Source organism: Olivibacter sp. 47 (genome assembly GCF_030372825.1).
Lineage (GTDB): Bacteria > Bacteroidota > Bacteroidia > Sphingobacteriales > Sphingobacteriaceae > Olivibacter > Olivibacter oleidegradans.
The window spans coordinates 4,268,258-4,325,928 of sequence record NZ_JAUCNR010000001.1; the positions used below are offsets into that span (position 1 = coordinate 4,268,258).

Annotated in this window: 51 protein-coding genes (2 of these 51 running past the window's edge); 24 read left to right on the forward strand and 27 right to left on the reverse strand. The window is 41.9% G+C overall.

Features of this window, described 5'->3' with window-relative positions; translation table 11 throughout:
- From QT327_RS18680 to QT327_RS18725, 10 genes are all read left to right on the forward strand, one after another.
- Positions 1-775, forward strand: the 3' portion of a protein-coding gene (locus tag QT327_RS18680) for a hypothetical protein (protein ID WP_149105466.1). It extends 491 nt beyond the left edge of the window; the window shows 775 of its 1,266 coding nt (coding positions 492-1,266); its start codon lies off the left edge, out of view; it ends in the stop codon at positions 773-775.
- A gap of 397 nt (positions 776-1,172) precedes the next feature.
- Positions 1,173-2,126, forward strand: a complete 954-nt coding sequence (locus tag QT327_RS18685) for a metallophosphoesterase family protein (protein WP_149105467.1) — start codon at positions 1,173-1,175, stop codon at positions 2,124-2,126.
- A 245-nt stretch (positions 2,127-2,371) separates the two neighbouring features.
- Positions 2,372-3,259 carry a dienelactone hydrolase family protein gene (locus tag QT327_RS18690; protein ID WP_149105468.1) on the forward strand — a complete coding sequence of 296 codons (888 nt, stop codon included), beginning with the start codon at positions 2,372-2,374 and terminating at the stop codon, positions 3,257-3,259.
- Between the two features lie 158 nt (positions 3,260-3,417).
- A complete protein-coding gene (locus QT327_RS18695) occupies positions 3,418-4,086 on the forward strand; it encodes a response regulator transcription factor (protein ID WP_289553677.1) in 669 nt (222 codons plus the stop codon).
- Positions 4,037-5,371 carry a sensor histidine kinase gene (locus QT327_RS18700; RefSeq protein WP_289553678.1) on the forward strand — a complete coding sequence of 445 codons (1,335 nt, stop codon included), beginning with the start codon at positions 4,037-4,039 and terminating at the stop codon, positions 5,369-5,371. The genes QT327_RS18695 and QT327_RS18700 overlap by 50 nt, the downstream gene beginning before the upstream one ends.
- 305 nt (positions 5,372-5,676) lie before the next feature.
- A complete protein-coding gene (locus QT327_RS18705) occupies positions 5,677-6,126 on the forward strand; it encodes a PepSY-like domain-containing protein (RefSeq protein ID WP_149105471.1) in 450 nt (149 codons plus the stop codon).
- 1 nt (position 6,127) lies between these two features.
- Positions 6,128-6,931, forward strand: a complete 804-nt coding sequence (locus QT327_RS18710; protein ID WP_149105472.1) for a porin family protein — start codon at positions 6,128-6,130, stop codon at positions 6,929-6,931.
- 105 nt (positions 6,932-7,036) lie between these two features.
- Entirely contained in the window at positions 7,037-7,387 is a 351-nt protein-coding gene (locus tag QT327_RS18715) for a hypothetical protein (RefSeq protein WP_013665834.1), read from the forward strand.
- A gap of 185 nt (positions 7,388-7,572) precedes the next feature.
- Positions 7,573-7,821, forward strand: a complete 249-nt coding sequence (locus QT327_RS18720; protein ID WP_242627290.1) for a TFIIB-type zinc ribbon-containing protein — start codon at positions 7,573-7,575, stop codon at positions 7,819-7,821.
- Positions 7,822-7,834: 13 nt separating this feature from the next.
- Positions 7,835-8,596 (forward strand): TerC family protein, encoded by a 762-nt coding sequence (locus QT327_RS18725; RefSeq protein ID WP_013665836.1) that lies wholly within the window; start codon positions 7,835-7,837, stop codon positions 8,594-8,596.
- An 88-nt stretch (positions 8,597-8,684) separates the two neighbouring features.
- Here the strand turns inward: QT327_RS18725 and QT327_RS18730 are convergent, their stop codons facing one another.
- The 6 genes from QT327_RS18730 to QT327_RS18755 form a co-directional block, all read right to left on the reverse strand.
- Entirely contained in the window at positions 8,685-9,680 is a 996-nt protein-coding gene (locus QT327_RS18730; RefSeq protein ID WP_149105473.1) for an L-histidine N(alpha)-methyltransferase, read from the reverse strand.
- Between the two features lie 12 nt (positions 9,681-9,692).
- Complete coding sequence (gene egtB, locus QT327_RS18735; RefSeq protein WP_149105474.1) at positions 9,693-10,844, reverse strand: ergothioneine biosynthesis protein EgtB; 1,152 nt, start codon at positions 10,842-10,844, stop codon at positions 9,693-9,695.
- 4 nt (positions 10,845-10,848) lie between these two features.
- Positions 10,849-12,420 carry an ABC transporter permease/substrate-binding protein gene (locus QT327_RS18740; RefSeq protein WP_149105475.1) on the reverse strand — a complete coding sequence of 524 codons (1,572 nt, stop codon included), beginning with the start codon at positions 12,418-12,420 and terminating at the stop codon, positions 10,849-10,851.
- Entirely contained in the window at positions 12,417-13,376 is a 960-nt protein-coding gene (locus tag QT327_RS18745) for an ABC transporter ATP-binding protein (protein ID WP_289553680.1), read from the reverse strand. Before QT327_RS18745 ends, QT327_RS18740 begins: the two co-directional genes overlap by 4 nt.
- A 5-nt stretch (positions 13,377-13,381) precedes the next feature.
- Entirely contained in the window at positions 13,382-13,765 is a 384-nt protein-coding gene (locus tag QT327_RS18750; RefSeq protein WP_289553681.1) for an oxidoreductase dimerization domain-containing protein, read from the reverse strand.
- A gap of 143 nt (positions 13,766-13,908) precedes the next feature.
- Complete coding sequence (locus QT327_RS18755; RefSeq protein ID WP_289553682.1) at positions 13,909-14,772, reverse strand: FAD-dependent oxidoreductase; 864 nt, start codon at positions 14,770-14,772, stop codon at positions 13,909-13,911.
- A gap of 268 nt (positions 14,773-15,040) precedes the next feature.
- Here QT327_RS18755 and QT327_RS18760 point away from each other — a divergent pair, with 268 nt between their 5' ends.
- Positions 15,041-16,108: an NADH:flavin oxidoreductase/NADH oxidase gene (locus tag QT327_RS18760; RefSeq protein WP_149105477.1), complete on the forward strand. Its 1,068-nt coding sequence runs from the start codon at positions 15,041-15,043 to the stop codon at positions 16,106-16,108.
- Between the two features lie 221 nt (positions 16,109-16,329).
- Here QT327_RS18760 and QT327_RS18765 read toward each other — a convergent pair whose 3' ends face one another.
- From QT327_RS18765 to QT327_RS18775, 3 genes are all read right to left on the reverse strand, one after another.
- On the reverse strand, positions 16,330-17,397 hold the full coding sequence (locus QT327_RS18765; RefSeq protein ID WP_149105478.1) for a PepSY-associated TM helix domain-containing protein: 1,068 nt from the start codon (positions 17,395-17,397) through the stop codon (positions 16,330-16,332).
- Positions 17,398-17,438: 41 nt separating this feature from the next.
- Positions 17,439-19,577 carry a TonB-dependent siderophore receptor gene (locus QT327_RS18770; protein ID WP_289553684.1) on the reverse strand — a complete coding sequence of 713 codons (2,139 nt, stop codon included), beginning with the start codon at positions 19,575-19,577 and terminating at the stop codon, positions 17,439-17,441.
- 86 nt (positions 19,578-19,663) lie between these two features.
- Complete coding sequence (locus QT327_RS18775; RefSeq protein WP_149105479.1) at positions 19,664-19,867, reverse strand: hypothetical protein; 204 nt, start codon at positions 19,865-19,867, stop codon at positions 19,664-19,666.
- A 420-nt stretch (positions 19,868-20,287) separates the two neighbouring features.
- On the opposite strand from QT327_RS18775, the gene QT327_RS18780 reads away from it, so the two are divergent.
- Positions 20,288-21,913 (forward strand): polysaccharide lyase, encoded by a 1,626-nt coding sequence (locus QT327_RS18780; protein WP_289554446.1) that lies wholly within the window; start codon positions 20,288-20,290, stop codon positions 21,911-21,913.
- A 107-nt stretch (positions 21,914-22,020) separates the two neighbouring features.
- Here the strand turns inward: QT327_RS18780 and QT327_RS18785 are convergent, their stop codons facing one another.
- Positions 22,021-23,604, reverse strand: coding sequence for a Na+/H+ antiporter (locus QT327_RS18785; protein WP_013665847.1), 1,584 nt, complete (start codon positions 23,602-23,604; stop codon positions 22,021-22,023).
- A 105-nt stretch (positions 23,605-23,709) separates the two neighbouring features.
- Entirely contained in the window at positions 23,710-24,372 is a 663-nt protein-coding gene (locus tag QT327_RS18790) for a LysE family translocator (protein ID WP_246860267.1), read from the reverse strand.
- A gap of 248 nt (positions 24,373-24,620) precedes the next feature.
- Between QT327_RS18790 and QT327_RS18795 the strand changes: the two genes are divergently transcribed.
- Positions 24,621-25,103 carry a YdeI/OmpD-associated family protein gene (locus QT327_RS18795; protein WP_013665849.1) on the forward strand — a complete coding sequence of 161 codons (483 nt, stop codon included), beginning with the start codon at positions 24,621-24,623 and terminating at the stop codon, positions 25,101-25,103.
- A gap of 73 nt (positions 25,104-25,176) precedes the next feature.
- On the opposite strand, the gene QT327_RS18800 is transcribed toward QT327_RS18795, so the two are convergent.
- The 3 genes from QT327_RS18800 to QT327_RS18810 form a co-directional block, all read right to left on the reverse strand.
- Positions 25,177-25,872, reverse strand: a complete 696-nt coding sequence (locus QT327_RS18800) for a DsbA family oxidoreductase (protein WP_149105480.1) — start codon at positions 25,870-25,872, stop codon at positions 25,177-25,179.
- Positions 25,873-26,015: 143 nt separating this feature from the next.
- Positions 26,016-28,733 carry a DNA ligase D gene (gene ligD / locus QT327_RS18805; RefSeq protein WP_149105481.1) on the reverse strand — a complete coding sequence of 906 codons (2,718 nt, stop codon included), beginning with the start codon at positions 28,731-28,733 and terminating at the stop codon, positions 26,016-26,018.
- A 276-nt stretch (positions 28,734-29,009) separates the two neighbouring features.
- The gene (locus tag QT327_RS18810) at positions 29,010-29,675 is read right to left on the reverse strand and encodes a 3-keto-alpha-glucoside-1,2-lyase-like domain-containing protein (protein ID WP_149105482.1); all 666 of its coding nucleotides are present in this window, start codon (positions 29,673-29,675) and stop codon (positions 29,010-29,012) included.
- 357 nt (positions 29,676-30,032) lie between these two features.
- On the opposite strand from QT327_RS18810, the gene QT327_RS18815 reads away from it, so the two are divergent.
- Positions 30,033-30,470, forward strand: coding sequence for a hypothetical protein (locus QT327_RS18815; protein WP_289553685.1), 438 nt, complete (start codon positions 30,033-30,035; stop codon positions 30,468-30,470).
- A 150-nt stretch (positions 30,471-30,620) separates the two neighbouring features.
- Here the strand turns inward: QT327_RS18815 and QT327_RS18820 are convergent, their stop codons facing one another.
- Entirely contained in the window at positions 30,621-31,553 is a 933-nt protein-coding gene (locus QT327_RS18820) for an SRPBCC family protein (protein WP_149105484.1), read from the reverse strand.
- A gap of 152 nt (positions 31,554-31,705) precedes the next feature.
- On the opposite strand from QT327_RS18820, the gene QT327_RS18825 reads away from it, so the two are divergent.
- Positions 31,706-32,707 carry a GlxA family transcriptional regulator gene (locus QT327_RS18825; RefSeq protein WP_289553686.1) on the forward strand — a complete coding sequence of 334 codons (1,002 nt, stop codon included), beginning with the start codon at positions 31,706-31,708 and terminating at the stop codon, positions 32,705-32,707.
- 66 nt (positions 32,708-32,773) lie between these two features.
- Here QT327_RS18825 and QT327_RS18830 read toward each other — a convergent pair whose 3' ends face one another.
- A complete protein-coding gene (locus tag QT327_RS18830) occupies positions 32,774-34,288 on the reverse strand; it encodes an FAD-dependent oxidoreductase (protein ID WP_289553687.1) in 1,515 nt (504 codons plus the stop codon).
- 164 nt (positions 34,289-34,452) lie between these two features.
- Between QT327_RS18830 and QT327_RS18835 the strand changes: the two genes are divergently transcribed.
- Entirely contained in the window at positions 34,453-34,857 is a 405-nt protein-coding gene (locus QT327_RS18835) for a DUF1801 domain-containing protein (protein WP_013665857.1), read from the forward strand.
- Positions 34,858-34,922: 65 nt separating this feature from the next.
- On the opposite strand, the gene QT327_RS18840 is transcribed toward QT327_RS18835, so the two are convergent.
- The 3 genes from QT327_RS18840 to QT327_RS18850 all read right to left on the reverse strand — a co-directional run bounded on the left by QT327_RS18840 (position 34,923) and on the right by QT327_RS18850 (position 37,562).
- Positions 34,923-35,816: a bestrophin family protein gene (locus QT327_RS18840; RefSeq protein WP_149105486.1), complete on the reverse strand. Its 894-nt coding sequence runs from the start codon at positions 35,814-35,816 to the stop codon at positions 34,923-34,925.
- A gap of 289 nt (positions 35,817-36,105) precedes the next feature.
- Positions 36,106-37,305: a GTP-binding protein gene (locus QT327_RS18845; RefSeq protein WP_149105487.1), complete on the reverse strand. Its 1,200-nt coding sequence runs from the start codon at positions 37,303-37,305 to the stop codon at positions 36,106-36,108.
- A gap of 53 nt (positions 37,306-37,358) precedes the next feature.
- Positions 37,359-37,562, reverse strand: a complete 204-nt coding sequence (locus QT327_RS18850; RefSeq protein WP_041387347.1) for a hypothetical protein — start codon at positions 37,560-37,562, stop codon at positions 37,359-37,361.
- Positions 37,563-37,648: 86 nt separating this feature from the next.
- On the opposite strand from QT327_RS18850, the gene QT327_RS18855 reads away from it, so the two are divergent.
- Genes QT327_RS18855 through QT327_RS18870 form a run of 4 tightly spaced genes read left to right on the forward strand, consistent with a single transcriptional unit; the run spans position 37,649 to position 40,392 of the window.
- The gene (locus tag QT327_RS18855) at positions 37,649-38,065 is read left to right on the forward strand and encodes a MerC domain-containing protein (RefSeq protein WP_149105488.1); all 417 of its coding nucleotides are present in this window, start codon (positions 37,649-37,651) and stop codon (positions 38,063-38,065) included.
- Positions 38,062-38,697, forward strand: a complete 636-nt coding sequence (locus QT327_RS18860) for an ABC transporter ATP-binding protein (RefSeq protein WP_149105489.1) — start codon at positions 38,062-38,064, stop codon at positions 38,695-38,697. Before QT327_RS18855 ends, QT327_RS18860 begins: the two co-directional genes overlap by 4 nt.
- A 3-nt stretch (positions 38,698-38,700) precedes the next feature.
- Positions 38,701-39,927 (forward strand): ABC transporter permease, encoded by a 1,227-nt coding sequence (locus QT327_RS18865; protein WP_289553690.1) that lies wholly within the window; start codon positions 38,701-38,703, stop codon positions 39,925-39,927.
- Positions 39,928-39,930: 3 nt separating this feature from the next.
- Positions 39,931-40,392 (forward strand): hypothetical protein, encoded by a 462-nt coding sequence (locus tag QT327_RS18870; RefSeq protein WP_289553692.1) that lies wholly within the window; start codon positions 39,931-39,933, stop codon positions 40,390-40,392.
- Between the two features lie 264 nt (positions 40,393-40,656).
- Here QT327_RS18870 and QT327_RS18875 read toward each other — a convergent pair whose 3' ends face one another.
- From QT327_RS18875 to QT327_RS18895, 5 genes are all read right to left on the reverse strand, one after another.
- Complete coding sequence (locus tag QT327_RS18875) at positions 40,657-41,541, reverse strand: alpha/beta fold hydrolase (protein WP_289553693.1); 885 nt, start codon at positions 41,539-41,541, stop codon at positions 40,657-40,659.
- 318 nt (positions 41,542-41,859) lie between these two features.
- Entirely contained in the window at positions 41,860-44,133 is a 2,274-nt protein-coding gene (gene katG / locus QT327_RS18880) for a catalase/peroxidase HPI (protein WP_289553695.1), read from the reverse strand.
- A 525-nt stretch (positions 44,134-44,658) separates the two neighbouring features.
- Positions 44,659-45,213 carry a GNAT family N-acetyltransferase gene (locus QT327_RS18885; protein WP_289553696.1) on the reverse strand — a complete coding sequence of 185 codons (555 nt, stop codon included), beginning with the start codon at positions 45,211-45,213 and terminating at the stop codon, positions 44,659-44,661.
- Positions 45,117-45,611 carry a MarR family winged helix-turn-helix transcriptional regulator gene (locus QT327_RS18890; RefSeq protein WP_289553697.1) on the reverse strand — a complete coding sequence of 165 codons (495 nt, stop codon included), beginning with the start codon at positions 45,609-45,611 and terminating at the stop codon, positions 45,117-45,119. The genes QT327_RS18885 and QT327_RS18890 overlap by 97 nt, the downstream gene beginning before the upstream one ends.
- Before the next feature lie 86 nt (positions 45,612-45,697).
- Complete coding sequence (locus tag QT327_RS18895; RefSeq protein ID WP_130857111.1) at positions 45,698-46,492, reverse strand: nuclear transport factor 2 family protein; 795 nt, start codon at positions 46,490-46,492, stop codon at positions 45,698-45,700.
- A gap of 217 nt (positions 46,493-46,709) precedes the next feature.
- Between QT327_RS18895 and QT327_RS18900 the strand changes: the two genes are divergently transcribed.
- The 4 genes from QT327_RS18900 (at position 46,710) to QT327_RS18915 (ending at position 52,971) form a co-directional block, all read left to right on the forward strand.
- Positions 46,710-47,855, forward strand: a complete 1,146-nt coding sequence (locus QT327_RS18900) for an efflux RND transporter periplasmic adaptor subunit (protein ID WP_130857113.1) — start codon at positions 46,710-46,712, stop codon at positions 47,853-47,855.
- A gap of 76 nt (positions 47,856-47,931) precedes the next feature.
- Positions 47,932-51,111: an efflux RND transporter permease subunit gene (locus QT327_RS18905; protein WP_289553699.1), complete on the forward strand. Its 3,180-nt coding sequence runs from the start codon at positions 47,932-47,934 to the stop codon at positions 51,109-51,111.
- Positions 51,112-51,138: 27 nt separating this feature from the next.
- Positions 51,139-52,569, forward strand: coding sequence for an efflux transporter outer membrane subunit (locus QT327_RS18910; RefSeq protein WP_149105495.1), 1,431 nt, complete (start codon positions 51,139-51,141; stop codon positions 52,567-52,569).
- A 9-nt stretch (positions 52,570-52,578) separates the two neighbouring features.
- Entirely contained in the window at positions 52,579-52,971 is a 393-nt protein-coding gene (locus QT327_RS18915; protein WP_149105496.1) for a barstar family protein, read from the forward strand.
- A gap of 53 nt (positions 52,972-53,024) precedes the next feature.
- On the opposite strand, the gene ggpS is transcribed toward QT327_RS18915, so the two are convergent.
- The 3 genes from ggpS to QT327_RS18930 all read right to left on the reverse strand — a co-directional run.
- Positions 53,025-55,259, reverse strand: a complete 2,235-nt coding sequence (gene ggpS, locus QT327_RS18920; protein ID WP_149105497.1) for a glucosylglycerol-phosphate synthase — start codon at positions 55,257-55,259, stop codon at positions 53,025-53,027.
- A 1-nt stretch (position 55,260) separates the two neighbouring features.
- Positions 55,261-56,247 carry an NAD(P)H-dependent glycerol-3-phosphate dehydrogenase gene (locus QT327_RS18925; RefSeq protein WP_149105498.1) on the reverse strand — a complete coding sequence of 329 codons (987 nt, stop codon included), beginning with the start codon at positions 56,245-56,247 and terminating at the stop codon, positions 55,261-55,263.
- Positions 56,248-56,393: 146 nt separating this feature from the next.
- A protein-coding gene (locus QT327_RS18930; protein WP_289553700.1) for a helix-turn-helix transcriptional regulator crosses the window boundary here: on the reverse strand, positions 56,394-57,671 show its 3' portion. Its footprint extends 573 nt past the window's final position; 1,278 of the gene's 1,851 nt are visible here — the last part of the coding sequence; the start codon falls outside the window, past its right edge — the gene reads right to left on this strand; it ends in the stop codon at positions 56,394-56,396.

Below are 57,671 nucleotides of genomic sequence, written 5' to 3' on the forward strand. Positions count from 1 at the left end.
ACCGGTCATTGTAGAAACTTCGTCTAACATTTATGATGATTTGATGCTCGATTCACAAATTGGGCCTTTAATATACGGGCTACCGGTTTTGCGGGATAAATGGCAGCTTTTTATGATCACTCGCCATTATTGCATTGCCGTTGATTTTAATCTCACCACACAAGACGTAGATAATGTGCGATTTGCTACACTTTCAGATAGCAGTCCTGATTTATCCAATTTGGCTATATCGGGAAACCCGAAAACAACAGTCGATTCGCTAAGTCAAGGTCTTCAGAAAATAGGTTGGAGTATATTGGCTGATACAGCGTACCTTCGCGCATCTCATACCGAGATACTGCAGACCTTGGCGGTAAAAAAACAACAGTTCTTTTTGGAACACCTTGATCAGTATACACAAGTGAGAAAAACGCTATTGTCTAGATTTCCGGCAACAGGCGTGTTACCAACTGAATACAGGCTTAAAATATCGGGAGAAGAGCTTGGTGACACTTTTTTACAAAGTATTTCTTTCCTGAATCCAACTGTCTTTTCCGTCGAAACCATTACAACTCAGCTTGCTAATTCAATCGCAGGGCAATTAAGTTGGGGTGGACGCCCTGATTATAAAGCGCTTTCATTGAAGGCTATGATGGGGTATTTACACCGGGTAAGGCCCACAGCAAACCATTATATTTGGCAGGTACAGGCCTGCGGTTATCAAACGTTGATTGAATACCAATGGGATATAAGTACCGGAAAAATTACTGATCTAAAATACTACGAAAGAATATAAATCTGTTATGTCGCATCGTATTTAATATTTCATGATCGATATCCTATTAGGGGAAAAATGCTCGGCCGAATATGATGAAATCAACATACTAAGTTATGCACCACCACTATATGAAATTCGGCAGGCTAGCGCAGGGATTGGAAATTCCATAGACCTAAATCGGTTGGCTAAAACACATGTTCTTGTCGCGTTTTCGCTAATCATTTCGTTATATAGTCAGTTGGATTAAAAATAGCAAGGGCGTCGTATACTCAAATGCGGGGCCCTTACATCTTTTTAGCGTACTGTTTGTCGGGAATTTATACAATACAGATGATTATACAGTGCGTTAAAGACAACCATTTCTTAACACTAAGCTAATATTGTCGGTTTTACTTTTGCTGATAAAAAAACAACAATGAACCGTAGATCATTATTAAAGAGTTTGGGAATTGGCACACTGTCCAGTTTAGTCTTGGGCAAATCTGTTTTTGCCGAAACACCAAGTACCCATTTGAGTAATGGAAAAATAGCCAAGCGTTCTTTGCGTTTTGCACATTTAACAGATGTTCACATGCAACCCGAATTAGATGCGCCTAAAGGTCTGGCTAGCTGTTTACACCACGTGCAGTCGCAAGCAGATAAGCCTACTTTAATCGTTAATACGGGCGATTGTATTATGGACGCCCTAAAGCAGCCGAAAGATCGGGTTGTTACACAGTGGAATCTTTGGCACCAGTTAATGAAAGATGAAAACAGTTTACCTATCGCATACTGTATTGGGAACCACGACTGCTGGGGGGCCGCTGAAAAAAAAGATCCACTTTATGGTAAGAATTATGCTTTAGAAATGATGCATCTAGAAAGGCCCTATCGTAGTTTCGATCAAGCTGGATGGCATTTTGTCGTATTGGATAGTATACAAGTTAGGGCAACGGACGGGCAATGGTATGCTTGCCAGCTAGATGATGAGCAGTTTGAATGGCTAGGGCGAGACCTCGAGGCGAATAAAGATAAACATACGGTGATCTTATCGCACGCACCTATCTTATCAGCAGCGCCTTTGGTTGTTGGTCATTTAGGTAAAATAGATACAGGGTATCAGCTGGGGGGCGGCGCTATTTTAAATGATGCAGAGCGCGTCGTAACCTTATTCACCAAGCATCCACAGGTTAAATTAGCTTTAAGTGGACATATTCACCTTAATGATGAAGTAAAGTACCAAGGTGTTACCTATATTAGTAATGGCGCGGTAAGTGGTAATTGGTGGAAAGGTGATCGCTACGCTACAAAAAACGGATATGCCATAGTCGATTTATACGAAGATGGTACTTTTGATAATGTGTACGTTCCTTACGGCTGGAAGGTATAAATTGGCGTCCCTAAACGTATTTCGTGTTGATGTTTTTATTTGACAAAACAAAATATTAAGAATGCTGTTAACTAGATAAGGTTTAGGTTGATTATAATATGCAAAGGCCATTGCTTCCCAGGCAAGGCCTTTGTCATTTCTTCTAAACATTAGCCAGCCGACGGCTATCGATAGTCATTTAAATTTTACATGACTAATCCGTGTATTTGTTCCGTTCATTCTTAATTTTATAAAAATTCATAATTATGAAAAGCCTAAAAAAAGAAGATGTAAAACAGGAAGTTTTTGATCTATATGATGATTATGCGCACAATCGTATCACTCGGCGCGATTTTATGCAAAAGCTTTCGGTTTATGCGGTTGGTGGAGTTACCGTTACGTCGCTAATGAGTTTTCTAATGCCTGATTATCAGGATGCTATTCAGGTGCGAGCCGATGATCCAAGAATCACTTCAAGCTACATCGATTACCCATCACCCAAGGGTGGCGGTACTATAAAAGCGCTTTTAAGCATGCCTAAAAACGATGTAGAAAAATTGGGCGGTATCGTTGTAGTGCATGAGAACAGAGGGCTTAACCCACACATAGAAGATGTTGCGAGACGTGCTGCATTAGCAGGCTTTGTAAGTTTGGCTCCTGATGCCTTAAGTCCGCTCGGTGGTTATCCAGGTAATGATGATGAAGGCCGCGAATTGCAGAGTAAACGGGATAGAAATGAAATGCTCGAAGATTTTATCGCAGCCTTTAATTATCTAGAAAAGGACAAGTTCTGCAACGGTAAGGTCGGGGTAGTTGGTTTTTGTTTTGGGGGCTGGATTGCCAACATGATGGCAGTCCGAATTCCAAACTTGGCTGCGGCGGTTCCTTTTTATGGTGGCCAAGCTCCTTTGGATGAAGTGCCGCAAATAAAAGCGCCTTTGCTGTTGCATTATGCAGCACTCGATACCCGCGTAAATGAAGGATGGTCAGCTTATGAAAAAGCATTAAAGGAAAATCATAAAGATTATAAGGCTTTTATATACGAGAATGCCAATCACGGGTTTCACAATGATACCACGCCCCGGTACGACAAAGAAGCTGCGCAGTTGGCATGGAAACGTACCATCGACTTCTTTTCTCAAAAGTTAAAGTAAGGTAAAAGTTTGTAAAAGGATACCTATAAATAAAAGCGGGTATTCCAACTTCTTTCCAGAATTTAACCCTATACTTGCCGTAATGAAAAATTACGTATAGGTGGGTAAGGACAGCTTTTCAGTGGTCCTGAAGTTGATGACGAACAAATGATAACTAGATGAAAATCTTGATTGTTGAGGACGAGGAAGATCTATTGGACGCTATTACTTCTTCGTTGCTTAAAGAATACTTTTTAATTGAGTCAGCTAGCGACTATCATACGGCCATGGACAAGATTCAGATGTATGACTATGATTGTATTCTGCTGGACATTATGCTGCCCGGTGGTAGCGGACTTCAATTGTTGGAACAGCTGAAACAATCCGAAAAGTCAGAGAACGTTATCATTATTTCGGCAAAAGATTCGTTGGATGATAAACTAAAAGGACTTGAACTGGGAGCGGACGATTATTTAACTAAACCTTTTCATATTGCGGAACTCAATGCACGTATCAAAGCAGTTTTAAGAAGAAAGAAGCTGGACGGTAAACATACGATCGAAACACGAAATGTTGTGTTAGACTTAAATGAGCGACAACTTTTAGTGAATGGGGAAGCGGTTGCACTCAATCGAAAGGAGTTTGACATACTCAATTATTTTCTACTAAATACCAATCGTCTGGTTACCAAATCGGCTTTGGCTGAACATGTTTGGGGCGATAACATTGATCAGGCAGACAACCTCGACTTCATTTACTATCAAATTAAAAACCTTCGAAAAAAATTACAGCAAGCTAATGCAGCGATTGAAATCGAATCGGTTTACGGAGTCGGTTATAAATGGTAGAGAAATGAAGCTGCTCAATAAATCACTGAAATATCTTTCCGTTTCGATTTTACTCATTGTAACCATCTGGTCAATCATTTTTTACATCAATATGCTCGATGAAATTCATGATAGCATTGACGATGGCTTGGAAAATTATAAAGTGCTGATTCTTCAAAAAGCAGATACAGACTCTACCATATTGAAGAAAAACTATTTTGATGAAAGTAACTATGCCATTCGGGAAGTGGAGGAAAAACTTGCGATTAAAATGAAAGATCGGTATTCGGACACGCTTATGTATATGCTGGATGAAGACGATTTAGAGCCCGTGCGCATGCTTACAACTGCATTCGAACACCAAGGACATTTTTATGAGTTGAGAGTCATCAATTCAATGGTAGAAGAAGATGATTTAATTGAAGATCTTTTTTGGTCGGTGTTCTGGCTCTATGTCATTTTGGTCGTGAGTATTATTCTTATCAACAACATTGTTTTACGAAAATTATGGCAGCCTTTCTATAACTTCTTAAACCAGGTTACTAGATTCAGGTTAGGACGTAGTAGGGAGCTACCTGATATAAATACCGATGTGAAAGAATTCAGTATGCTGAAGAATGCCGTTAATACGTTGCTGCAGCATAGTATGGAAACTTACCAACAGCAAAAACAATTCATTGAAAACGCTTCGCATGAGTTACAAACACCCTTAGCGATAGCTACGAGTAAATTGGAGTTACTGCTTGAGAAGGGAAATATAGAAAATGAGCAAGCGGAAAATATTGCGCAAGTACTGCAAATAATCGAACGCTTAGTTCGTTTGAACAAATCCCTATTACTTTTAACAAAAATCGAAAACAAGCAATTTTTTGATCAGCAAAATATATCCTTGAATGAAGTGATAAAACAAACCTTACTAGATTTAGAGGAGTTTGCAACATTTAAAAATACAGCAATAGAAGTACATGAAGAGGCGGATTTAACCGTGGAAATGGACCCCGCATTGGCTAATATTATTGTTTCTAACCTCATTAGGAATGCGATTTTTCATAACATGCCACACGGGCAGGTTCGTGTTGAAATAAAGACTGATGCGCTAACCGTAAGCAATACAGCGAAAAGCGGGCCACTCGAAGCTGATAAAATATTTAATCGTTTTTATAAATCGACCGACAAAAAATCGGAAGGAACCGGCCTGGGCTTAGCCATTATGAAAGCTATCTGTAATCTGTATGATTTTAATGTTTCGTATTATTTTTTTGAAAGCAAACATTGCTTCGAGATTCGATTTAATAATGTAAAGTGAAAATGCCGTCTATTCTGAGACAAGAACTAGTCTCAGGATCACACCAAACAAACGCTTATACTTGCAATACCTTTTCCTTACTATTTCTATACCCTTCGTTTACCTTTTCTTTACCTCTGACTAAACCTTTTGTTTACCCTTTCTTTACCCCCTGTTTAGGGAAAGGGTAGAACTTTAGTATGATAAACGGATGAAGAAACTAATGCATAATAGGCGAATATTACATTTGTGTCTTTGCGTTTTGTATTCCAGATTTTTTCCAGAATTGACCCATTTCTTTGTATTAAATCAATAATTAAAAGAACATGGAAAAGAGTATGTTAATCGGTTTTTTCGCATTGCTGATCAATGCCGGTGTTTCGCTTGGACAGGATATCCAACCAAGCCAGGTTCCGTCCGTCGTGGTAAACAGTTTCAATAAAGCATTTCCAAAAGCTTCGGACGTAGAATGGGAGATGCAGGGCGATCTATACAAGGTTGAGTTTGAGACAGGTCTCTTGTCTGTAGATCATGATGTATGGTACGATAAAGGAGGGAAGTTGATCGAACATAAAGAAGAAGTTTCCAAAAAGGATTTGCCTTCAACGGTGTTAGCAACGATCAAAAAAGACTTTAGTAAATATCGTATAGAAGATGTGAAGAAGATTACGAAAGCGCAACAAGTTGTCTATACACTTGAACTGAAAAGTGCTGCCGAAGAACTAAAGGTGGCTTTTGATACGAATGGGAAGGTGTTGAGCAGCGCGTTGGATTAACATGAAAAAGCTCCTTTTGCTTCTTTGCTTTACCGCTTTTTGTTTATCAAGCGCAACTTATGCTCAGATTAGCCCCCCTGGCTTAGGGGAAGCAAACACCGCCGGTTGGTTTGCGTTTGGATTAAGGCAAGATTTAGGTGTCTCAAAAAAATGGCAATCGATGTCTTATATCGGTTTAGGGCGTAAAAGTAATCCGGACAATTACGCCCTATTTTTTAAGCCTGCTATTCTGGTGATAAATCAGGAATTTTATCATCGGTTTCACCCGCATTGGCAATACTCAATCGCTTTGAGTTATCGGAAGCAAGAGGAGTATAACGATTTTGCTCCTTATAGACGAACAGTTGCGGGTTTTGAACGGGAGTGGAGATTGTACGGACGAATGGCCTATACAATTAAAAATGAAAGGCTAAAATTCACCACTACTTTTCGGCAAGAGCTTCGAACTTTTGCTCAACCTTTTGAAGAAGCATCTTCGGAAGATCTTCAACTTCGGTCACGTTTAAAATTACAACTTGCAATCAATTTAGATAAACACAAAATTCATAAGCTTATTGGTGGATACGAATCCTTATTTTCAACAAGTAGAAGTGCCTTGTCTGAAAGGTGGTCGAGCTTCAAATATCGGGAAAGCAGATTCACTTTTTATTATTCGATATCACCACAGGAGTTACCGTTCACCATTGATCTTGGCTATATGAACAATTTGGTGGGATCCCAGTCGCCTTTTTCTGCACACTACTTAGCACTGGATGTAATCTATAATAATCCCCTTGGTTTGCTAAGACATAAGCAGGGGAACTAAATGAGTCAATACCTTTTCGTTTTTTGTAACTTTTCGCTGATATTGTCTGTTATAATATCTAATGAAAGTCCATAATGTTTATTTTTGAATAAAAAGTAATAGTTTGTGTCTTCCCTCTTACGCGACAACATAATAATCAGAAAGCGTTTTTCTCTACTACTACTGTGGTTGAGCATACTCTTTCCTTTTTTTCTGCTTTATCAAAACTTGCTTTTAAATACAGGAAAGGAAGTGCAGAGCGTACTCGTCCAAGAGACGCTGTTGGACGATTTGGAAATTGGGCCGGGAAAATACATCCATGCTGAAAAAGAAAAGAAGGGACTCGAAAAATACAAGCGAATTGATGCAGAGTCGGTAGTATCGGTTAATCAAAGCATTACGACCTTTTTCCTTATCCATGGGTGCTGGCTAAAGCCTTCCTATTATACTTTTTTACACATCTATACCTTGTTCTGACGGACCATATTTCATATAACTTCTAATTGTAGGTTCCCCGACAAGCGGGGGACGAATGAACATGGAAAAGCGAGTGTAGGTTTGCTATGTCGTTAAACCTGTTCAATTTTAATTAATAGATACTGAGTTGAATCCTAAAAAAAAGTAGTAAAATGAAATGTCCGAATTGTAATGAAACTTTACTGATGTCCGAAAGATACCAGGTGGAAATAGATTATTGTCCAAAATGTCGGGGGATTTGGCTCGATAAAGGAGAGCTTGACAAAATTATCAATTACGTTGATAATGGGCAAAACGATGAGCCTTCTGAATCATATAACAGCTCAAATCAGTGGAACGACTATAAAGACAAATCCGACTATCGTGATAAGCGTTATCAACAACGACCACATAAAAAGAAATCGTTTTTAGGTGATTTATTTGACTTCGATTAATCCCTGACGCCCTATGGAATTTGAAATCCCTAATTTTGCCGATCCCGGAGTTTGGATCAGCCTGATTACTTTATGCTTTCTTGAGATTGTATTAGGTATCGATAATATCATTTTCATCTCCATTGTTGCAGGAAAGTTGCCGGAGAAATTACAGCGCAAAGCACGTAATCTTGGCTTGACCTTGGCGATGGTTTTCCGAATTGCCTTATTGCTTTGCATAAACTGGATTATCGGACTGAAGGACCCGGTTATGACCTTAAGTTTATTTGGTAAGGAGGATATCCCGCTTAGCTACAAGGATCTCATTCTGATAGCTGGTGGACTCTTTCTGATTGTGAAAAGCACCTTAGAAATCCATCATAAATTGCAAGAACAGGATGAAGACCTACACCAGAAAAAAAGTCCGGTTGGCTTCGGTGCGGTCTTAGTACAAATAGTTTTGGTTGATGCTGTTTTTTCCTTCGATTCAATTTTAACCGCAGTAGGTTTAGTTGATTACGTACTGATCATGATTATAGCGGTTATTATATCCATCGGTGTAATGATGGCTTTTGCCGGCCCTGTATTACGGATTATTAACAAACAGCCTACCTTGCAGATGCTTGCTTTAACGTTTCTGGTTGTCATAGGCGTAGTGTTAATTGCCGGAGGTTTCCATCAGGAGGTAAGTAAAAGCATTATTTATTCTTGTTTGGGTTTTTCGTTGATTGTCGAATTATTGAATATCCGACTTCGAAAAAAACGAACCATTAAACTAAACGATACGCAGTTATAAAACGGGAGAATTGATCAAAATCCCGTGAGCCTGAAATGCCGCGGGATTTTGCTTTCTTATTTTTATGACGGGAGAAAATACCAAATTATCATTCAGCTGACCAAATAACGTCAGTGAACCATTTTTTACTGTCAAACAGTTGATCAATAAATTTAAACCCGGATTTATCGGCTAAGTCTTGAATCTGCTCGAAGCTGAATTTTTGTGAGATCTCCATAAAAATCGGCTCATTCTCAGCGAAGTGAAAGACCTCTTCACCTATTTGTACGGTTTGATTGTCAAGGCTGATAAGATAACTTTTGCAAGCCCCGCTTTCCGGATCATAGGTAGCGTAATGGTCAAAACGGCTTATAATAAAATTGCTATTGAGCTCGCGATTAATTCGCTCGAGTAGGTTCAGGTTAAAACGTTTTGTGATACCGCTTTTATCATTATAAGCCGCCAAGATCGTCTTGGGATTTTTCTTTATATCCATCCCCATAAGTAGGCGGTCGCCCTTAGATAAATGCTTGCGGAGTTTTTTGCAAAATTCGGTCACCCTGTCTACAGGCATATTGCCGATATTTGATCCTAAGAATAAAACAACTTTAGGCCTCTTTGATAACGAGGTCGCTTTTTCCAGCATCTCAAAATACTCACCGTTCAGACCCGTCAGTTTAAGTCGAGGTAGTACTTTAGGTAAACTTTCGTTAAGATTCTCAATTACATTTGCCGATATATCAATGGGGATGTAGCGAAAATCGATCTGTTGCCCTAACAATTCTTTTAGTAGGTAGGTCGATTTTGTTGCATCACCGGCACCTAATTCAATCAGATCAAAACTATCCCGGTCACGGCTAAGTGCCGCTGCAAGCTCGACAGTCTTCCCTGAAAAAATTTCGAGTTCGGCCCGGGTAAGATAATATTCAGGGCAGTTCATGATTTCGCGGAATAGCTTGTCGCCCGCCGCATCGTAGAAATATTTAGAATCCAAGTGCTTCGGGTTCTCCCGAAGGCCTTTTATAACATCGTTATAAAAAAGTGCTGTTTTTGTATTAGCGGCTTCGAATAGGTCATCCATTAAATCTGAAATATTTTTGTTCATGCTCTTTGTCAATTATTTTGCTAACCGAATGCCCGTAAACTGCCAGCGTAGATTGGTCTGGAAAAAATTTCGATACGTGAGACGACTGTGCCCGGGCGAAGTAACCGCAGAAGCTCCACGTAATACTTTTTGGTTAACCATAAATTTACCATTGTATTCACCGATCGCGCCAGGGGCCTTTTTAAATCCAGGGTAAGGTAAGTAGGCACTTTCTGTCCATTCCCAGTTTTCTCCCCAGGTAAAATTTGGCGCAGCCACCTCCCATTCAAATTCAGTAGGCAATCTTAAACCCTTCCAAGCCGCATAAGCATAAGCCTCGAAGTAACTTACATGTCGTACAGATGCTTCTAAATCAATAGGTTCCAGACCCCGAAACGTATAATGATACCAACTATTGTCAATGAAATGCCAATAGAGGGGTGCCGTTATTTTTTCGTTTCTGACCCAGTCCCAGCCCTCGGCATGCCAATGGCGAAAATCGCTGTAACCACCATCATTTATAAATTCAAGATATTCGGCATTACTTACTAAACGGTTACTTATTTCAAATTCGTTAAGATAAGCCTTATGTCTACCAAGTTCGTTATCAAAGCAAAAGCCATCCCCTTTAAACCCAATTTCGTAAAGTCCTTCCTTAATGCGAATAAAATCATTAGTTGATGTTGATTTCAAAGTAGGTGGTTGATACGTGACATCATAGGCTGGAAATAGGGGATTGTGGCCCAATATATACTTAATGTCCGTATATAAAAGTTCCTGATGTTGTTCCTCGTGATGAATGCCCAATACAATTAGATTGCTTACTTCCGGCTCAAGAGGAGCCGAAAGTATTTTTAATATGGCTTCATCTACATGTTGGCGGTAGCGATAGATATCATCAACGGTTGGTCTGCTAAGATTACCTCTATCTGTACGGATGACCCGATTGCCGATGGTTTCGTAGTAGCTGTTAAAAACGTAATTGTAATCCGGATTAAATGGCTGATATCCCTGAACATGAGGGGTTAAAATAAAGGTCTCAAAAAACCAGGTGGTATGTCCAAGATGCCATTTAGGTGGACTCACGTCTACGATCGGTTGGACGACATAATCTTCAATCGCTAGCGGACGGCAAATATCTTCTGTTCGTTGACGAAGACTTTTATAACGAGTGTATATATCCATATGACTATTGATTTTTTAAATACTCTTTGAGATTTGATATGGTTTCAATATGAAAGGTTTCTGCCTGCTGTTTCCGCATCATGAGTGCATAGGCGTTATTAAAGCCGATAGGCTTCAGCCAGCTAATTCCGTATTTTTTTTCGAATTGGTCCTTGACATAGGCGAAGGTTTTATCTTTATCGCCACCTAATGAATCAATCGTTTGTTGAGGTGGCTTCAGAATGGCTAGGAGGCCTGTTCCTGTATATTCCGGGTAAAGATCGATCTGATCATTCATCAACGCATCGAAACAAATTTTGGTGCCGCCTAGGCCGGTTTTGGCAACTACATCATAATCCGTGAAACCTTTTATTAACTGACTGTACAGGCTGGCCAAGATGTATTGTTCGCCAAAGATTTTAGAACCCAAGCGTACTGTTCCCTTCTTTTTTCCGCCTCTTTCTCTCCACAGGCCGTGTGCTTTCAGAAAGTCATGTGCCACGCGCTCAGGTGATTGATGGAGATGATCAACGCGGTAATTTAGATCGGTCATCACGCTATCGTTTATTTTTCCGACCAGCAGATTCAATGTTTTTTCGAGCGAAGGGAATTTTTCCAGCGCTTGATTTCGAACAATGGGCGCTGCATAGTAAGGTGGGAAAATACCCTTATCATCCTTTAAAACAACCAGGTCATATGCTTTTAAACGACCATCTGTCGAATAGCCGCTAATGACGTCCAATTGCTTTTCATAGGCGGCTTTATACATGACCGCATCATTGATGACCACCGTATGAATTTTTAAGCCATAGATTCTTTCAAGCCCCACATTCCCATCCTGTCGTCCCATAAATTCCGGCGTAAAGCCGGCAACGAGCTTTGTTCCGTAGGCCGTGGGAACAAAATAAAGCAGACTTAATAAAATAAGTAATACCGGCATAGCAAGGGTAGTTCGGTTAAGCGTTTTAATATTCAATTTTTGTAAACGGGAAAGTAAAAAATCAAAGAGCAAAGCGAGTAATGCGGCCGGTATAGCGCCGCCAAGTATCATGTTTGTATTGTTTAAAGAAATTCCGCCGAAGATGAACTCGCCTAAGCCGCCGGCGGCAATATAAGAAGCCAAAGTAGCCACTCCGACGTTAATGACGGTAGCCGTGCGTATACCCGCTAATATTACGGGCATTGCGAGTGGTAATTCAACCTGTAGAAGTAGTTGTTGTTTGTTAAGACCAAGCGCAATAGCGGCTTCCTTGACAGTTGGGTTAATGCCCGTAATACCCGTATAGGTATTGCGGATGATCGGAAGAAGAGCATAGAGAAATAAGGCTACAATAGCTGGTTTAGCACCTATACCAAGTACGGGAATTAGAAATCCTAGTAGGGCGATGCTTGGTATAGTTTGCAAGATACCAACAGTACCTAAAACAATTCCGGATAAATTTCGATTTCGTGCAATTAAAATACCCAGCGGTAGTCCCAACAATACCGCTATCAACAAGGAAATGAAGGTCAGGCCTATATGCTGTAAGGTTTGGACCAACAGCTTATCTGCCTGTTGCCACATAAAGTGCCAGAGCGTTTGCTGTTGTTCGTTCATGTAACGATGGTTTTTTTATAGCGGTAAATAGCTGACATTAACTGCTCAAATCCTGCTGTTTTTGCTTCTTTTTTATGGTCGACGATTTGAAGTGTTTCGGTTTTATTCTGCTGAAGGCGTTCCAGTGCATCCCATAGTGTGGATTGGGACGAAAGAGTGATATGATCATTTGTTTGGTCCGCTGTGGGTAGCCAAGGCCATAACGCTGCCAATAGAATTGTCTTGAACTCGAGTTGTAAGCGTTGCTCCTGTAGAAAGCTTGTTACCAGCGAATGGGACGGTTTAAATAATAGATCCCAAGGCTTGCCTATTTGGACAACTGCTCCCTTATCCATTAAGCAGATTTGGTTACCCAGTGTAAACGCTTCTTGGACATCATGCGTAACCATAACGATGGTCTTTCTTTTTAATTCATCTAAAGCTTTAAATTCTTCCTGTATTTTTGTCCGAGTAACGTTATCCAAGGCCCCAAAAGGTTCATCCATGAGCAAAATCGGAGGATGAGCTGCCAATGCTCTGGCAATTCCTACGCGTTGTTGTTGCCCACCGCTTAATTCGTGCGGATACCTGCTTCGATAGGAGTTGGGAAGGTGCAGTTTTTCCAATAGCTCATCTACCCTCGTTTCTGTCCGTTTTTTATCCCATTTCAATAAGTGTGGAACGATAGCAATGTTTTGAGCGACTGAATAGTGGGGGAACAGGCCATTATTTTGTAAAACATAACCGATATTCCGTCGCAGGTCTATCGGAGACTGGTCCTGAATGTTCTTGCCATTAATGAAAATTTGTCCTTGATCTGGTTTAATCAGGCAGTTAATCATTTTAAGCGTTGTCGTTTTACCGCAACCACTCGCACCGAGAAGGATCAAATTTTCTTCTTCCTTTATTTCCAAAGACAGCTCATTCACTGCTTTTAGGCTATTGTACGATTTACTTACCCCTTGTACTTTGATCATAAATTTTAATCTTCCAATGTCATAAAAAGATTATTTAATGATTCGGCATAAAGCGGATGTGCAAACACGCCATAGCGAATGCGGTCGTAAGTGATTTTACCTTCCATAGCCATTTGTAAGATGGTCATGATTTCGCCGCCTTGCGCTGCAAGAATAGAAGCCCCTAGTATTCGTTTACTTTTGGCATCTACAATGGCTTTCATAAAACCACGGGTATCGCCTGTTTCAACTGCGCGGGCCACAGCGGTCATCGGCAGCTTCGCTACTTTTATAGTTAAGCCCTGTTTTTTCGCTTCTGTCTCACTCAGGCCGATGCGTCCGAGCTGCGGGTCTGTAAATACACAATAGGGTATCGATCGGTTACGTGTTGTATAATTCGTGTTTTCCAAAAGATTACGATAAACAATTGTATAATCATTATATGAAATATGGGTAAATGCAGGTCCGCCCTTCACATCACCTAAGGCATAAATGCCTTTTACATTGGTTTCGAGTTTGCTGTTTACCTTTATGTATCCTTTATTGTCGAGTTTTACACCGGTGTGTTTAGCTTAAGCGGTCCAGTCTGTGGAACACGGCCTGTAGCGACCAACACGTGACTACAACTAATTTTTTGCTTTTTTCCGTTGGTATGGATGGTCGCTACAACTTTTTCAGGTCCCTGCTTGTCGAAAAAGGTGGTTTCCGCATTGAGCAGGATGTCGATTCCTTCCGGTTTCAGTAATTTGTGCATTTCTTCGGATACGTCCGGATCCTCGCGAGCCATAATTCTTGGCGATTTTTCCACAATCGTGACTCTGCTGCCAAAGCGACGGAACATTTGGCCGTACTCCAGGCCAATATAATTGCCGCCTATAATTAGCAAATGCTCAGGCACTTGATCCAATTCGAGTATGCTGGTCGAGGTAAGGAAATTAATGGCGTTGAGGCCCTCAATTTCGGGGATAAATGGGACAGTACCTGTATTCAAGAAAAATAAATCTGCCTTCAGTATCTGTTGAGACCCGGTATCGGAAGTCACACCGATCGTTTTGAAATCCGTAAAAGCGGCTTCACCAAAGATGACATCTAAATTTTTAGTACTCTCCAATGCTTTTTGATTTCCGCTCCGTGCATTTTTGACGATTTTGTCCTTACGCTTTTTTATAATGGTCATGTCAATTTTAGCGTCTTCTACAAAAACGCCGAGCTCAGTACTTTTGTGGGCATCATAAGCTGCTTTTGCAGAAGCTATCCATGTTTTAGTAGGCGTGCAACCGTCGTTCACGCAAGTTCCACCAATCCATCGCTTCTCAATGATGGCTACTTTTTTTCCATGGTTCGCAAGTTTTTTCGCTAAGGGAACGCCCGCCTGTCCGGAGCCAATAACAATGGCATCATATTGTCTAATCTTCATATATATTGGTTTCTAGGTGTTCGAAGGTCCGCAAGCACCTTAATTCCTAACAAGAAAGCACTTAAATGGTTTGTGAATGGAGTTCACTTTTAATTTTCTCTGACACCTATCTAACACAATTTCCCTACATTTGATGTAAAGGAGGTTTCTAAAAGGTGATGATCACCTAAAAAACGCAGATTGCTTCGTCATTCTTCCTCGCAATGACGACGATGATGGACATTTCAGATTCCTTCCTTAAACTTGTGTTTTAATTTATTTCTTTATTATGTCGAAGCTTTTCAGTCCACTCCCGTTGAATGGAATTACCTTAAAAAATAGAATAATAGTTTCTCCGATGTGTCAATATTCCGCCGTAGACGGATTTGCCAATGATTGGCATTTAGTGCATTTGGGAAGTAGGGCTATTGGGGGTGCTTCGCTAATCATCGCTGAAGCTACCGCTGTATCGCCCGACGGCAGAATCTCACCTGACGACTTAGGTATTTGGAATGATGCTCATATTGAGAAGCTATTGCAGATTACCCAATTTATTAAAAATCAACAATCCGTGCCTGGGATTCAGTTATCCCATGCGGGGCGTAAGGCCAGCACGGCTGCGCCTTGGAAGGGTAGAGGGAAAGTTAGTATTGAAGATGGTGGCTGGGTGCCGGTGGCCCCTTCTCCAATTGCTTTCTCCGATAATTATGCCGTACCTGTCGAATTGAATATAGAGGGGATTCGTGCCATCGTAAGTAATTTTAAGTCAGCGGCCGAGCGTGCATTGCGTGCCGGATTCGAGCTTATCGAAATACATGCGGCACATGGGTACTTGTTGCACCAATTTCTATCGCCTTTGAGTAATCAAAGGCAAGATGAATATGGAGGCGGTTTCGAGAATCGCATTCGGTTGTTACTGGAAGTTATTGATGCGGTGCGAAGCGTGGCACCGAAAGAATTGCCTTTATTTGTAAGAATTTCAGCTAGCGATTGGGCGGAAGGTGGATGGGATTTGGATCAATCAATCCAGTTAGCGTCCATTCTCAAAACCAGAGGTGTCGATCTACTGGATGTATCTAGTGGCGGACTTGTTCCTTATCAAAAAATCCCTGTAGGTCCTGCTTACCAATTGCCTTTTTCTTCAAAAATAAAGAAAGAAGCGGGTATTCTAACAGCAACCGTTGGGCTGATAACCAATGCTACGCAAGCCGAAACCATTCTTGTTAATGGCGATGCCGACTTAATTGCCATGGCGCGTGAACTTTTGCGCAATCCTTATTTTCCGCTACAGGCTGCTGATGAGTTGCGGGATTCGATTGAATGGCCGATTCAGTATGAAAGGGCCAAACCGAATTAATCGCTTGTATAGTAGGGATCCCATACACAGGGCTATATTTAAAGGCTAAAGCTAATACGTTCGGTTAAAAGTATGAACTGTTGGCTTTCGGAAATGTCGCCTAGGAAATTTGCTGTTTGCATGTTGATGCATACCATTATAGCAAGATTCCGGCGACGAGCTTTTGAATACTTTTTTGCGGGAAAAAGTATTTGGCGGTGTAGTTGGATTTTTGTTGCTTACTAGCTTTTACGTTGTTTATTCGTTCTTTTTAGATATAATAAAAAACCGGTGATGCTTAATAAACCAGGCGTTAAACCAATGAATACATATAATATCCGAACAGGCAGACCACCAAAACTACCGGCATGAAGGGGTAGAACCAGTGTGCGCAGTTTTTCGGAGAAATCAAGTTTATCGGATTCTTTTATAGCTTCGACCGCTCCGCTTTTGACGTCTAACGTAACGCTACTTGCCTGTCCAAAAAATGGATTATCACCCGGTAAGCTACCGCGAATGGCGAAGCCGCGACCGGGTTGAGTGGGCATATATACGGAATGGACTTTAAGCTGCGGCAATGCATGGGAAGCTTTCTTATAAAGGCTGTCAATTGAGAGGACATCTGCTCGATTGGGCGGATTTACTTGCATTTTACTGTGCCATGCACTCGAGTCAAAGGCAAAAAGATTCAGCCAAAAGCCAGTGAAAAAGATAACCGCATTAAACAACAAAGACCAAATACCGACGATACGATGCAGATCGGAACTTAGCATCCTTCTATTGTGCCATCGAATCGGTTTTTTAAAGCACAAAACTTTCCATACCTGTTTTCGATAAATCAGCACGCCTGTAAGAATAGAAATAAGCATAGTTATTCCGAGTACAGCGGTTAATAAGGTACCCGGCATACCAAAATGAAAGGAGAAATGAAATTGAAATAACCACTGCATAAAGCCGGATTGCCATTGATCATAACGTCCTTCGCGTATAATACGACCCGTATAGGGATCAATGGTCAATACAGCTAGATCGTAGGTATGGATTTTACTATCATTTAGGTATAAACGATAATTGTAAGCTTCGGTGGGAGCTGCTTGCGGATTTAACCAGGCGATGCCGCTAAGCCGAGGATATTGAGCGGTAATGCGATGATAGATCGTATCAAGCGACATTTTGGCCGCGGTTTCTTTTACTTGAAAAAGATGCCTATTGGTATAATGGTCCAACTCTTCCATAAAAACCAATGCTGATCCGCTCAATCCCAGTAAGATTAGAAAAATACCTGTTATCAGCCCTGTTACGCCGTGCATTCTAAATACCCAGCGTAGTAATCTGTTCTTTATTGACGTCACTATCGAATCAGGTAATTAATGCCTATTCTAAAATTAAAAGGATTACCCAACGAGGCCGTAACCGTACGCGAATTGCCGCCTAAAAAATAGCGTTCATCTGTAATATTATATACATTGAATTGAATGTTATAGCGGTTACGTTCATAATTAAGCATAGCGTCAAGTACAGTGGAAGCTGGTATCAAAAAATTTTGTGCACTTACAAAACCTACCTGGTTGCTGGTGTACCTGCCACCGATACCGATACCAAGCCCCTTTGCAAAACCAGTTGATAAATTGTATTTGATCCAGGCATTGGCCATATGCTTGGGAGCATTTGCAAAGCGACTACCTTTAGCGCCTAAGGTATTATCGGATAATAGTACATGATCGTTGTACGCATATCCAACTATCAGATTGAAATGATGGATGTTCCCTTGGGTAGTGGCCTCAAAACCTTTGCTACGTGTTCCATCGATGGCGACTTGTCTATTTGGGTTTTCATCTGTCGGCGCAGCAGCTAATATATTGGTGTAATCGATCTGATAAGCCGCCAATGTCAATGAAAATTGATTCTCGAACCAAGACGATTTGCTGCCCACTTCAACCTGCTTGGCTGTTCTTGGCGGGAATGGCCCTCCGTTTCGTACTGAATTGGAAGTTTGTGGATTGAAGGATGTGGTGTAGCTGCCGTAAAAGGAAAGCGCATCAATAGGCGAATAGACTAATCCTACTCGCGGAATCCAGGCCGAAGCATCCGATTCGTTTCCTTGCTCATTATCACGCGCTGATAAAGGGACGCGTCTCAAGCTGTAATCATCATAGCGCAAGGATAGCAACAAAATTAAATCTTTATATTTTATCTGATCCTGCACATAAGTGCCAATTAAATGAATACGCTCTTTATTGTCGTCGTAATAATCGACTTCCGGGTTAGGGGCTGGGGGGTCAAGGCTATAATCGGGATTAAAAATGCTAATGCGTTGCGCCGGTGAATTTCGGTAGTCATTTTTATGCCAACCATAATTATTATAATCGATACCGGTTAAGATATTATGAGTTAATGGCCCTGTTTTTAAAACATAGTTGAGAAAGGCCGTTGTTTGCCAGTTAAATTGGTCGTATAGCCAGTCTTGATACGATCTACTGATCGAGTCATGCTGAATCAAACCGGTTACAATATGGTCGGTATAATCGAAACGACTTCGCACATAATGTTGCACCAAGGTAAGTCGGAGCTTATTGCCCAATTGTTGATCGTAACGCAGATTGACGGATGTGTTATGCGTTTTTCCATAGTCACTCGGGCTCTGTGCCGTTAGGTTATTCGGATAATAATCAAAATCAAAGGTACCATCAGGGCGAGTGAAAACATAAGAACCTCGGTCATATTGCTGCACGGCTTTCTCGTAGGCGTAGTTTACCTCCAGCAGCAGTTTGCCGGTGCAATTAAATTCATAAGAAAGGGAAGGAGCAATTAACAAGTTACGAACATCCTGATAGTCGCGAAAACTATTTCCTTGGTCGTACCCGACAATACTACGATAAAGCAGTTTTTTATTCTTAGTTAAGGGGCCCGTAGCATCCAAAGAAAATCGTTTAGCATTCCAGCTGCCATAAAATGCACTTAGTTCCAGCTGCGGCAGCGATAATGGCTTTTTAGTGGTAAAATTTATGGTGCCCCCCGGTGCATTATTACTGAAAAGAACCGAAGAAGGTCCCCTTAATACTTCAACCTGTTCTATATTGTAAAGTAGCGGTTGTTGACTCCATAAATATAAATTTCCCCGTATGCCGTTGAAGGTGATGATGCCTGCGTCAAAAGGATTGTAAAAAGTAAAGCCTCTTAGGCTGTAATATCCCATACCGTTATTGGCCTTTACACCTGTTAAGGTATTCGTTAAATCGTTTAGCGTAAATGCCTGCTTGTCGCGAATGACCTGTTGGCTAATCACTTGTATGGATTGCGGTGTTTGCTGCAACGAACTGGGTGTGCGCGTAACATTGGTTACACTATCAATCTGATAGCGCTTTTGTCGTGCACTGATCAATACCTCGTCGAGTTTACGCGTGGTGTTCGTATCGATAGAAATGGTTTGTCCTTGCGTTACTGCTATAGAAAGAAGCAATAACACAAAGAGACTACTTATGAATCTCATTGTTAAAGCATAATTTAAAATCAAAAAAGAATACATGCCGAATCTTGCTAAAACGGTTGATGCCTATGTCTGAAAAAGATTTTAAATTACACCCTGGGTGGTTTCAATAAAGAAGTATGGTAATTAGTTGGCCTTCCTTGGGTATAGGCAATCAGAAAAGATTGCTTAATGTTGTAAGTAGGAATTGTATTAAGTTGAGCAAGTTGGGGCGTTTGTAAATAGATGATTTCAGCCAGCTGCTTTACCATTTCTTGCTGCTGTTCATGTTCTCTTTTTTCGAGCTCTTTCATTTTTTTCATCAAAACACATTGCCCGTTACACTGTAATTCGGGCCGATCTCGATTAATACAGAGCTCCGTCGCTATATACTGCTGATTTAATTTAAAAGATACGAATAACCAAAATCTGCCGAAAGGCTGCATTAATACAACCAGTATCAAGAAGCAAACAGTAAGTTTTGATTTCATCGTACACATGGGTGCTGCAAAGCTAAAAAAAAGTGTAATGCAAAAGAAATTCTTCTTGTTTTTCTCTATAGATAAATTAGCCTTCCTAATTTTTTACAAGGATAGCTAAGATGTTATAGAAAGAAGATAATAAAGGTCAAAAAAAATGATGCGATTGCGTAGATATTTGTTTCAACTAGCCAATATTAGATGGGACAAGAGCGTAACACCTCTACATTAATTGCGAATCAATTTTAATTTATGATGAAAGCATCAATCACAGCAATCACACTGGGTATGTTGGCATGCTCAATAGGTGTCACAAAGGCGCAATATCCAGTTATACCGAAAGCAATAGAAGATTCCGCAAATGCGGAGATGGCCAAATTTCAAGCCCATGAGGAGGCAGCTTGGGCTAAAGCACTTCCGGTTATCGAGAAAGAAGCGAAAAATGGGAAGCCCTATATCCCTTGGGCAAGTAAACCCGAAGATCTTCCACAGGCAAAAATACCTGCCTTTCCCGGCGCTGAAGGTGGTGGTGCGTTTTCTTTTGGGGGGCGTGGTGGTAAAGTATATGTGGTTACGAGTTTGGCAGACAGCGGCCCGGGGACCTTTCGCGAAGCCTGTGAACAAGGGGGGGCACGTATTGTCGTATTTAATGTAGCTGGTATTATTCATCTGAAAAGCCCCGTTAGTATCCGAGCGCCCTATATTACCATTGCCGGGCAAACTGCCCCTGGCGACGGTATTTGTATTGCGGGTGAATCGGTATGGATTGATACGCATGATGTCGTGATTCGCTACATGCGTTTCAGACGGGGAAGTACCGATGTTAACAGACGAGACGATGCCTTGGGAGGAAATGGTATCGGGAATATTATTATTGATCATGTATCAGCGAGCTGGGGCCTCGATGAGAATATGTCAATGTATCGTCACGTATATAATAGGGGAGATAGCACGAAACAGGAAAAACTGCCAACAGTCAATGTAACTATACAGAATTCAATCTTTTCAGAAGCCTTAGACCGTTATAACCACGCTTTTGGAAGTACCATTGGCGGACTCAACAGCACGTTTATGCGAAACCTTTGGGCGTCTAACATTAGTCGGAATCCTTCTATAGGTATGTACGGTGATTTTGGCTTTGTTAATAATGTTATCTTCAATTGGTGGAATCGAAGCGCTGATGGGGGCGATCATCGTTCGCTTTTCAATTTTATTAATAACTATTACAAACCGGGGCCGATCACGCCGATTGATAAACCTATTGGGCATCGTATACTGAAGCCGGAAGGAAATAGAGATCGCGGGCATGAAAATGAATATGGAAAAGCTTATGTCTCGGGTAATATCGTGGAAGGAAATGCAACAGTAACAGCGGATAATTGGGCCGGGGGTGTACAGATTGGAAACAAGCCCAATGCGGAGCCTTACACCGCACAGATTCGTGTCGACAAACCATTCCCGATGGCTAAAGTTACCTTGATGTCCGCAAAAGAAGCTTATGACCATGTATTAAAGAACGTCGGAGCAAACTTGCCGAAACGCGATGCAGTAGATGAACGGGTCATTAAACAGGTCGCAACGGGTAAGATTATTTATAACAAAAACAGTAAAGCTGACGTAAGCAGCCCTTATGTTAAACGCCGTCTACCCGCAGACTCCTATAAAATGGGCATAATCGCTGATCCGGAACAGGTTGGTGGCTACCCTACCTACAAGGGAACTCCTTATCAGGATGCAGATCAAGACGGTATGCCGGACGAGTGGGAAACTGCACATGGTTTGAATCCAAAAGATGCAGGCGATGCGAGCTTGGATCGGGACGGTGATGGATATACCAATATTGAAGAATTTATAAATAGTGTGGTTCCTAAAATATTATAAGAAACGATAATAGAAGGTTTGAACATGATGTAGAGCTCTACCTCCCGTTCCTTAAATTAACTAGGGACGGGAGTGGTACGATGCATGTTTAACGACCGGGAGATCGATTAACCCTTCAGCAAGGCTAAACGTTCCTCCTCTAGGTCAAGGTAATAGAGATGTTTCCGCACAATCTCCTCGTCAAGATTTTGTTCTTTATTACTATGTATTAGCAGCCAGGTCCGTTGTTCTTGTATAATCGCTAAATAAATCTCTTTATGTCGGCCGCTTATATTTTCTTCCGGAGCATCTGTACGGGTCTTATGCTCCCATTTGTAAACGAGTTGCTTTAACATCCCATCACTTTCCAAATGATCTTTATAGGAGGTTTGTAGATGTCGCAGAGCCTGCGTTGCCAATTGCCGTTTAATCCATTTGTCGGCTTCCTCCTCCGGTAAGGTGTCGCCGAAGTTAGGAAAGCCTATCTTCTTAATTAAATAGGGAAGGGTTAATCCTTGCACCAGCAAGGTTACGAGAATGACTACAAACGTAATAAATAAGATAAGATTGCGTTGCGGAAATATTGTTCCATTATCAAGCTGCACCGGAATCGATAAGGCAGCAGCAAGTGATACTACACCCCGCATACCCGACCAACCGAGTAAAAAAGGCGTTCTTGCTCCAGGGTTTCTTTTGTCGGCTACGGTGATAAAGTTTCGGGCGATTAACGTAACGAGCACGGCTCCATAAGCTGCAAGTATCCGGCCGATAATAAGCACAGCACTTATTAGTAAGCCATAGCCTATAGCGGATGATAAGCTCATACCACCTAGCTCGGCAGTGATTTCGGGCAATTCCAAACCAATTAGCATAAATACCAGGCCATTTAGCACAAACACCAAGCTTTGCCATACGTTGAAACCTCTTAGTCGCGATTGGCTACTTAAAAAATTATGGCGCTTATTGGCTAATAACAGACCACCGCAAACTACCGCCAACACGCCTGAACAATGGGCTTCCTCTGCTGCAATATACATCACGTAGGGTGTTACAATGGTCAGTACAATATCGATCTGTGGATCGGTGGGTAGTAACTTATGAGCCTTCATAAAAATCCACCCAATGGCCAGGCCTATTCCTACACCGCCAGTAACCATCCATCCAAAACTGAGCGCCGCTTCATGCCACACAAATTGCCCGGTAGCAACCGCAACGAGAGCAAATCGGAAGATGATCAACGAAGAGGCGTCGTTCATTAAACTTTCGCCCTCCAGAATGGAAACCATTCTACGTGGTACTTTTACAAATTTTAGGATTGCAGTGGCGCTAACCGCATCCGGTGGCGAAACAATACCACCGAGGACAAAACCTAGCGCCAGCGAGAATCCGGGTATAAAATGATTGGCTACCAAGGCTACCGAGAGGGCTGTTAGAAAAACTACGACAAAAGCAAAGCTTACGATAATGCGCCGCCACCGCCAAAGTTCTTTCCAGGAAGTTGCCCATGCGGCTTCGTACAACAAAGGGGGAAGGAAAATCACAAAGATAAGTTCGGGCTCTATATGGACACGAGGTAGACCCGGAATAAAACTGATAAGCAGGCCGGCAATAACTAGTACAATTGGATAAGCAATACGCAATTTTTTTGCAAGCATGATCAGAAGCAAGATCACAATCAGTAAGCCTATGTAGAAAGGAAAGTGGTCGAACATCTTAAGGTTTTTTGGAGTACAAATGTAGGATCAAATTTAATGCTAAATTAGCCGTACGGAGCATGCTCACCTGCTATTTATTTGGATACCGGATGGACGTGATCGTTATCTTTTTGTAAAGGCCATTTTAATGCCCATTAAAAGATACACACAGCCCGTTATTTCGTTGAGCCAGCTATTCAGTTTCAAATTTTTCTTTAATTTGGCAGAGAACAGTGAAGAACAATAAGCAATAAGTGAAAGCCAAATACTACCCAATAGCGCGAAACTTGCGCCAAGGGCTATAAAAGGACTAGGATCATCCATATACGCTTTGTTAATAAATTGGGGAAAAAAGGAAAGGAAGAACAATGCTACTTTTGGATTGAGAATATTGGTAATAAAACCGGCATAAAAGTTCTGAAAGCCACTTTTACCTTTGGTTATCTCTATATCAAATTGCAATTCCTTTTTTGAGCGAAGTGAGGAAAGCCCAAGAAAGATTAAATACAGTGCACCTACGTATTTAACAACAGAGAACGCCATGGCCGACTGTGCAATAATCATGGAAAGGCCAAGCGAGGCAAACAAGGTGTGTGCTAATATTCCACAAGTAATACCTAACATCGAATGCACACCCGCCGCTCTTCCCTCCGCAATGGATTTGTTTAACACAAACACAGTGTCAATCCCAGGTGTCATAACAAAGATTATTGTGGTTGCTAAAAATAGGATATAATTTTCAATTCCAGCCATAAAAAGAATAATGATTACGAATATAACATTCATTTTTTAAAACGTACGCAATAAGTATTCGATCGCTGATACTCGGTAGATTTCTTCTTGTAAACAAAAAAATAAAGCTAGCAAAACAAAAAAGCAAAATATGCGTTTATGTAGTAAGGTTTAGGTTGATTATAACATACAGAAGCCCATGCTACCCAAAGCAGGGCTTTTGTTGTTTTTGGCTATTTAAAAGAAAACCTATATTTTTAAGTAGATGGTTAAAAAATTAAGATGCCAAGCTGGAAAAGACGATGCATAAATTTGTTGCTGAAATAAATATCATTGGTATTAATCCTTTTGTATTTGTGCCTGAAAAAATCTTACAAGATATTTTTAAAGAAGCAGGAAAGGAAAAGGGAAAAATTCCGATTCGAGGATCGATAAATGGGAATCCTTATAAACAAACATTAGTGAAGTATCAGGGGGACTGGCGTCTGTACGTTAACACATTGATGCTTAAAAACTCTCCGAAAAGAATAGGAGAGGTCGTTGAATTGACGCTTGAATTCGACCCCGGTGATCGAACGATTAAACCCCACCAAAAGTTAGTGGCCGCACTTGGCGAAAACCAAGATGCCAAAGATGTCTTTGATAAACTAAGTCCGTCGCTACAGAATGAAATTATTCGATACATTGCCAATTTAAAAACGGAAACAAGCATCGATAAAAATGTAATAAGAGCGATCGACTTTTTGCTGGGAAAAAGTCGGTTTATCGGACGAGATAAGCCCTGAATCAGGGTCCGTTATGAATAGGGTTAACTGCCATCGTCAGCTCAGTTGCATATATTACCGTCTGTTTAGCTGCTTAGTCAACAGCATTCGTTTTTTGCCATTCCTTAAACGATTGTTCCAAGGTCTGTAGAAATACATCTGATGGTTGAGCTCCGGAAACTCCATGCTTTTGATTAAATAAAAAAAAGGGCACCCCCCTAATACCTAAGTCTTTGGCCTCCCGTATGTCTTGGTGCACTCGATAAGCGTAGATGTCGTCAGTAAGTGCAATTTGTATTTCTGCTTCTGTCAGTCCGATAACCTTGCCAATTTCAATGAGTGTTTCTGAATCACTCAAATTACGCCCATCTCCGAAATACGCTTTAAAAAGCTGTTCTTCGGCTGCATCACCTAAACCTTTTGTTTTTGCAAATTGCATAATTCGATGAGCTTTGAATGAGTTGGATACAATTGCATCGTCAAGATTATATTCCAAGCCAGCTTCTTTCGCCATGTTAATAACATGGCTGTGCATTGCTTTTGATTCAGCATAACTAATTCCTTTACGCTCAGCCAAATATTGATATACGCTAGGATGGATATCCATTTGCTCCGGAATAGTGGGGTCTAATTGGAAACTCTTCCAGATTATTTCTAATTTATCCTGTTCCGCAAACTGTTTTACAGCAGCTTCATAATGTCTTTTACCGATATAACAAAATGGACACATCATATCACTCCATATTTCAATGCGCATTTTTGGGCCGATTTGACTTTGATTGGTGTTCATATCTCAATATCTATTGTTATTTGTTCGCGCCAAACAATTAAGACGAAGTGGTCGTGTGTCAAAGGTACCTAATTCAATTAGAAGCAAGGCAAATTTGACACTTTCCTTGGGGATACCATCTAACATAAGAATGGAATAAACGATTACAAATCGTTCTGCGCCTTTTTTATGATTTTATTAAGTTCTATTCCCTTTCCAAGTACTCCTTTGAAGAGATCACCAGTCTCTTTCAACCGATCATAAGCATTGTGAATAGTAAAGTCGCTCATTTTTAAACCACGTTTCACTTCGTCCCAGGCAAGTGGCATCGAGACGGTTGCTCCCGGCTTTGGTCGTAGGGAGTAGGGGCCAGCTATAGTGGCTCCGGGCCGGTTTTGCAAGAAGTCTAGATACATCTTCCCTTTTCGATCACTTACTTTTCGTTTTAAGGATGTGAAATCGGGTAGTTGCTCGTGTACCAGACTGACGATGACCTTTGCAAAAAGCTGCGATTGCTCATAAGAGTATTTCGCTCCCAATGGGATGTAAATATGAATACCGGTGGACCCTGATGTTTTAGGATAGCTCGATACGCCTAAAGCGTCCAATACCTTCCTCACTTCCTGAGCGGCTTCGATGACCTGCTCGAAGGTGTTTTTATCAGGATCCAGATCGATCACGCAATAATCCGGATTATCGGGCGACTGCACTCTGCTAAACCAAGGATTCATCTCAATACAGCCTAATGACGCCATCCATAGCAAGGTTGCTTCATCGTCGCCAACCAGGTATTCTTTATGTTCACCCTCGCTGGTGGTGTATGGGTAAGTTTTGCTTACCCATTCCGGCACTTTTCCCTTCACATCTTTTTGATAAAAGCTTGGACCTTTAATGCCATTTGGGAAGCGGTTCAGAGACATCGGACGATCTTTCAAGTAGGGTAAGATAAATTCGGCTATTCTGTAATAATAGTTGAACATGTCTCGTTTGGTAATGCCGTCATCCGGCCAATAGACCTTGCTGAGATGCGTAAATTTCAATTCTTTACCATTAACTTTGCGTGTTTGCGTCTCTTCACGTGGGTTCAAGAGGGTACGCCTTTCGGTTTTAGCGGGCTTGATTGCATGTTTAGTCCCCTTGTCTTCTTCTTCCACCTCGGCCACGGTGGATTCTGTGTCAGCCGCTTTCTCCAATACGACATCATCGGCTTCTTTGTCCTCCCGCATACCTTTGAAAGATGCCTGCCGGAAAATTCCTTCGCTGGTAACTTCGGCGTAATTCACTTCGCATACCAGTTCCGGTTTCAGCCATGTAGGTTTTGCGCCGAGTCGTTGTGGACGAAAACGGGATGGCTTGTCCACGTCAGGTTCTACATCGAAGGGACTTCTGTCGGTAATCAGCGGTTTGAATAGCTTCATCATTTCCTTCTGCTTGCTGTCCGAAAAACCGGTGCCCACTTTACCCGCATATCGAAGTTTCTTTCCGTCATACACCCCCATGACGAGGGCACTGAACGCTTTGGACGTTCCCTCATTACGCGTAAATCCAGCGATCACTACTTCTTGTCGCCGTTGCACTTTGATCTTAAGCCACTCTTTCGATCGGAGGTCAGAGGTGTACTTACTATCAGCTTTTTTTGCTATAATACCTTCAAGCCCGACCTGCTCTGCCGCGTCAAAAAAGTCGATCCCCCTTGCGGCGAAAACCTTACTTTGGCGGATACGATCATCATCGGTAGGTAATATGTCCTGAAGGATTGCCTGTCGTTCTACCAATGGCAATCCCATCAGGTTTTTGCCCTCATACCATAAAATGTCAAAAACGTAATAAACCAAGTTGCCATCGGCTTCGCTTCGCCAATTCTGTAAGGCCCCAAAGTCGGACAGCCCTTTTTCATCTAGCACAACAATTTCCCCATCAATTATGGCATTGATACGCCATCCTTTCAAAAGGTCGACAAGCGGATAGTATTTATCGAAAGGAATATTATTCCGAGAAATTAGTTTAACATCTGTCTTACTGACCTTGGCAATGGCACGATAACCATCCCATTTTACTTCGTATAGCCAATCCGGATCATCAAAAGGTTCGTCAATAAGGGTAGCCTTCATCGGTTTGATTGATTTCGGAATAGTGGATTCCGGTGCTTTTTTTAGCAAGCTGGGTACATCCATCTTCTGCGGCTCTCCGGCTTCATTTACATCATCTGCCAAGTGTTCATCAGCATTTTTGCTTTTTTTTGCTTGTGTGGTCTTTCTAGACTTTTCAACGGTTTTCTCACGGCCGTTTTGCCATACCTTATTGCTGCTTTTTTCAATCTCTTCCAATGCTTTGTCAGAAAGCACCGACTTGTCTTTTTTAGTGATATCAGATTTACTGGCAAATTCGTCTTTGTGTTTGATAAGGAGCCAGCCGTTTTCACCCATCCCTTGTGTTTTTACCAGCGCATATTCGCCTTTTAGTTTATGTCCATGTAGCCGGATTTTGAGTGACCCTTTATGAAGCTGCTCCAATAAATGTTTTTCTTGTGCCTTCTTACTCTTCAGTCCTTCTATTGGTTCATAGGTGCCTTCGTCCCAAACAATTACCGTACCGCCGCCATATTGTCCTTTAGGGATAATCCCCTCAAACTGCCGATAGTCCATGGGATGATCTTCTACCATCATCGCCAAACGCTTGTTCTGCGGATCAGTGGATGGGCCTTTAGGCACAGCCCAGCTTTTCAGCACCCCATCCATTTCTAATCGAAAGTCGTAATGTAATCGCGAAGCTTTGTGTTTTTGCACCACAAAAGTGAGTTGTTTCCGGTTCGGACTCTTACCTGACTTCGGTTCACTGGTCTTTTTAAAATCTCGTTTGTTACGGTATTGATCAAGCGGCATAGCTAACCTAGCCCTAAAGGGCCCTCCATTTTTACTAAAAAATATTGATTCTTCGTCCTTTCAACATGTTTTTGATTCCTTCTATCACTCGTTCCATTGCTTGGCCAGCCTCTGTAGCGCCATCGCATCCCTTGCATGTTTTTTATTAACAAAAGAAACATCGATCAGTTTTATACCTGTATTTAATCCGCAAGAACACTGACATAACAACTAAGTTTACATTGACGAGGCTGGGTCGATTCGCTATTTTAGCGATGTACTGCGAATTTCGGTTTCCTAGTTGTTTATTGACCTCAATTTTATATTCCTGAACCATCCATCAGAAGAATTTCCGGTCCAAAAGCCCACCCATCCGGTATCAGTTTTACTAAGTCTATCCACAGATAGTGTTGGCACGTTACTGTCATTAATATAAACATCAACCGTTGATTCTTTAACGTGTATCCGAACATGGAACCAGTCATCTGGTTTGATATCCATATTCAACGCTGCTTCATATTTTCCGGGACTGTCACTGCGGAGCTTATTCCATGTATAGGTAGGATGAGCAATGTATTGGACACTGTGCGATTTCCGTTCCTGATTTTCGAAATTAAAAGGACGAAAATAGACTGCCTCAAAGGTTTGATCATTACTTCCATGGAAGGCGATACCTACAAAGCTTCGCTGCGGGGTATTACTTCCTTTTATGTCAGCTTCTATGACCCCTTGCCGAAAGTTTACACCATTTATCCGTAAATAACCATCACCCTCTTTTGCTGTCAGATAAATGTCGTTCCTTTCAAACTTAACCGTCCGATTTATCGCCACGGACCGGGTTTGTATTACTTTAGCATCCAGCGTGATCGAATCCTGTGCATAGGCTATGGATAAGCCGAAAATGCTCATAAATAGCGCGATAAGCTTGGTTACCTCCTTGTTGTTTTCTAAAATTGTTTTCATGCGATTTAAATGATTATAGACGTATAACTGGGTTGACTTATTGAACAAATGAAAAAGATTCAGTCGGATCTAACAAATTCAATGCAGTTCAAAATCGTTCAATTGCGTTCCAAGCCCAGCCAATTTTTCGGATTTTCTCTCGGGTTGTAAATCAACCTTCATCGTCTTTAATCAACTTTTAGGATGTTTTCTAGGAAATTTCATACATTGAATGTGCTTATTCGAATAGTTTAGTCATTCATTAGCAGGCACTTTGTAGAAATTTGGCGGAATCGTCTAAGCTATTAGTCGATTTCTGAAACCATTTGATGAAGCGAACTGTTCTATCAGCAGATATCATTTTATGAATAGAAACCCATGAAAAAAGGCCTTGTCAGGAAATTTCCAATAATCATCATCCCATTCATGGCAATGAACATCATCGCATTTTTGTCCTGTAGTAATCAGCAAAAACGAATGAATAGCGAAGACATGGTGAATGCCCATACCACAAATAGTGATGAGCTAGAAGTTCCTTATGTATTAGCTGAAAACTATTTTGTCCGAAACGATTTTGATGAAACCAGTTTATCAACACCTAAAATATCAAGTCGTGAAGAGTTTGATAAAATTTTTGGAATGGCCACAGTTATGGGGGATCAGGGGAAACCGACCCCGATTGATTTTACAAAGCAATTTGCTATTGCCGTTATTTCACCTGCAGATGAACTGGCCGTGAAGATGAAGGCGGTCTCCCTGCAAAAAAGGAAGGTCATCTCCTCCTGCGTTATAAACAAGATATTGGTGCTAAACTAAGCATGAAGATACAGCCATTTTTATTATTGGTCGTTGATAAAAAGTTTGATGGGCAAGTCGCGGTAGAAGAGGAAAAGTGAACATTGCATTTTTATATATTCCCTAATCCCAAGAGCGTCCTCGGGACTAGGGAATACGTATTTTTAACACTTATTTATTGTAATCCGGATAGGGGGCACCCTTACCGGTTTCGCAAAGGCGCTTCAGACTTCTGAAGAAAAGCGCCCAATCATAACTGCAAGAGGCAAACTCGGGCGTGTAGTCTTTCCATCCATCGTGATGGAAGAACAGTATACATCCTTTTTTATGCGGTTCGAGCTCAAAAGTAAGCCTTGTGCCTATCCATTCTTCATAAGCGCTAACACAAAGCCATTTTATCTTACTGTAGGGTTTAAGCTGCTCTACTTTCATTTCTTTGAAATAGTCAGGGCCGAAAGAAAAGCGTAAGATACTTCCAATGGTTGGTTTTGCCAGGGTATCCGGCGTCCACCACCCCGCTAAACCTTCTTGGGTAGTTAGGGCCTCAAAAACTTTTTCAACAGGTGCTTCAATAAGCAATCGATGACGAATGCTTTTGTTTCTTGTCGTGTCGCTGTTTTCCGGCGACTCTTTCTCCAAATCTTCGGTTTCATCATCTTTGGGTGTCGCACTCCCATTTCCGGTTAAGATTAAATCCTTTAAGCTGTTCTGGATATAATGTGTCCATGCGTCGTGGCAAATTTGGAAGCACTCATAGGCCGGAACTAAGCCCTGATGTGTAAATCTCAAAGTTGTTTTTCCGTCTTTTTCGGTTAACTCAAAAATTACATAGGTATCTTTCCATTCCGTTTTTTCTTGCGCGAACTTGAAATAATTATCAAGCACATGCCAAACTACTTTTTCATTCGGCACCATTTCAGTGATTTTCATTTTGGCTCGGTGCACATCCTGATAATGGTAAGAAAATTCACTATGGAGCTTGTCTGTATCGCCGTCAATATTTTCTGACCACCAACCACGAACGTTGTTAACCGCCTTAAAAACTTCCTGTGGTTTTGCGTTGACCACCAGCGTGGTGCTAAAACTCTTATTTTCACTTTTCATTTTATTTTGATTTTATTCTTTTTCGTACTGTCTTAAGTCAAAGTTAGCGATCCAAGTACATCAACCGGGGGTGTCAAATAGACTTTATGGCGGGTTGATTTGGACATATGAATTGGTTAACTTTGCATATAACCGTCGTAAATCCGAAGCAGATGAAACACCTTACCATATTAGTACCCAATATACAAACGGCCAACAGTACCATCGCTTGCATTGTTGGCGCGTACCAAATTTTTACCGGTGCCAACAGCTATTGGGAGAAAAAAGGGAATAAACCATTATTTAAAATCGAGACGGCGGGCGTAGCAGAAGAATCTGCATTTATCAATGGACTGCTGACTATAAAGCCACAGGTCAATATATCGGCGTTAAAGAAGACCGATCTTGTGTTAATTCCTTCTTTAAACCCTGAATTCAAACAAGCAATGGAGGATAATATGGTGTTGATAAACTGGTTTCGCGAGCAATATAAAAATGGCGCAGAAGTGGCTAGTATGTGCACGGGTGCGTTTATGTTAGCCTCCTCGGGATTACTGGATAAAAGGAGTTGTTCTATTCATTGGAATTCAGCAGACAATTTTAGGTCCTTATTTCCGGAAGTACAGTTAAAAACCGAAAAATTAATTACGGATGAAAACGGTATTTACACTAATGGGGGTGGTTACTCATTTCTGAATCTACTTTTGTATTTGGTTGAGAAGTATTATGATCGGGAAACGGCCATTTATTGTTCCAAAATCTTTCAAGTAGAGATTGACCGTCAAACGCAATCTGCTTTCACGATATTCACCGGACAAAAGTCGCATGGCGATGAAGTTATAATAAAAGCGCAGCAATATATAGAAGATAATTTCAATGAGAAAATTTCCGTAGAAGATCTTTCGAGAAAACTTGCTATAGGTAGGCGAAATTTTGACCGGCGATTTATAAAAGCGACCGGTAATACGCCTATTGAATATTTGCAGCGGGTAAAGATCGAATCGGCCAAAAAAGCGTTTGAAACAACGCGTAAGACCATCAATGAAGTGATGTACGAAGTAGGTTATTCAGATGTAAAAGCTTTCCGTGAAGTTTTTAGAAAGATAACGGGACTATCGCCTTTAGACTATAAAAATAAGTACAATAAAGATGCCGACAGCATGTTGTCGGATTAAATACTTGGTTCACGTCTTTAATAAAGATACGTTTATTGTGTATCTTGCGCATACAAAAAGACAGTATTACGATTTAGACGGTTCATGATGAATGGGGGCTAAAGCGCTTATTGCAGGTCCCTCAATCACCTCCCCATCTGTCGTAAAGCGACTGCCATGGCAGGGGCAATCCCAAGACTGTTCACCACTATTCCAATGGACAATACAGCCCATATGGGGGCAGGCCGCTGAGACAATGAATAGGTCTCCTGTTCGATTTCGGGATACGGCACATTTTTGCCCATTAATCTCCATAATCTTACCTTCCGTTGGCTTTATTTCGGAGAAGTGGTCCACATTTTCTTTGAATAAATAATCTTTAATTAACTCATAGGTAACAGAAGCGTTGGCTTTTATATAATTGGCGGCCGACGCAACGGGCGTAATGCGCGAAGCATCATACAGCTTATTCCATGGGTTAGGATTGCCGATGATTTCAGCACTGATAATGATAGCAGCGAGGGTCCCATAAACTAAGCCATCGGCCGAGAAGCCCGTAGCGATATAGGTTTTCTTACTACCGGAGCTCTTGCCAATGTACGGGATACCATCCGCCGGCTTATATTGTTGAGCGGCCCAACTGTAAACAACGGAATTAACATTAAAACGTTCGCGGAGGAAATTCTCTAGATTCCGGAAGCGCGACTCGTTGTGTTCCTCTGTACCAACCTTATGCTTCTCTCCCAATACCATCAGCACTTTGCCATGGGCCGTATCGTAGGTTCGTATAGAATAATGCTGTTTCGATATCATATCCCAATAAGTTCCATTAGGAGGGTAGTTGTCATTTAGTGTGGCTGCAACGGCATACTCCCTGTAAGGCTCCATAGAAGAATGGACGAAATAGAGGCCTTTGGGTGTGTGTGTTGCCATAATTACTTCTGTTGCCGTTATCTTACCTCGATCAGTTATGACGATACAGGGTTCACCTTCTTCATAACTCATCATTTTGGTGTGTTCAAAGATTAAACAAGAATCTGACTGAATATGTTGAGCTAGTGCAACCGTATATTGCAAAGGGTTAAATTGAGCTTGATTGGCGATGCTGAAACCGACACTTGGCTTTATATCAAATGGAATAAAATCCGATGTTGTTAGTCCAGCTCTTTCCACTGCTTCTCTTTCTTTTTGGATGTAAGAGGCACTTTCCCCTTGTTCGGAGAATAAACACCAAGGGACATGTACAAAGCCGCAATTGATATTGAACTCCTGTATAAGCGCTTCGATAAAATCAACGGCAGCTGCCCGCGACTCAACAATTTGCTTCGCATGCTCCTTCCCCCACTTCTTTTCAATGGTATGCAGTCCTTCACTACCCGGTATGGCATAAAGATTCCCGGTAGAAAATCCTGTGGAGCCTTCGCCAATAGCACGGGCTTCTAGTACGGTTACTTTTTTTCCTTGCTTTGCCAATAAATAGGCAGCGGTAATACCCGTAATTCCGCCGCCAATGATTGCAACGTCTACGGTAAGGTCCTGATCGAGAATAGGAAAGGAGCCTTGCTTCGAGTTATCTTTCCATACAGAAGTTATGTTTACCATAATCAGCAGATTTATCTTTTAAAAGCAACACAAGGCCCCCTTCATTTGTTTCAAAAGAAAGTGGGAAGGATCATACACTTAAAAATGCTTTGTACCTCGTAAGGAAAAAACGGATAGAAAAAATGAAGTAAGAAAAATGTTTTATTTTTAAAGAAATTAAAAGAATGAAGAATATTATTGCTAAAGAAATTCTCGACTACAACAGTTTTCTTAAAGGTGAAGACCAAGCTATCTGTGAATTACTTGCCAAAGAAATCAGTAGCAACTTACCTGAAGCGGAGAATAAGATATGGCACCGTCATCCCGTTTGGTTTTTGGAAGGCAATCCTATTGCCGGCTATAATAAACTCAAAGCCGGTGTGCGACTCATGTTTTGGAGCGGGGCCGACTTCGGAGAAGAGGGGTTAAACCAACGAGGAGGTAAATTCAGAGACGCCTCTATCTTCTATCATTCAGTTGATGAAATTGATACAGACGATTTGCAACGCTGGCTCGCAAAATCAAGAGCCATTCAATGGGATTATAAAAATATTGTAAAACGTAAAGGCAAACTGGAAAGGCTAAAATGAAACATACAATACTTCATAGCTTCTTGCCGTAGCCTGTCCTAGTGTAATTCTTTTGAACCCGGAGGTTAGAGAATGTAAAAAGATTCCGGATTCAGCGGCGCCGGTGTTTTACTTTCTTTCAGTAAATTACAGGTATTAATATGGATGGTTCGTGCAACGGCAGTAACCGGTGTATCCGTTGGACGATTATCAAAAGGATCCTGGAGATGAGTGGCTGTTCTTTCGAGCAGTAGAAAACATCCGGATATGACCACCAGTAGCGGTATTTCATATATACTATCAATTTCACCCAGCGAAATGGATAAAGTAACTACAAAAACGTAAATCATAAAATGCAGAAACAAGCGATAAGTAACCGGGAAGATCGTGTTTTTTATACGCTCTGCCATGCCCATCGCATCCGAGAACTTAACTAAAGTTGTGTTTAATTGAACATGATAGAATTCAGTTAAATGTCCATCTTTCTTTAAATTCGCAATTTGTAACGCATTCATTTGCAACAGCGCTAGCGGTTTGTTACTATGGTTATCCATTTCTCGCATATCCTCTGTATTGATTAGATCCTCTATGTTTTTTTTCGGATCCAAACCCCGTAAATTTTGCCCTAAACTATAGCACCATGCAACATGCCGAAGCGCTATCTGCCGGATAATGGCTTGCTTTTCTTCGCTTACGAAGGATTGTAATTGAAGAACCAAACTTCGACTGTCGTTAACAATCGCGCCCCAAATTTTCCGGGCTTCCCACCAGCGGTCGTACGATTGGTTTAGATTAAAAGATAGTAGAACCGAAATCGCGGTGCCTATAAAGGCCGGTATAGCTATCGGCATTTGAGGAATGAAATCAATGAAATAAATAGCAACAGATTTCACAATCAGGCCGATGATAATAACATATACTATTTGTACGCGAATTTTTCTAAATATATATGCAATTGGAATCTTGGTATTCGTCAGCATTTTTCCGTTCTTATTATTTTGCCATAATCTGTTGCATAATAGGTGTTTTTCATTAAAATGGCATTAGAAAGGGGCGGTTTCTGCAACACAATCTTCGGTTCAAAGGGCTGTATGTAGGGGCCTCCTTCGGGGTATATTCGCCACATATCCACGGTATATCCACGGTATATTCGCCTTTAGGGTAGCAAACGTGAGCTTTTAGCGGTAAAGTAGCGAGTAGGTAGCGGTTAAAGAGAGGGTGAAGCAAAGAGCGCCGAACCGTAGCCCGGCACTCAAACCAAACACCATATTATATCGATTGTGGAAATACGTCTTCCCATAATGTGTTTTGCCAATTTTGAGCTTCGGCATCTGTGAGCAGGCAACCTTCGATTTCTTTCAAACATTTTTCCTTATTAAGGTACTGGCCAATAAATACCAGCTCGTTCTGACGATCTCCCCACCTTATATTCCATCTCTTCTCAATTTCTCCTTTGTATTCATGATAGGCTGCGTATCGAATTCTTTCTTCATAGGGCATGCTGCACCACCAGTGGCCCGCACTTTCTATGCGAAGGCTGCCGCCGGCCTGACTGAAGTTAATCGCTTTGTCAGGTCTGGAAGCCAGCCAAAACAGTCCTTTAGCCCGGATGATCGAATTGGGGTAGTCTTGATTAAGATAGTTATACCATCTCATCGGATGAAAAGGCTTCGGCGATCTGAACACGAAGGAAGAAATGCCATATTCTTCCGTTTCCGGTATGTGTTCATCTTCCAGTTCTTTCTTCCAGCCAGCCGCATTTGAAGCTTCTTCAAAATTAAAGAGACCGGTATTTATAATAGTCGCCGGATCGACCCTGCCAAAAGCGGATCGAATGATGCGTGCATCGGGATTTAGTTGTTTGATTGCCGCTTCCAATGTACCTATTGTATTTTCTGAGACAAGATCCGTCTTGTTGAGGATGATGACGTTTGCGAATTCTAATTGATCTGTAAGTAGATTAACAATGGCACGGCTGTCATATACGTCGTCAGTGAGCGAGCGGTCAAGCAGTGTTTCCTGTGTGCTAAAATCCTGAAAGAAATTAAAACAGTCTACTACGGTTACCATGGTATCAATGTAACTGAACGAGCTGAGGTCGATACCTTGCTGTTGATCTACATAGCTCCAGGTTTGCGCTACGGGTATCGGCTCCGAAATACCTGTACTCTCGATAAGTAAATAATCGAATCGACTCTCTCTGGCAAGCTTTTCCACTTCGACAACCAAATCTTCTCGCAGTGTACAACAGATACAGCCATTGCTCATCTCCACGAGTTTTTCCTCCGTTCGTGATAGTACATTTTCGCGACTTACCATTTGAGCATCGATATTGACTTCGCTCATATCGTTCACAATCACAGCAACTTTTAGGTTCTCCTTGTTGTGCAATACATGATTTAACAGGGTCGTTTTTCCGGCACCTAGGAAGCCGCTTAATACCGTTACAGGAAGTTTTTTTATTGTCATATCTAATTGTTCTTTACGTGTCCCAATTTGGGGTATACGCTTTGTTTAAGGGGTTACCGTTGTTTTTCGACTATTTCGAGCCAGGATACAATTTTTCGATAATGATCAAGACCATATAACCGGATAAATTCAATGGTTTCGGGATGCTTGTCTTGTTTGTAAATAGCCAACCGTCTTTTGGCAAAATCGGCGCAAAGAGGTATGCCGCACATTTTAGTGATACAGTAATGCCAGGCTTCGAAATCTTGTGGTATCATTTTGATGCAATTAAGTTGCAAATGTAAATACTGTTTTGTTATTTTGCAACTTAATTGCATTTGTTAATTATTAGATAATGAAAGTCATGAAAGTAACGTTACTGGGAAAAATGGACAGGGTTGGTATGACGGCTTCCGCTTTATGTGCTATCCATTGTGCATTGATGCCATTTGTAATAACCTTGCTGCCTCTGGTTGGGCTCGAATTTCTGTCCAATCCCTGGGTAGAAGTTGCTGTAATTGCTTTATCGGTGCTTGTCGGTATGGCTTCGTTGATTCCTTCTTATCTGAAGTATCACCGTAAGATGTTACCGCTTTTGATGTTAACCATAGGCTTTATACTGATTTTTGGAGCCCACTTACTTGGCTTTCACGAATTGGAACCGGTCCTTGTGCCCTTAGGAGGGTTCACCATCGCGGGTGCCCATTTTTTAAATTGGAAATTCAACAAGCCTTATCATTGCGCTGCTTGTATCGACGAAAATAAAAATGAAGCTAAATGAGTGTGCTTATATCCTCTAGCGATATCGAGGTGCGGTATAAGAATGGCATTGGTTTATCATTTCCGGGATTTGAAGTCGACAAAGGGACGCATTGCTTGATTCTTGGAGATTCGGGCACTGGAAAAACCACTTTGCTTCATGTCTTATGTGGTCTTATGAAGCCGTCGTCGGGCATTGTAACCGTAGCAGGTGTCGATATTTATGGATTATCTCCGAAGCGAATGGACCAATTCCGCGGACAGCATGTTGGGCTGATTTTTCAACAGGCCCATCTTATCAAAAGCCTAACGGTCCTTGAAAATCTCAAAATGGCTCGTTGGTTGGCTGGGTTAGGGGAAAACACGAGTGAGTTATCTGTGATATTGGAGAGATTAAATATGGGCGACAAAATTAAAAGTTATCCCCATGAGCTAAGTCAGGGACAACTACAGCGTGCTGCTATTGCTAGGGCTCTCGTGAACCGACCGCGGCTGCTGATAGCCGACGAACCCACTTCTGCGCTGGACGACCGTAATGCGGAGGCCGTGATTGCACTTTTATTAGAGCAGGCACAAAGTTACGGTGCAACTTTGCTGATTGCCACGCATGATAAAAGACTAAAGGACAAATTTTCTAGCACCTATATATTGTAAAGAATGAAGCTATTCCGTATTGTCTGGAAGACTATTATTTATAATTTTTCCTCGTCGGCACTTTGCATACTTCTGTCTGCATTGGGAACGGCGATTTTGTGTCTGGTTTTGCTGCTGTCGTCGCAGATCAATCGGCAGATCAGCTTGAATGGCAGCCACGTTGATCTGGTAGTTGGTGCTAAGGGAAGTCCTTTGCAGTTGATTTTAAGCAGTATCTTTCACGTCGATTATCCTACGGGAAATATTCTGCTAGATGATGCGCGCAAAATAACGGCTCATCCATTGGTTAAGTTGGCCGTGCCACTATCTATAGGAGATAATTACCAAGGATTCCGGATTGTCGGGACTGACAGCCGCTTTCTCGACCTGTATGGTCTTCATTTAGTTTCGGGTAAATGGGGAGCGAGTGACTTTGAGGCGGTGATAGGTCATGAAGTAGCCAAATCAGAAGGACTTAAATGTGGGGATAAAATTGTCGGAGCGCATGGTCTGGCCGATAGTGGAGATCTTCACGGTGATCATCCTTATACTATCGTAGGGATCTTGGAGGAGAGTCGTAGTATAGCGGATCGTTTGGTACTGACGAATTTGTCAAGCGTTTGGCATATGCATGAACATGAGCATCAGCATCAGGAACATCAGCGTCAACATCAAGAAAAGGAAGAGGTGCATGACTTGTTGAATATGAATGTACAAGGAAGAGAGATTACAAGTATGTTGATTCGTTATAAGAATCCTACGGCCGTCGCTATGTTCCCACGACTGGTTAATCAGACTACCAACATGCAGGCTGCTTCGCCGGCGATAGAAAGTGCTCGCTTGTTTTCAATGATGGGAGTCGGTTTGGATGCGGCGAGCGTTTTAGCTGTGGTACTTATGCTAATGGCTGCTATAAGTGTCTTTGCCAGTCTTTATAACTCGTTTAAAAACAGGAAATATGAGCTGGCGATCATGCGGTCTATGGGTGCCGCTAAAAGCGTCTTATTTAAGCTGATGCTACTAGAGGGGATGCTGATTACAGCAATGGGCGCTATATCCGGTGTTCTATTGGCTCACATTGCCGCCCTTGCCATCGCTGTAGAGGAAGGTGGACATTTTGTCGATGCCTATGGTTTCGGGATCGAAGAAATTTCCGTTGTGCTGGCGGCTTTATTGCTGGGATTCAGCGCGGCGTTGATACCTGCAGCCAAGGCCTATTCTACTCCAATTTCGGAAACCTTAGCTAAATAATATATGTTATTTCGACGACTGTTTGCATCGATTCTTTTGTTCACCTTTACAGCACAAGCTCAAACGCCCGATCATCAGCCGATGATGAATGAGGTTTGGGAAGCCTTTGATCAGTTGATGTACAAAGTTACAACAGAAGATGACGGTACTACCGTTTATACGCCTCACTTTCCCAAGGTATTGAAAGATTTGGATCATACGACGGTAACATTACCCGGTTATATGGTGCCTTTTGAATTGGGACGGGATCATCATATGTTTATGCTATCGGTTCTTCCCGTGATGCAGTGCATGTTTTGCGGTCAGAATGGGATCCCGCCACTGGTGCAGGTGACCATGAAAAGTGGAAAGGCAAGGTTTTCCAACAATCCGTTCAAAATAAGGGGAAAGGTGTATTTAAATACCAACCTCGAGAAAGGTGCGGAAATACAGATTTTGGATGCCGAAGTTGTTGAACAGGACTAAGCTTGAGGAACAATAACCAATCATTCGGAAGCCATTCAGCCGCTACTATTGTCATCCAAATGTCGAATCGACTTGATAAGTTGAATTGTTGGCAAAAATATTTTGAAGTGTGTACTTTTTACACTATCTTTGTGTCATCATAATTTAGGTTTATAATTGGTTAGTTAAAAGTCTTCAATCTCCCCGGTTGAAGACTTTTTTTATTTCATATTTAGCAATATAGCGATACGTTAGCAAGTACAAAACAAGCTTCGATATTACCGACTATTCCATAAATACACCGGGTTCTTTTTTATTGTCTAAAAACTCTTCAGCCATAGGTATCCACCAGCTGGCCCTTGCCATCATACCGATATGTGTAGTACCTGGTAAGATAGCCATGCGAGAAGTAGACATTTCGCCGAAGTCGCCCATTTTAGCACCACCCTTCATGCGCATCAGCTCATTGGCATGTTCATAGCGAATACCGTCCGCGTCACCTAATAACATGAGGATAGGAATATCCATTTCACGAACGTCTTCTGTCCAATCGTAAGGTTTTAAATCAATGCTCATTGTCTTGGTGAAAAACTCATTAAATTTCTCTGGATGAGGAGAAAGGGCTTTATAAGCATCTTCTAATGGCGAGCCTTTAAACATATCTGCATTCATCGTTGCGAACGTTTTTTCCGTTTCGGGCCACCAACCATCGTGTTTATAAGCACCAGATACAATCACTAGTTTTTTCACTTGTTCCGGATGGCGGATACCCATTTGGAAAGCAACTCCGCCACCCATGCTATAACCGAGTATGTCAGCGCTATCGATGTGAAGGTGTTTAAGTAACTCGCTAATATCATCCGCCATATTTTCGTAACTGAGCGCACGGGGAATGTCAGCTGTACGGCCGTGCCCCTGCATCTCTGCTACCACAATTTTTCTGTTTTTGAAAAGAGGAATAATTTGTTCCCAGTTCATCGGAATGGTCATAAACGAACCGTGAATCAGTACAAGCGGTGCTCCCTCGCCGTGCACTTCATAATACATCTTTAAACCATTTATTGGCGCATAACCCGTTTTGTTCTGAGATGGCTGGGCATAAAGTTTTACTTGGAATCCTTGTGAGACGACAATTAGTGCAAGGATGATACATGTTCTTAACGATTTCATATTCTTTGTTTTAGATAATAGTTGCAAATAGAAAAATAACTTGTTGTGTTTTATATAGCGCTTTATAAAACAAAGGTACGGGCCATTGCCTTATGAGATGAGGGGTAAAATTGGCAATGTGAAGGGGGGATTACGACAATGTGATGGTTGGGTCAACGAGTCAATTCATCGGTAGTTAGGTTATCAAGTTAAATGGTAGGTTTTAAGGAGAGAAACAGTGAATTTGCCGATGCGGTCATTCACTGGCCACGGTTGTTAGTTCGTGAAGCTGCAAAACAAAGCGATGAAACATCCATCGCTTTGTTTAAACTATAGTTATTACTTGAGATCAAAACGATCTGCATTCATCACTTTGGTCCAGGCGGCAACGAAATCTTTCACAAACTTGTCTTTTCCATCCGAACTTCCATAGACTTCGGCAATGGCTCTCAGTTCCGCGTTTGAACCAAATACCAGGTCGGCGCGCGTGGCAGTCCATTTGGGCTGCCGCGTTGTGCGGTCGTAGCCTTCATACAGTTCCTGGTCTGGTGATGACGCTTTCCATGCTGTACGCATATCGAGCAAATTTATAAAGAAATCGTTCGTTAATACACCGGGTGTTCTTGTAAAAACGCCGTGTGCGGATCCGTCGAAGTTTGTGTTCAGTACACGCATACCGCCCATCAGTACCGTTAGCTCCGGAGCCGTAAGTCCTAACAATTGTGCTTTATCGATTAGCAGCGCTTCGGTAGGTATGGAGGATTTATTCTTGCGATAATTACGGAATCCATCAGCGGCAGGTTCTAAAAAGGCAATGGATTCGACATCAGTTTGCTCTTGCGAAGCATCCATTCGCCCCGGGTTAAATGGAACCGTGATGGCATGCCCCCCATCCTTCGCTGCCTTTTCGATGGAGGCGCATCCTGCCAACACAATCAGGTCAGCGAGTGATACTCTTCTTCCTCCCGGTTGCACGTTGTTGAATTCCCTTTGAATATTTTCCAAAGCGTGTAATACCTTTGTGAGCTGAGGGGGATTATTTACCGGCCAATCTTTTTGTGGTGCTAGGCGAATGCGAGCGCCGTTGGCACCCCCGCGTTTATCTGAATTGCGGAAAGTAGCGGCGGAAGCCCACGCGGTGGAAACTAATTCCGATACACTTAAGCCGGTAGCAAGAATTTTTGCTTTTAACATAACGATATCATTGGCGTCTACCAACGGATGGTCAACAGCGGGGATCGGATCCTGCCAGATTAATTCTTCTTTAGGTACATCCGGGCCAAGGTAACGACTACGGGGTCCCATATCACGATGAGTCAATTTAAACCAGGCACGAGCGAAGGCATCTGCAAAAGCATCCGGATTTTCCAGAAAACGTCTTGATATCTTTTCAAAACCAGGATCAAGCCGTAGCGCAAGATCTGTGGTAAGCATGGTGGGCTTCCGCTTTTTTGTTGGATCAAAGGGGTCAGGAATAATGTCGCCCGCATCTTTCGCTACCCATTGATGCGCACCGGCCGGGCTTTTCGTTAATTCCCATTCAAAGGCAAAAAGATTTTCGAAAAAATTATTGCTCCACTGCGTTGGTGTGGTTGTCCATATCACTTCCAATCCACTGGTAATGGTGTCTGGCCCTTTACCGCTACCATAGCTGTTATGCCAACCTAAACCTTGCGATTCCAATCCTGCAGCTTCGGGTTCTTTTCCTACATGGGTTGCAGGTGCTGCCCCATGCGTTTTTCCAAAGCTGTGGCCTCCGGCAATCAGCGCAACAGTTTCTTCGTCATCCATGGCCATACGGCTAAAAGTGTCTCGTATGTCTTTTGCGGCGGCAATAGGATCCGGATTGCCATCTGGACCTTCAGGATTTACATAGATCAGTCCCATCTGTACCGCTGCCAGCGGTTTTTCTAAGTCACGCGAGTGGATGTCACCATCCGCATCATCATCTGAAACCAGTACGCCATGACCTTCCACGACACCTTCTGACCCGTGTGTATAACGTACGTCACCACCCAGCCACGTCGTTTCCGCTCCCCAATATACATCTTCTTCGGCTTCCCACATATCTTCGCGCCCACCCGCAAATCCAAAAGTTTTAAAACCCATTGATTCCAAGGCAATATTTCCGGCAAGGATCAATAAATCGGCCCATGAAATGTTACGACCATATTTTTGTTTAATTGGCCAAAGCAATCGACGGGCTTTATCTAAGCTCACATTATCAGGCCAACTATTCAGTGGCGCGAAGCGCTGTTGTCCACCCCCCGCGCCACCGCGGCCATCACCTACACGGTAAGTGCCGGCGCTGTGCCAAGCCATGCGAATAAATAAGGGCCCATAGTGGCCAAAATCAGCTGGCCACCAGTCCTGTGAGTCGGTCATGAGAGCATGTAAATCCTGCTTTACCGCTTCGAGGTCCAGACTTTTAAATGCTTCGGCATAATTGAAATCGGGATCCATCGGATCGGATAGGGAAGAGTGTTGACGTAGAATGTTTAGTTTTAATTGATTAGGCCACCAATCTTGATTTCTGGTGCCACCGCCACCAACTGCTTGTTTTAATAATTTTTCGCCGTGAAATGGACATTTACTGATGTCTTTTGATTCCATGTTAGAGATTTTGCGTTGAGAAAATAATTATTTATCACTTAAGTACTCGTACAAACGGACTACAGCTACTGGTTTCTTGTGGCTTGTTTATGTAATTGGCTAATAAAGTACGTGTCGTTTTCGCTGTAGACGCTAACAAAATTTTTAATTAAGTTGCGAATAAATATTTAAAGTAGCAAGTGTGTCTTTGGTTTTTTGAGTTGTTGAAACGTTGTGTGGTGACTAGTAGCCTCTGGTTTCTCAAATCACTTGTTGAGATGGAGATACGAATAGCCACATGCTGAAATCCAACTGCTAGTAGCAGCCAATATTGTCATGAAAATGTCGAATCGATTGCCGGGTCTAAAGTTTCGGTGAAAATAGTTTGTAATGTGTACTTTTTACACTATCTTTGTATCATCATAATTTAGGTTTATAATTGGTTAGTTAAAAGTCTTCAATCTCCCCGGTTGAAGACTTTTTTTGTAGTATCAATTTGCCCGAGTCACTATCGAAATAAGAATAATCTAGATAAAGTCCGACTAGCTAGGCACATATTAAGGACATCTGAATATTACAGCGCTTATAGGGTGAGACGTGACCGGTAATTTTTTGGAAACCTAACTTATAATATAGATTAATAGCAGGCTTAAGGATCGTATTGCTTTCTAAATAAAGAGCTTTTGCGCCTATTTTACGCGCTTCGTTTATTGCCGATTGGCCGAGTAGATAGCCAATGTTCTTCCCTTGGGCTTTGGGAGATACCGCCATTTTTGCGAGTTCATAATCATAGTCTGGATCGTTCATTTTAATCAGTGCGCAAACACCCACCGGCTCGCCACGATATAAAGCTACGAAAATCTTACCTCCCGGGTTCAGGATGTATTGATCCGGATTTTCCAGCGCTTGGCGATCCGCTTCTTCAAGTTCAAAATAAGTGGAAATCCACTCTTCATTGAGTGTTTTGAAGGCAGTATGATAAACGGGATTATATTTTACAATCGTTACATCTTTGCTTTCACGAATTTTTTTTGCTCTATCACCCGTTTGTAGAGTGACTGCTGATCTAGCAGAAATTCCCACTCTTCCATGGCTTCCCATAAATTATGCTGTGCAGTTGAAATCAGCGTGTCAATAGCAGCATTGACATCCGCATACTGATCTTTTATTTTGACGCCTAGCAGTCTTCCTTTTTTTGTCAGCGCGACTACATTTCTTCTTTTGTCGTCTGTTTTGCGGTTTTCCAATATCAAACCTGCAGCTGTCATCTCGCGGATAATTTTGCTGACCGATGGTTGAGAGTGGCCGATTTTGTTAGCGATCTCACTAATGGTATTTTCACCTTCTTCTGCTAAGATGAAAAATACCGGAAACCACTTCGGTGCCAAATCGACGTCATATAACTTATAAATGCGAGCGGCATCTTCAGTAACTTTTGCTGTTAATAATCGCAGACGGCTTCCTAGCGCCATCTTTCCCGTTTTTTCGAATAAATCCATTTTGAATAACTAATTACATAACCAGTTATGCAAATATAAAGAAAGATTTTTTAAAATTAATAATAGGCATGCTTTCCGATCTGAAACTACTGCTGAAAATGTGCTGCTTCTTCTACAATATCTCCGAATTCGCAAATGACGACTTTCTTACCAAGCTTATCATCGTTAATGAAACGAAATGTTAAGTCTCTTTCCTTCATAAAAAATACACCTTCAGTTTCTGGATAGATTTCGAAACTTTTCGAACCGATTGTTAAGCTCAAATGCTTGTCTTTCACACTAACTTTTATCTCGCCACTTTGCGGTCCTTTGTAAGTGCCTTCGTATGATTGAAGCATTTTGCGTGTTAATGTGATTTCTTTTCTCCTATTGATATATTTCGCTGGCCCGTGGTCATAACTTAAAACTCGACTCATAAGCCACTTCCCATTGCGTAATAACCATAAATTGGCAAAAAGGGCACGTCCGTCTAGGCGCTCATTTTTGTTTTCTTCTTTTAGATAAAAGATATGTTCTCCCGTAATCAACGCACCATATATCGAATCGACAGAACGTAACAGATGGATTTGTACGGTTCCGTCAATCGGCTCGCGCCGCAATCTAAAAGTTGAACTACAGAGGTTATTCTTTATGCTTGCGATCATGGCTGCTTTTCCCAGCGTAACGCCACCTTTATCATGATAAAACTCGATATCATCACTGATCAGTTGGCTTTGAAGTTTAATGTCACAGGTATTATATCCATGCCAGAAAAGACTATCTTGTTTAAGTATCTGTATTTCGATGTCTTTTGCCTGATTCTGAGCAATTGCTTCTTGAAACAAAAGGACAAGTAAAATAGGAAAAGATACAAGCGTGATGTTGTGTTTTAGGTATTCCATATTCTTGACTGAAGTATTGCTTATAGACTCCTGTATTATTGATTTGTTTCAATACCAGTACAGTTAGTAATCGGTTTTTATTTATATGTCATTAATTGCAATGGAGACTATCTAAAATGATTTTCATTTTACATAATAAACAAAGTATTTACTTTGTTTATTATTCTTTTGTCTATACCTTTGAGGTCATATTGAATAAGGGAAAAAATGAAATAACATGGAGTACACTTACCATATTGGCATGGCTGGAATAGTGCTTGCCTTGCTAAGTGGCTGCGGGCAGGGCAGCCAATCTACTACCCCTGCCACATTACAGGAATTTGATGTGATGACCGTTGCACCGCGTGATGCTGAGTTGTATTTTGACCACCCGGCTACGGTGCGAGGCCAGCAAAATGTGGAGATTCGTCCTAAAATAGATGGTTATATTGCGGAGATACTGGTAGATGAGGGTGCGCAAGTAAAGAAAGGCCAGCTATTATTCCGTATTAGCAACCCGCAATATGAGCAGGAAGTGCTTACTGCCCAGGCCGCTGTTAAACGAGCCGACGCTGCCGTTAATACCGCGAAGATGCAGATTGCAAAAACGGAGCCTTTAGTGAAAAAGGAGATAATCAGCGAATACGAGCTGCAATCAGCTCACTTAGAATTGGAAGCGAGGCAGGCAGAATTGGCCCAAGCAAAAGCAGCGCTGCAAAATGCACAAACCAACCTCGGTTATACAATTATCCGCAGCCCTGCTGATGGTGTTATCGGCACACTTCCGTACAAAATCGGAAGTTTGGTAAGCAGTACCAGTGAAGAAGCGTTGACGGTACTGTCAGATATTTCCAATATTCATGTTTACTTTTCCTTCTCCGAAAAACAGTTTCTTGAACTAATCGATAATCCTAAAGATCAACCTATTATTCACGATGTGTTAAAACGAATACCTCCTGCGCAATTAATATTAGCAAACGGACGCGTTTACACAGAAAGGGGTAGTATAGAGACCACCGGCGGTTTGATCAATACGGGCACAGGTGCCATTGCCATGCGTGCACTTTTTCCCAATAAGGCCGGAATGATCCGCAGCGGGAGCAGCGCTACGCTTCGTATTGCCCGCCCAATAGAGGATGCACTTATTGTACCGGCAAAGGCCACCTTTGAGGTACAGGGGAAAAAGTTTGTAATGACCGTTGATAGCGCCAATACGGCACACTCGGTTGAAATCACCGTGAATGTACTGCCTGTTGGTGATGCTTTTGTTGTAAACAGTGGTTTGCATAGTGGAGACCGCATCGTAATGAAAGATGTAGGGGCAATTAAAGACGGTGATAAAATAAAACCTAGAAATCAAGTAGCTATTACAACCAAGCGATAAAAAATGTCGCTTTTTTGGGTAACGGCATCCTTAACAGCATGCCCTAGCCACTGCTTTACCTTTAAATTTTGAAATCATGTTAAAGAAATTTGTGGACAATCCGGTGCTATCGACCGTTATATCCATTATCATAGTTATACTCGGACTGTTGGGATTAACTACGCTTCCAATTTCACAATATCCTGAGATTGCGCCGCCAACGGTGCAGGTAACGGCTTCTTATCAGGGCGCCAATGCCGACGTGGTTATGAAAAGTGTTATCATTCCTTTGGAAGAACAGATCAATGGCGTAGAACATATGACCTATATGACTTCCAAAGCGAGTAACGATGGAACGGCCGTTATTACCGTTAATTTTGAACAGGGCACGGATCCCGACCTAGCGGCTGTGAATGTGCAGAATCGGGTGGCAAAGGCAACGGGTGTAATGCCGGCGGAGGTGATCAAAACGGGAATTACGACCACCAAAAAACTGAATGCGGAGATCTTCGGTTTCTTGATTTACAGCGAAAACAACTCGTACGATGTCAATTTTCTTGATAACTATATGCGTATCAATATTGTACCGGAGCTGAAACGTATACCGGGCGTCGCCGATGTGCAAGTATGGAGCGATCAAACTTACTCGATGCGTATTTGGTTAAAGCCGGATGTCATGGCTTCTTACGGATTGGTACCGGATGATGTATTAGCAGCCCTCGCTGAACAGAACCTAGAGGCAGCTCCCGGAAAGTTAGGTGAAAACAGTAGTAAAACCTTTGAATATGTACTCAAATATACCGGGCGATTGGAAAAACCGGAACAATTTGAAGATATTGTACTGCGAGCAACTCGGGATGGACAGCTGCTTCGCCTGAAAGATGTTGCTACCGTCGAGCTCGGTGCCTTTAGTTATAATACCGATCTTACTGCCCACGGTTTCCCTTCGTCAGGTGGAGCTATTAGCCAGTCTGCAGGTGCGAATGCGCACGAGATCAATGAGCGGATTGTTGAGATGCTCAAAAAAGCGGAAACTGATTTCCCTTCGGGGGTTAAGTGGACGACTTTTATTAATGTGAACAGTTTTCTGGATGCCTCGATTGCTAAGTTGGTTCAAACACTCGTAGAAGCCTTTATCTTGGTGTTTATTATTGTTTTTATTTTTCTACAGGATTTTCGTTCAACATTGATCCCGGCAATTGCCGTGCCTGTAGCGATTATAGGAACGTTCTTTTTCTTAAAAATATTTGGCTTCACCCTGAACCTGCTTACTTTATTCGCATTGGTGTTAGCCATTGGTATTGTCGTGGATGATGCGATAGTTGTTGTGGAGGCGGTTCATGCCAAGATTAGTCAGGGAGCAAAGTCGGCACGAAAGGCCACCTTACATGCGATGAACGAAATTAGCTCGGCCATTATCTCCATTACACTGATTATGGCAGCCGTTTTTGTCCCGGTTACTTTCATTCAAGGATCTGCGGGCGTATTTTATAAACAATTTGGAATTACCTTGGCTGTCGCCATCATCATTTCCGCAGTGAATGCACTGACTTTAAGTCCGGCACTTTGTGCCTTGTTTCTAAAATCTCATGAAGTAACAGATGAAGCGCATACAAAAAAAAATTGGTTGCGGCGTTTCTTTATCATGTTCAATACTGCTTTTGCGGCGTTAAGCGATCGATATATTCGTTCTGTAAAGCTGCTTATCAAGCATAAGTGGCTTGCCATAGGCGGTATCGTGTTATTCTCTACGCTGCTCATCTTTTTTTTGAAAACCACGCCAACAGGATTTGTTCCTAACGAAGATTCGGGTGCAATTTACGGCGATATTATCTTACCGCCTGCATCGACACTGGAGCAGACAACTAGGATAGCCAACGAGGTCGATAGCATCGCACGAAGTATGCCCGAAGTGGAACTTAGCTCCCGTTTGGTAGGCATGAACCTAATAAGTGGGACTGGAGGCTCTTATGGTGCAATGTTTATCGCACTTAAACCTTGGAAAGAACGGACCGGTGAAGGCCAAGACATCAACAGCTTGGTAGAAAAGTTATTCGCTAAGACAAGGCATATTCGTGGAGCAAATATCATTTTCTTTGCGGCTCCCACCCTACAGGGTTTCGGTAATAATAGCGGTTTTGAAATTCAGTTACTGGATAAAACCGGCGGTACCTACGAACATTTTGGAGCTGCTGCTGGTAAATTTATGGCAGGCCTGAGCAAGCGCCCGGAGATTATGTATGCTGCCACACCCTTTAATACCAATTTACCGCAATATCAGGTGAAGGTTAACGTTCCTTTGGCTAAGGAGGCAGGGGTAGATGTTGGCGGTTTATTAAGGACTTTGCAGGGATATATGGGCGGAATCTATGCATCCGATTTTAATCGTTTTGGTAAACAATACAAAGTACTCGTTCAATCCAACCCCAGTTACCGTGCAGAGGAAGCAGATCTGGAAAAAATCTACGTGCGAAATGATAACGGAGAAATGGCGCCTATTTCCACGTTTGTAACGCTAGAACGTACCAGTGGCCCGGAGTTCATTAATCGTTTCAACTTATACACTTCGGCTACCGTAAATGGAGCTCCCAATCCCGGTTATAGTTCAGGTGACGCTATTCGCGCCATACAAGAGGTCGCTCAGGAAACACTGCCGAGGGGGACTGATTTTGATTATAGTGCCTTGACGAGGGAAGAGATTAATAGTGGTAATCAGACACTGATGATATTTGGGCTTTGTCTCATTTTTGTCTACTTTCTGCTCAGCGCCCAGTACAAAAGCTATATCCTTCCATTTGCTGTACTGTTATCCCTACCAATAGGTCTGGCAGGAGCCTTTTTGTTTGCACGCCTAGGAGGGCTTGATAATAATATTTTTCTTCAGATCAGTCTAATTATGCTTATTGGATTGTTGGCTAAGAATGCCATTTTGATCGTGGAGTTTTCCGTCCAGCGTCGTAACAGTGGTTTAAGTTTAGTGCGTGCAGCGATATCGGGTGCTTCGGCTAGGCTACGGCCTATTCTGATGACGTCTTTTGCCTTTGTTTTTGGATTATTGCCTTTAATGCTGGCTTCGGGAGTGGGGGCTTTAAGCAATCGGTCCATTGGCACTGCCGCGGTGGGAGGTATGTTGATAGGTACCGTGTTCGGTATTTTCGTGATTCCGACACTGTTTGTTATGTTCCAGGCGTTGCATGAGCGCCTTAGCGGACGAACGATCAGGGAACAAAAAGAAGACAATTGGGAGAAAAAAGTGATGGAAGCGCCATCGTTATAAGTTTAGGGAATTGATAATAGGAAAATCATGAAATACAGAAATAAAGGGCTAATTGTTGTGATTTTGTCAATAGTAGCGTCTTGTAAGGTGACTCAAAAATATGATGCACCCGATGCGAAAATAATATCGAACTACCGAAGCCAAACGCAAGCTGATAGCAATACGGTTGCTTCGAAAAATTGGTCGGATTTTTTTACAGATACTGCTCTTCGAAAAATAATAGCCGATGGGTTGGAAGAGAACTTAGACCTTAAAATGGGAATACAACGCATTGTTGCCGCTGAGGCAGCCTTTAGTCAAAGTCGACAAGCCTTTTTTCCCGAGATAAATGGTGCGGCGTCTATTAAACGGTCGAGATTGGCTTTTCCGCAGGGTTATGGTTTAATCAATAATGCTACCCAATATGACGCGGGCCTTACCATGGCATGGGAAGCAGATATCTGGGGACGTCTCAAGAGTAGTAAAAAAGCTGCATTAGCCAATCTGTTGGCCACGGAGGCCGCACAGCGGGCAATACGAAGCAAGTTGGTAGCTGACATTGCAACCAATTATTATGCACTTCTTGCGTTAGACCAGAAACTGAGGGTATTGGAATTGACTCTTGAAAACCGCAAGAAGGACGTCCTGACGATGCGGGAACTTAAAGCTTCGGCGGTGGTTAACGGCGCAGCAGTAGTGCAAAGCGAAGCGAATCAATATGCAGTAGAAGTGCTCATCCCAGATATTAAACGACAAATTAGGGAAACTGAAAATGTTCTATGTCTGCTCCTTGGTCGACCTTCCGGAGCTATTGAGCGAACGACTCTTTCAAATCAAAAGCTACCGCTTGACCTATCGGCCGGTATTCCCGTTCAATTATTACGTTTTCGTCCGGATGTTGCCGAGGCGGAGCTGGTATTCAGAACTGCCTTTGAACAGGTCAATGTTGCGAAAACCGCTTTTTATCCCGGTTTTAATATCACTGCCGCGGGAGGGTTTACCAGTTTTGACATTTCTGAATGGTTTACTAATGCAGGCCTGTTTGCTAATATTATGGGCGGCTTAACACAGCCTGTCTTTAATCGTGGTGTAAATAAGGCCCGTCTAAAGACGGCCGAGGCTCAGCAGCAGGAGGCTTTTTACAACTTTAATAAAACATTGTTGACGGCGGGGAAGGAAGTTTCGGATGCCTTGTTTTCTTTGGAAAGCGCTTCGTTAAAAGAAACGAGCAGACGTAACGAATTAAGATCGCTCGAAAAAGCAGTTGATTTTACCAAAGAGTTGCTTCGGTATAGTTCTGCAACGAATTATACAGATGTGCTATTATCTGAACAGAACCTTTTGAATGCACAGATGGACAGAATTGATGATCAATTGCAACAATGGCAAGCAGTTATAGCACTTTATCGTGCAGTGGGGGGAGGTTCGCAGGAATATGATGATACCGAGCGCTTGGTAAATAATCAAAAAAATCACTAATTTACTTTGATGATCAAGGAAATAGCTATTGACGGTTTGCATATTCATGACATTGCTTCGTTTTATGAGGAAATCAATCGGGTCTTTATGTCGGATGAAGATTGGAAGATAGGGAACAGCCTTGATGCGTTTAACGATCTGTTATATGGTGGCTTTGGGGCTATGAAAGATTGCGAAAAAGTAAGGTTTGTGTGGAAAAACGTTGAACGAATGCAAGAAGCTTTAGGTTATAAGGCGACTAAGGCCTACTATGAAGATAAGCTTCAACAAGGTGCTCTCTTTAATAAAGAATATTTTAGGGAGAAATTAATAGCGCTTGAAAACGGCATCGGGGAAACCTATTTTGAGATGCTCAAATCCATTGTAGCTGCGCACAAAAATATTGATTTGGTACTTGTTTAAAATCCCCGCAACGTGCTTTGCGGGGATCTGTTGATTTATATAAACACTGTCTGTTACGACTTCTCGAGTTCTTGTACAAAATCCTTACCCCAGTATTCCACGTCGAAATGAGAAACCGCTTCAAAGGAACGTTGAATACGGATCGCTTGTTCCTGTTCATCCATCATCAGTGCTTTTAGCAGCGATTCAATCATACTTTTTCGATCGTAAGGATTCGTTAAAATAGCATAAGGTAGCTCCACAGAAGCTCCTGCGAATTCAGATAACACCAATGCTCCACTGAAGTCGTTTAATAGTCCTTTCGTTGCAATATATTCTTTCGCAACTAGATTTAACCCATCTCGGAGCGGTGTAATCCAAGCTATATCACTTATACCATAATAAGTAACTACTTCATCAAAAGGTAGTGAACGGTAGAAATATTGGATTGGAAGCCAATCCATGGTAGCATATTTACCGTTAATCTCACCAATGGCTTGATTCAGTTCATCTCGAACTTGATCGTAAATCTTCATTCCCTGCGAAGGGGGCGTGCAGATATTGATCAACGCTACCTTTTCCCGGTATTCCGGGTAATCTTCCAGGAACTCACCAAAAGCTTTTATCTTTTCCAAGGGCCCTTTTACATAATCCAAACGCTCTATCGAAAGAATCGTTTTGATATCTTTCTTATGCTTCGCTACTTGCATGCGTTGAATATGCTGTTTTACTTTTGGAAAGGTTAGTGCGCGCTTGATGCTTGCCATGTTTACCCCAACCGGTTGGGCTCCTAAGCGAATTTTGCGACCTTCCACCTCGATAATTTTTGTCATGCTTTCCACACCCAAGGCACAGCTATAAGTAAGAAATTGTTTGGCAGCATTGATTGTTTTAACCACCCGAAACGGCACGTGACTTCGGAGTACGTCAACAAAATTTTCCACATAACGCGGGATATGAAAACTAATGAAATCGCACAACAGCAGCGAACCGATGATTTCCCTCCTCCAGGGAAGGATATTAAAAACATCAGCACCTGGGAAGGAGGTGTGATGAAAAAAGCCAATTTTCAAGTCAGGTCGTAAAGGCTTCAAATAGGCAGGTACCATCCAGAGATTGTATTCGTGAATCCAAACAAAAGCACCGTGATCGGCTTCTTTTGCTACACGATCGGCAAAAATTTTATTGATACGAAGGTAATGGTTCCAATCTTCGTGATTGAATCTTGCTTTATCTACAAAGGAAAAAATAGTTGGCCAAAAGGCCTCCTTGGAAAACACCCGATAAAACTGATCAATATCTTTTTTGGATAAAGAAATGGTAGAGCTCCATAGCTTTGGATATTTCTGCGCGTCGATCAATTGATTACCTACTTCCTTTCCGTCCTTTTGTTGCGCTTCTTCGCCTACCCAGATACCGGCACGACCATTTTCAAAAAGTCCGAGCAAGGAGGGAATAATACCATTTGGACTTTTTGGTGCGTGGCGTACGCTTTGGCCCTTGATCATTGATTTTTCATAAGGGAGTCGGTGATAGACAATAACCAATTGATTTTTAGTGGCTTTTCGCTTTACTTTTGCGGTCTTATTTGCCGGGAATAGCTTACGAAAAGAGTCGAGTCGCTGCATGGCTTCCAAGATGCCTCCGGCCCCTGGCTGTTTGGCGTGGTAAACATCTTGGTTTTTAGCAGTGGTATCGAATAAAGCAGCCTCTGATGCTCCGACGACAACACCTTTACAACCAATTTGAAACATGGCGAGATCGTTCATTGTGTCGCCTGCCACGAGCACCCTTTCATCTGCTACACCTAACATATCAATAAGTTTGCGAAGTGTAGAACCTTTATTTACGCCTTTAGGAAGCAAATCCAAATATTTATCGACGGATGTAATGACGTCCAGATTTTTCTTTTCGGCTATATCCATCACTTTCGTTAGATCAACTCCGTTTGAATAATAAAAAGAGCTCCGTCGCTGCTGTGGTACTTCTTGCGGCTCAATGCCTTCAATTGTTGCAAGTGTTTGCCGTAAATCAAAGACTTCCGTCCAGTTACGTTCTATTTCCGATTGGATCGGTTCAATCTTATCCAACGTGTGTCCATTGACGATGGTAGCTCCTACATCAGCGATGATATAATCGGGTGTAGGAATTAGCGGGTCGTTTAATAGGGGAATGACTGTTTCGAGGCCTCGACCTGTAACGAAAACCAGCGTAAAGTCTTTCACCTCTTTAATAAGGCGATAGAGCTCCATTCGCTGGTTCATTTCACCGCCTAAGAAAGTTCCGTCTAAGTCTGTTGCTAGTATCATGCTATGTTAATTTTTGTTCCAAAAGTTTAAACTCAGTTAATACAGGCATATACTTAAATAATACGCGATAAGCCGTTTGTAAGATCGGTAGCTTCACGGGAAAATTCCGGGTAGTCTGATAGAGCCCGCGTGTTGCTCCATAACCTTCAGCTACCATGTTCATGGCACCTTTTGCTTTATCGACGCTATAGCCGCGGCCGATCATCTCACCAAAAAGACGGTTACGACTGTGAGTCGAATACGCGGTCACTAAAAGATCGCCTGCATAAGAAGAACTGAGGATTTCGGCATTACTGCCCATATGCCGGAGAACTTCTCTCAATTCTGCCAAAGCGTTGGCCACTAAAACAGCAATAAAATTGTCACCGTAACGTAACCCCTTAGCCATTCCGGATACCAGACCAACTACATTCTTGTAGATCGCGGCCCATTCGATTCCAGTAATATCTGCATTTATACGAACGTCAAGATAATCTGCTGAAAAGCAGGTTTGTAACATTTGCTGCCAATGGGGATCAACCGCGCCGATTGTCAAGTAAGTTTTTTTTCTATGGCCGATTTCTTCAGCATGACAGGGGCCTGCCAAAATACCTTGAAGGTTATTCGGTATAATTAATTGCCTCGATATATAGGCGCTTGGTAGCTCGTGCTCTTCACCGACAGTTCCTTTGACGGCGCTCAATACAGCTTTGTTATGGATCCATTTTCTATCAAAACCAATCAATAAATCAGAGAGACCATCACTGGGAACGGCGAATAGAATAATAGTACTCTTTTGTGCTACAAACTGCTTCTGAGAGCTGCACTGTAAATATTCCGTATTTAAAGTAACAAAGTTTAGGTAATCAGGATTACTGCCTGCATTTTGTATTGCCTCTGCTTGCTCTGTCCGTCTTAAATACCAATTAACTATTAGTTTATTGTCTGTTAAAATTTTTACTAGAGCAGTAGCCCAGCTGCCACCGCCAAAAACACCAAATTCAATCAAAACAATTGATTTTTAGATTACAGAAAAAGTGGCTAAGTAGTCGTATAGCCAAATCGGAGCACAAACGTACAAATTTTTGGAAAAATAAACAACTATTGGTTAAGTTTTACTTTTGTTTTGGTTATAAGGTATTAAAATTAAGCTTCTTATGTTAGGCGTCCTACCTGTTGTATAAACTGGTCCAGCTGATCATTCTTGTCAAGGCCAAGTTTTTGTTTAAGGCGGTATCTTGCCATGCGGATGCTCTTTGGTTCGATACTTAAACGGGTCGATATTTCCTTATTCGAGAGCCCCATTAAAATATAAGAACAATATTTGAGGTCTAATCGGGTAAGGGTATGATTCGCTTTTTCCTGTAACTTCTCAAAGAACTGCGATTCGCTTTCAAAAAAATCGGTCTTATGACCTTCAAATTCCTTATCCATTCTTTTCTGCTGCTGGACGATTCGCTTAATCTGTTCATCAACAGAAAGATGACCTTTTTCCGCGATTTTATCAGATAGCATTTCCAGTAAACCATTTTTTTCTTCAATCTGCAGCGTTCCTGCAAGAATCTCTTTCTGTAAGCGCTCCTCGCGTTCTTTTAACAGCACTTGTTCGGCATGCAGTCTATTGGCCTCTGCCTCCTTTAATTGCGCTTTTAACTGAGCTTCTTCTTTTTCCCGATCAATAAGGGCTTGCTTTCTTGTTGAAGCTTTTAGTTTGTAATTATAAGAACTAAGTAGAAACAATAGTGTAAGGATACAGGATAGACCAATGATCAAGTATAGAAAGTTCCGCTTCTTTAGATAACTTATTTCCTGTTCTTTTTTGGCCATACTGTACCGGGCTTCCATTTTCTGGATATTGGTTATTTTTTCTTCGTCAAAAGCCTCTTGATTGTATGCAATATGCTGTTTTAGGTAGCTTAAGGCAGTCTTCTCTGAACCTTTTTTTTCGGCGATTCGGGACAAAGCAAGAAATATGCGTGCTTTCGTTACCGGCATTTTAAGGACATTACCTTCAAGTGCAGCTAAACCGTTAAGCAGCGTCTTCTCTGCTTCGTCGTACCTTCCCCCGCGCAGCGCGTACTCACTACGAATACCATAGCAATTCATAAGCACTTCATGTAAGTTTGTCCGCTTTGCGATTTCAATAGCGAAATCGATGTACTTGTCTGCACTGTCTTTATAAGTATTGGGAAAATGTTTGAAATAGCTATTTGCAATGTTCAACGCCGCTGCCGCGGTATTACTTTGTGCGATTAGACGTCCGCGTTGAATGGTAGACAGTCGAACAGACCGCTTGTTATAAATCAAGGCAGAGTCGAGCAGATCATGCTTGGTTATATCCAGTTTAAAGCGGTCATAGAAACTATGTCCTACCGTGAAGTAAGCTGTGTTTAAGGCGTCCACTTGTCCACTTTTTTTAGCACTTTCAAAGCT

What these genes read in the sequence shown, in the direction of transcription:
- QT327_RS18875 (WP_289553693.1), bottom strand. Translation starts at nt 41,541, where the DNA reads ATGAAATCGTTAAGAACATGTATCATCCTTGCACTAATTGTCGTCTCA.
- QT327_RS18705 (WP_149105471.1), top strand. Translation starts at nt 5,677, where the DNA reads ATGGAAAAGAGTATGTTAATCGGTTTTTTCGCATTGCTGATCAATGCC.
- QT327_RS18720 (WP_242627290.1), top strand. Translation starts at nt 7,573, where the DNA reads ATGTCCGAAAGATACCAGGTGGAAATAGATTATTGTCCAAAATGTCGG.
- QT327_RS18890 (WP_289553697.1), bottom strand. Translation starts at nt 45,611, where the DNA reads ATGGATTTATTCGAAAAAACGGGAAAGATGGCGCTAGGAAGCCGTCTG.
- QT327_RS18895 (WP_130857111.1), bottom strand. Translation starts at nt 46,492, where the DNA reads ATGGAATACCTAAAACACAACATCACGCTTGTATCTTTTCCTATTTTA.
- QT327_RS18755 (WP_289553682.1), bottom strand. Translation starts at nt 14,772, where the DNA reads ATGAAGATTAGACAATATGATGCCATTGTTATTGGCTCCGGACAGGCG.
- QT327_RS18795 (WP_013665849.1), top strand. Translation starts at nt 24,621, where the DNA reads ATGCATAAATTTGTTGCTGAAATAAATATCATTGGTATTAATCCTTTT.
- ligD (WP_149105481.1), bottom strand. Translation starts at nt 28,733, where the DNA reads ATGCCGCTTGATCAATACCGTAACAAACGAGATTTTAAAAAGACCAGT.
- QT327_RS18850 (WP_041387347.1), bottom strand. Translation starts at nt 37,562, where the DNA reads ATGATACCACAAGATTTCGAAGCCTGGCATTACTGTATCACTAAAATG.
- QT327_RS18710 (WP_149105472.1), top strand. Translation starts at nt 6,128, where the DNA reads ATGAAAAAGCTCCTTTTGCTTCTTTGCTTTACCGCTTTTTGTTTATCA.
- QT327_RS18915 (WP_149105496.1), top strand. Translation starts at nt 52,579, where the DNA reads ATGATCAAGGAAATAGCTATTGACGGTTTGCATATTCATGACATTGCT.
- egtB (WP_149105474.1), bottom strand. Translation starts at nt 10,844, where the DNA reads ATGGATATATACACTCGTTATAAAAGTCTTCGTCAACGAACAGAAGAT.
- QT327_RS18685 (WP_149105467.1), top strand. Translation starts at nt 1,173, where the DNA reads ATGAACCGTAGATCATTATTAAAGAGTTTGGGAATTGGCACACTGTCC.
- katG (WP_289553695.1), bottom strand. Translation starts at nt 44,133, where the DNA reads ATGGAATCAAAAGACATCAGTAAATGTCCATTTCACGGCGAAAAATTA.
- QT327_RS18775 (WP_149105479.1), bottom strand. Translation starts at nt 19,867, where the DNA reads ATGAAAGAGCTCGAAAAAAGAGAACATGAACAGCAGCAAGAAATGGTA.
- QT327_RS18740 (WP_149105475.1), bottom strand. Translation starts at nt 12,420, where the DNA reads ATGAACGAACAACAGCAAACGCTCTGGCACTTTATGTGGCAACAGGCA.
- QT327_RS18770 (WP_289553684.1), bottom strand. Translation starts at nt 19,577, where the DNA reads ATGAGATTCATAAGTAGTCTCTTTGTGTTATTGCTTCTTTCTATAGCA.
- QT327_RS18745 (WP_289553680.1), bottom strand. Translation starts at nt 13,376, where the DNA reads ATGATCAAAGTACAAGGGGTAAGTAAATCGTACAATAGCCTAAAAGCA.
- QT327_RS18860 (WP_149105489.1), top strand. Translation starts at nt 38,062, where the DNA reads ATGAGTGTGCTTATATCCTCTAGCGATATCGAGGTGCGGTATAAGAAT.
- QT327_RS18815 (WP_289553685.1), top strand. Translation starts at nt 30,033, where the DNA reads ATGAAAAAAGGCCTTGTCAGGAAATTTCCAATAATCATCATCCCATTC.
- QT327_RS18810 (WP_149105482.1), bottom strand. Translation starts at nt 29,675, where the DNA reads ATGAAAACAATTTTAGAAAACAACAAGGAGGTAACCAAGCTTATCGCG.
- QT327_RS18765 (WP_149105478.1), bottom strand. Translation starts at nt 17,397, where the DNA reads ATGCACGGCGTAACAGGGCTGATAACAGGTATTTTTCTAATCTTACTG.
- QT327_RS18785 (WP_013665847.1), bottom strand. Translation starts at nt 23,604, where the DNA reads ATGTTCGACCACTTTCCTTTCTACATAGGCTTACTGATTGTGATCTTG.
- QT327_RS18820 (WP_149105484.1), bottom strand. Translation starts at nt 31,553, where the DNA reads ATGAAAAGTGAAAATAAGAGTTTTAGCACCACGCTGGTGGTCAACGCA.
- QT327_RS18700 (WP_289553678.1), top strand. Translation starts at nt 4,037, where the DNA reads ATGCAGCGATTGAAATCGAATCGGTTTACGGAGTCGGTTATAAATGGT.
- QT327_RS18905 (WP_289553699.1), top strand. Translation starts at nt 47,932, where the DNA reads ATGTTAAAGAAATTTGTGGACAATCCGGTGCTATCGACCGTTATATCC.
- QT327_RS18760 (WP_149105477.1), top strand. Translation starts at nt 15,041, where the DNA reads ATGTCGAAGCTTTTCAGTCCACTCCCGTTGAATGGAATTACCTTAAAA.
- QT327_RS18885 (WP_289553696.1), bottom strand. Translation starts at nt 45,213, where the DNA reads ATGGGAAGCCATGGAAGAGTGGGAATTTCTGCTAGATCAGCAGTCACT.
- QT327_RS18800 (WP_149105480.1), bottom strand. Translation starts at nt 25,872, where the DNA reads ATGAACACCAATCAAAGTCAAATCGGCCCAAAAATGCGCATTGAAATA.
- QT327_RS18845 (WP_149105487.1), bottom strand. Translation starts at nt 37,305, where the DNA reads ATGACAATAAAAAAACTTCCTGTAACGGTATTAAGCGGCTTCCTAGGT.
- QT327_RS18840 (WP_149105486.1), bottom strand. Translation starts at nt 35,816, where the DNA reads ATGCTGACGAATACCAAGATTCCAATTGCATATATATTTAGAAAAATT.
- QT327_RS18825 (WP_289553686.1), top strand. Translation starts at nt 31,706, where the DNA reads ATGAAACACCTTACCATATTAGTACCCAATATACAAACGGCCAACAGT.
- QT327_RS18855 (WP_149105488.1), top strand. Translation starts at nt 37,649, where the DNA reads ATGAAAGTAACGTTACTGGGAAAAATGGACAGGGTTGGTATGACGGCT.
- QT327_RS18835 (WP_013665857.1), top strand. Translation starts at nt 34,453, where the DNA reads ATGAAGAATATTATTGCTAAAGAAATTCTCGACTACAACAGTTTTCTT.
- QT327_RS18790 (WP_246860267.1), bottom strand. Translation starts at nt 24,372, where the DNA reads ATGAATGTTATATTCGTAATCATTATTCTTTTTATGGCTGGAATTGAA.
- QT327_RS18910 (WP_149105495.1), top strand. Translation starts at nt 51,139, where the DNA reads ATGAAATACAGAAATAAAGGGCTAATTGTTGTGATTTTGTCAATAGTA.
- QT327_RS18695 (WP_289553677.1), top strand. Translation starts at nt 3,418, where the DNA reads ATGAAAATCTTGATTGTTGAGGACGAGGAAGATCTATTGGACGCTATT.
- QT327_RS18725 (WP_013665836.1), top strand. Translation starts at nt 7,835, where the DNA reads ATGGAATTTGAAATCCCTAATTTTGCCGATCCCGGAGTTTGGATCAGC.
- QT327_RS18830 (WP_289553687.1), bottom strand. Translation starts at nt 34,288, where the DNA reads ATGGTAAACATAACTTCTGTATGGAAAGATAACTCGAAGCAAGGCTCC.
- QT327_RS18870 (WP_289553692.1), top strand. Translation starts at nt 39,931, where the DNA reads ATGTTATTTCGACGACTGTTTGCATCGATTCTTTTGTTCACCTTTACA.
- QT327_RS18690 (WP_149105468.1), top strand. Translation starts at nt 2,372, where the DNA reads ATGAAAAGCCTAAAAAAAGAAGATGTAAAACAGGAAGTTTTTGATCTA.
- QT327_RS18730 (WP_149105473.1), bottom strand. Translation starts at nt 9,680, where the DNA reads ATGAACAAAAATATTTCAGATTTAATGGATGACCTATTCGAAGCCGCT.
- QT327_RS18900 (WP_130857113.1), top strand. Translation starts at nt 46,710, where the DNA reads ATGGAGTACACTTACCATATTGGCATGGCTGGAATAGTGCTTGCCTTG.
- QT327_RS18780 (WP_289554446.1), top strand. Translation starts at nt 20,288, where the DNA reads ATGAAAGCATCAATCACAGCAATCACACTGGGTATGTTGGCATGCTCA.
- ggpS (WP_149105497.1), bottom strand. Translation starts at nt 55,259, where the DNA reads ATGATACTAGCAACAGACTTAGACGGAACTTTCTTAGGCGGTGAAATG.
- QT327_RS18865 (WP_289553690.1), top strand. Translation starts at nt 38,701, where the DNA reads ATGAAGCTATTCCGTATTGTCTGGAAGACTATTATTTATAATTTTTCC.